Origin of the sequence: Mesorhizobium sp. J18 (assembly GCF_007829525.1) — a bacterium.
In the GTDB taxonomy this organism is placed as follows: Bacteria; Pseudomonadota; Alphaproteobacteria; order Rhizobiales; family Rhizobiaceae; genus VLJP01.
In genome coordinates, this window is record NZ_VLJP01000004.1 from 1 (window position 1) to 51,275 (window position 51,275).

Genomic DNA, 51,275 nt, shown 5'->3' on the forward strand with positions numbered 1-51,275 from the left:
GGCTCATGCCGCCATATTGCTTACGCCACCGGTAGAACGTCAGCTCGGAAACGCCGATCTGGCGAACAGCATCCGCCATCGCCATGCCTTGGCCGCGCAAAACCTCAMCCTGCCGAAGCTTCGTGACGATCTCGTCGGGCTTGTGTCGCTTGTTTGCCATTGTGGTCCTCCTTCATGGTCAAAACCATACTTCAAGGTGGACCCGTTCAATGGGGGTGGATCACCGAGAGCGGCTGTTTCCGAACTTGTTCACCGATGCCGAAGTGACGGTGGCAGAAGCACCAGCGCTGTCATTCAGAGAGGTGTAGGCAGTTGGAAGTCGCACGGGCATAGTTTGAAGGCCGCATGATCTCAGATACGTCCAAGTGTAAGAGAAACTCGGATCTCCTGTCAGGAGATCGGCGATAACGGATCTATCGAGTAGGCATTAAGCAACATAGTTGCACCAAATTCGGGTGACCGATCTCAGCGAACCGAGAGCAGGGGTAAGGCTTGCCGGCGAACGCTGATTGAAGTTGATTTGGGAACCGAACCAATCCACAGAAATATTTTGTTGGTATTTCTTTTGATTCGCAGCCCTCGCCGAACAACATCAACGATTTGAAAAACAAGAGTAATTTTCAAATCTTCGATTCCGCCCCTGGGCACCATCCCCTCTTCTCCCGACATTCCCTTCCACCGAAGCTTCTGTGTTGCAGTTTCGTAAATGACTGAACTTGTTGGTTTTCACCTACCGACATGAAATACTGAACCTTCGTCCACGGGCAAAATCCAAAACTCTCTGATGGTGGTGGTCTTCAGCTCTGGGTTCGTCCAAGACGTCGTGGCTGCGGCACTTCGCCTTTGCCAAGCTATGGCCGCTGCAAGATCAAGTATTGTTCTGAAACTGGCTGCGGCCGCCGGCTAGACCGGTCAGCATGCCCGTTCCGGGCGGCGGACAACCCTCACCTTTCCACTGTTTCCGCCGCCGCAGAGGAATTGGCCATCTCCGTCCGCTTCAAGTCCGGAGACGCCTGTTCCGGTTGGCATATCCAGGCGCTCCCGCACTTCTCCCGTCTCGGGATCGATGCGCCGGACATCGCTTGCCTCGTTCTCCCAGGTGCCGTGCCAAAGTTCGCCGTCCACCCAAGTGACACCGGTCACGAAGCGGTCGGATTCGATTGTACGCAGCACGGCTCCAGCTTCGGGATCGACCTGATGGACCTTCGCCGTCATGGCATGGGTTGCGACCGTCGATACAGCACCGATCTGCTCATCAGGTTCCGGCATGCTCCCGGTGGACGTAATGGCCTGGATGTATCTGCTCATGAGCCTTTTCCATGTGTCGCCATGGCTGAGCCTTGTTTCCCGTCGCGCCGGGATTGTTCAAAGCCTTGAAATTCAATCGAAGGAGACTGACCATAGCGGATGGGCTGGAGGTCCCGTGGGTTTCATCGGATGATCGTGACTTCAACTATGATTTCGGCGTGTCATTTACGCCGGAGGAGCGCGCGGCCGGCCGTGCCCTCTATAATTACGGACTCACGCCAATCCGCAATGCGTCCGACATGTTCGGGCTCAGTGTCTTTGCAAAGGATGAGAAGGCTGACATCTTCCACACCTACTCGACCTACCACCGCGGCACGGAGCTGCTGATGGGGGCATTCAACTGGCTCGATCTTGCCCCCAAGGGCCGCAACGAGAACGGTACAATGAGCTGGGTAAAGCTGCACGACGAGTACTAAAACGGGTACAACCCAAGGGAGAGCGATCCCACGCAGTAGTCATTTCAGCCATGGAGCGGTCGTTCGATACACATCGGGACCGGCCCGAGCAAGGAGGCAATCGAAGCGTGTTCCCTGAAAGACGCAAGCCTTGTCGGGAACAATGTCGGGAACAATTGCCCGATCTGCCGGTTTATACCTCCCAGCGACTGGGTGATCCAATGGTCCGTCCCCCCAACCAGCCATCGCCCGTTGCTTGGGAAGGTAGCAGTAGAAGGCCTCGCTGGCTTAAGCCAGCGAGGCCCTTCATTGCTGGTGCTCCTGCGCAACACATATGAATGTATCAATGCCGATCATCGCCCAAGCGGCTGGCTGGCAAGCGTGACGAGTTCGTCTTCGCCCCGCACACCTGCCAGGAAGTAGCTGATTATACGGGAAGCGCGAGCCTCGCGTTCCACATCGCTTTCGTCCTGCGCAGAGGATCTTTCGAAAGCCCGCCCAAGTAATGCAAGATCATCGGGATGGACAATGCGGGCTTCTGCGGCGTGTTGACGATAAGGCATACCCCCTCCGGTAACCATGTGCAAAGGCAAAGACGGGGAGCCCGCCTGCTGTCGGGAACTGGACTTGGGGTCCGCTCTGCCAATCTTTCAGACAGTTTGCCTTATAGGTGAATGCTGTTGCGGGATTTTGGTTCCGGATGAACCGTTGTTTCCAAGGGAGCGGCCGAGTGTGATGTCCGACAAGGATCATTCCTGAGGAGACGGATGATGCTGCCGGCATCCGGCCAGCGCGTCAGGCACGGGTTAAGGTGGTTTTGCGACAGAATTGGCAATTCACCCATGCCAATTCTGTCATTCAAATCCGCATCCCAATGCCCACATGAGACCGCGGCCGACCTCGCGGGTTCGGCCCGCCCCGTCGGTGGTATCGGTCCACCAAGCATGCCGCCGGCGGGGTTCTTGTGGTTCATGGAACGCCACATATCTCTTGACCGAAATGTCACAGATACACAGATCGCAATCCTCGGCTGGTATGGTCTCCTTCCCATGTCATAATCCTTTTGTCGGAGGATGCGAAATTTAACTCAGCCCGATGGTTGAAAGAGGGTAAGCTTCAATTATCCTTTGCAGAGCTTGGTGAGTGCTACGGGAGGCACGGGTGCACAAGTCGGTCGATAAGGAATTGATCTGGACACCATGGGGATGGCTGCCACCGTCGACCCGCTACCGCTCCTTGCAGGGAACGGTGGAGGTGTCGGAAGCGCCTCGCATGGATAGGCGTTCCTCAAGGAACATCAGGAAATACCTGCCTCGCCACCAAAAGCGCGTTACCAGCTATCCGGATGTGATTGGTGACGACCTGGTCTTTCACAGCCCGCCGCATCCAACTTTTGCTCGTTGGCTCATATCCGCGCTGCCACGTTCTTTGCGCCACGAATGATCCGGCAGACGCCGCCGGTTGCCAGCGGGGACTTTGCAGCAACCGACGGCGTGAGGCACCACCAAGCGAAAAGAGCCTCACAGCCAACCGTAGTATAAATCGCGCAGACGAAAAGATGACGAAAGTCATGCTGCCTTAGTGCTCTCCTTTGCTGAAGGCTCTTCTTTCGCGTTGGAAAACCGAAACACGCAGCGATGCGGTCAGCTTCCGTTCATCATTTCTCTGTATCTTCGGCGCGCGGGGACATATTGGAGACTTCATAATGAACAAATTCACACTGGCAGCTCTCGCAGCCACCGTGCTTTCATTGGCTCTTGCTGGCTGCCAAGGTACAACACCGCAACAACAGCGGGCGGGTACCGGTGCTCTTATCGGCGCAGCGGGCGGCGCCTTGGCTGGCCAAGCGATTGGCCGCGACACCAAGAGCACAGTGATAGGAGCCGCCGGCGGCGCTCTGCTTGGCGCGGTCGTCGGCACTGCCACCACCCCGCAAGGACAGCGTGATGGAGATATGTGCCGCTATCGCGCCCCGGACGGTCAGATCTACGTGGCACAGTGTGACGAGCGCTACTACAGCGGACAATACTGACCCCTCAGCACACATGGTGCGGCGTTCATGATCTAACAACAATAGATCAGGGCGCCGCGTTCAGCGTCTGGCTTAGAAGATTCCCCCCTGCCACGTCAAAAATCCCAGGGGATGCGAGATCGAGACCTGTTGTCTCGGAACCAGCCGGATTGCGAGTCGCCAGGCAGCCACCGCTTACCCGCGCGATCGGCGCAACCATGCCGTTGGGTGCCGACATCGATGTGCTGGCAGTGGTTGCCTGCGCTCGTGAGCACGGATAGGTTGCCGGAATCGTTACGAAACGAGGTTTCAATGCAGGCTGACGGCGGTCTCGAATCTCCCCAATGAGGTCTTCCCGATTTCGATATCGATAGCCCCGTTTTGAGGCCGCCATATCAGTCAGGCCTGGCAGATTGAGTGGGTAAATTTGCGACCAGAGGTCAAGAAACAGATATCTACCGACGCGCTTCGCAGAGCCCGGCCTTATGATCCCGGTATCCGCAAAGCCAATTATCAAGGTTGGTCAAGAGTAATCGAGGCTAGCGCATCGCCCTTGCGGCGCGTAACCTCGTGATGGGATCAGGATCAGATAATGAAAATTCAGATGTCGAAAGATGAGATTGCGCTTTTGAGCAATTTCATGCGCAAGTCCGATCATTATTTCGAATTCGGCATGGGCGGCAGCACCTGTCTCGCGGCCGAACTGGTCGCCAAAAGCGTTTCCGCAATAGATAGCAGCATCGAATGGGTGCAAAAGGTCCGCGAGAAGATAGGCGAGTCCCCCAAGGACATCACCTTGACACATGTTGATATAGGCCCGATAGGAGCTTGGGGGTCGCCAAAGGGGAGTTCGAGCAAGCATCTCTTTCCTGCATATTCAGACACCATCAAGCAGCAGCGTCGCGATATAAACCTCTGCCTTGTCGATGGTCGTTTTCGCGTTGCGTGTTTCCTGAAGGCGCTTGCTTATCTGGACAGTGATGCTGTTTTGGCGATGCATGACTATCGTGTACGCGACTACTACCATGTCGTCGAGGAGTTCGCCCGCCCGATCGCCGCAACAAACACCTTGGTATTCTTTGTCAGACGGAAAGGGGTGATGCCGCCAGAAATCGAAAGAAGCGCTGCCTCTTTCGTTTTCGACAGTCGATGACTACCAGACCTTTCTGCAGGCCATCGAGAAGAATTCCAGGACGAAGCTAACCGAACGGACGATCAAGCGGATACGACAGACAGCCACGGCTGCTGCATGGGCATTTACAATAGGGTTTGAAAATGAACAACGATCTGTCAGCTAAGCCGAGTGTCGTTTACCACCTCCTTCGACAGGCTGTATTCGAACAATCGCTCATCTTCATGCAGGGGGTTCTTGGCAAGAAAGGGACCCTGATAGATTTGGGGGCTGGTCATTGCGCCTTTTCACGCATGGCCCATGCCATGGGATGGAAAGCCACCGCCCTAGATGTCCGGAAGGAACGGGTACCTGACCTGCCGGGTGAGATCGGTTTCATCCACGGCGATATAAATTCCATGGTCTGGAACCCTGCTGACTACGATGTCATCCTTTGCCTTGGCGTATATTATCACCTCGATCAGAATATGCAGCATCGGCTTCTGGAAAGGTGCAAGGGAAAGCCGATCATCATCGATACGCATATTGCCAACCCTCCTGGCATGCCTACACGCTACGGCAGGATGCTTGGTGAGACATACGAAAAAAATGGCGAATGGGGAGCGGACTACAAGGAGGCCCCACATCTTGACGACAAGGCAAGGAAGGAAACAGGGCTGCTTGCTTCCTACGACAATCCAACAAGCTGGTGGCAAACAAAGGATTCGCTTCTTCAGACACTCCATCAATATGGATGGCCCCACGTTTGGACTTTCGACTATGACGGACTCGATTTTGTTCAGCGAACCTTTTTCGTGTGCAACACAGTCGATCAATCCGGCACTGGGTTGAGTGGCATCCGTATCTAGGATCAATGCAGGAATGCTTGAACAGCTCGCAAACGACGGCATCGCCTATTTCAACAACCGACCGCCCAGCGGTGGCAACACCATTATTGCGATGGGGCCGCCGCGGTCGGGCACCAGTATGGTAATCACGACCCTTCAGGCCCTTGGCGTCTTCATCGGAGATGACCCCGTGCGCGGTACACTTGAGGATCGACGCCTGACATTAGCGTTGGAACGGAAAAATGGTAACCCGAAAGAGGTCATCACCGACTACAACCGCCACTCCGTTTGGGCTTATAAGCGGCCTTGGGCCTATGAGTATATCGAAAGAAAGGCGCATCTTTTCAGGCGACCGCGTTATATACTGACGTTTCGCGACCCAATCGCAATCGCCAAGCGAAACGAGTTGTCTATGGGGCTGCAACTCGCTGAGCAGGTGAAGCTGGCCGCTGATAGAACGGCGGCTGTCGCTGATTTCATGCTCAACACCAGTCGACCAACCATGGCGGTCAGCTATGAGAAAGTGCTGAGCGACCCACGCAAATTCACCATGGCACTGGCTGCGTTTTGCGGCATCGAGGCCAACACAGAGGCGATCACTGCGGCCTCGCAGAAGATCGAGAACGGCCCGGACGCCTACCTTATTGCCACTCAGACCCGCTTCCGCAAAAGCAAGGCATCTTGAATGTGCCCTGCCAACCGGAAACCTTCTTCGAAGAAGGCAGCCAGTCGAGAATTATCTACAAGCTTCCTCACAATACCTATCTAATCTTTCGATTTTACGTAAACTGTATCTCTAGACTGCGCTTTGCGCCGAAAAGACTACATTGCAACATCGTCCTGTGCTAAAGTTCCATCTGGGCCAGGCGTCAGATACGGAAATGTGCCGGTATTCTACCGAGATCACATGCGACAACGGTCAGCATGCCACAGTGGTATGGGCATGGTCGGAAACCGAGCAGTGCGCCTATATACTGGAGGCATGGGACACAGAGACGGGATACGAGATTCCGATCATGTCATTCTCGGATCATGATGTCGCGCAATTTGCGGACTTGGTTGCGGCGCTAGATCCTTTTCCACCTTACGACTTCAGCTTTTAAACCAACTACCAACCACGATAGAGCTTTCCATGTCTGTGTCCGAGATCAGCTTCGCCAGAGCCGTTGGCATGGGGCCGAATGCGCGGGCGATCCGAGAGGCACTTTCACAACCTCTCCTGATCGCAAAGCTCGAGCCGAAGCAGGCGCGACAGCTGGCGGATAACGTGGAGGGCATGCTGGAGGAGAGCCGGCAGGAATGGCCGGGAATGGATGATGCCGTACGGCACAGACTGGCGCTGTTCCTCATTGGAGCCTGGCGGCTTTTCGGGCCAGTCATGCGCGAAACACAACCCCTGCCCCGCACGATCATGCACCGCTTCCTGCACGCGGTGGAACTGCACCTGCGCGACCACTGGACGATCGCCCGCTATGCGGAAGAGGTCGGCGTGACGGCAGAGCGGCTCAATGTCACTGTCCGACGCGTTGCCGGACGCTCGCCGCTCGCAATCATCCATGCACGGCTGGTGGAGGAGGCAATCAGCCTGCTGGAAGGGAGCAATCTTCCCGTAGCCGACATTGCCGAGACGCTCGGCTTTCAGGACCCGGCCTATTTCAGCCGTTTTTTCAAGCGCGAGACGGGCCGCTCGCCCAACAAACACCGTCAGGCCTCCGCGCTGCGCGCGCACAACCGCCATTCCTTCGCGGCATGGCCGTAACTGAAGCGACCCCGCTGATATATCCGGGCTGAACAAGACGACGGAGCTGGCTGGTTGGCAGAAAGCAAAGCCGAGAGATCAAGGCAGAAAACAGAAGCATGGACGACGGCTTATCTCTCTGAGGAAACCGTTTCAGGATAGCGGTGAGTGCGATCACGTCGGATGTCTGGCAGGAACCTTGGGACAACCCAGATAGAATGAAGTCGGGTTGATTTCTTGTCAGCGAATGTCCCTCACCGACAAGACGGCGGCGTTTTCAGGTATTCGATCACTTCGGGCTCCTCGCCCGACTGTCGGAGCATGACGAGCACATTGCGGGAAGTCCCGCAGGCAGGATCGTGGTAGATCGTCATCGTCATTCTGCAGGGCTCCTTGCCTGGGACGCGGTCACGGCCGGGGCCCGCTCGTACCAATCACGGCTACGGTTCACGATCCATACCACGGAAAGCATTACGGGAACCTCGACCAGCACCCCGACCACGGTAGCGAGCGCGGCCCCCGAACTGAAGCCGAACAGGCTGATGGCGGCGGCCACCGCGAGCTCGAAGAAGTTCGATGCGCCGATCAATGCCGACGGTCCCGCAATGCCATGCTGCTCGCCCGAAGCGCGGTTGAGCAGATAGGCCAGACCGGAATTGAAATAGACCTGGATCAAGATCGGTACCGCCAGCAGGGCGATAATGAGAGGCTGTGCGATGATCTGCTGGCCCTGAAAGCCGAAGAGAAGAACCAGCGTTCCCAACAGCGCGACAAGGGACAGCGGCTGCGCTTTCCGCAAGAATGCCTGGAGCGCTTTCTCCCCTCCTTTTGCCAAGAGGTTTCGCCGCATGACTTGCGCGATAATGACCGGAATGACGATGTAGAGGACTACCGACAGGGCGAGTGTGCCCCAGGGGACCGTGATGGCCGACAGTCCCAACAGCAGGCCGACGATCGGCGCAAAGGCAACCACCATGATCGCGTCGTTGAGGGCGACCTGGGACAGGGTGAAATGGGGTTCGCCCTTGGTCAGGTTCGACCATACGAATACCATCGCCGTGCAGGGGGCCGCCGCCAGGATGATCAGCCCCGCAATATAGGAATCGATCTGCTCCCCAGGAAGATATGGCCTGAAGAGCCAGCCGACGAAGACCCAGCCGAGCACCGCCATCGAAAAAGGCTTCACGGCCCAGTTGACGAACAGCGTCACCCAGATTCCGCGCCAGTGCCTGCCGACCTCGCCCAACGCCCCAAAATCGATTTTCAGGAGCATCGGGATGACCATCAGCCAGATGAGCATGGCAACCGGGATGTTGACCTTGGCGATCTCGGCACTGCCGATCGCATGGAAAAGTACTGGCATGAGATGACCGAGGGCGATGCCCGCGACTATGCAGAGCACAACCCAGAGGGTCAGGTATTTCTCGAAAGGGCCCATCCTGGCCGGATTTGTCTCGCGGGCCGCGGCTGCGCCTTCAGTCATGGGATTCTCCGGTTGTTCACCCAGCTTGCGGCAGGTCGCGGCCGATCTCGTCCAGACGCTTCTTGAGCGCCAGCCCATCCAGCGTTTTCAGGGGCAGCGCAGTGAAGATCGATATGCGGTTGTTGAGCATTCGGTAGGCTTCGGCAAATGCCAGGTGCTTTTCGGCATCCGTTCCCTCGGCCCTGGCAGGGTCAGGGACACCCCAATGGGCCGAAATCGGCTGTCCGGGCCATACTGGACAGGTTTCGTTGGCGGCATCATCACAGACCGTAAATACGAAATCCGTTTTGGGAGCACCAGGTCGTGCAAACTCATCCCAGCTTTTGGAGCGGGCGAAGGACGTGTCGTAGCCCAGGCTTTGAAGAAGCTGGACAGTATAGGGATGGACCTCTCCTTTCGGATTGGAGCCGGCCGAAAAGGCCCGGAACTTCCCCTGCCCCGCACGGTTCAGGATCGCCTCCGCCAGGATGGACCGCGCGGAATTCCCCGTGCAGAGGAACAGCACATTCAACGCTGGTTCGCTCATGACGAACTCCTCAACGGTTGCAGGTAACGGCTTCGATCACCGGGCGGCACAGTTCCACAGAGCCGTTGCAGCAGTCTTCCATCAGGAAGGCCAAGAGATCCCGGAAGCCTGTCATGTCTGCGACATAGCGGATGACGCGGCCATCGCGTTCGGCCCGCACGAGACCTGCATGCGAGAGCACCTTCAGATGGGCTGATGCAGTGTTCTGAATCACGCCCAGACGGGACGCGATCTCTCCTGCGGGAACGCCAACCGCACCGGCACGTACCAGAAGGCGGAAGATATCAAGGCGAGTCTCCTGCCCGAGCGCAGCTAATGCGGACAAAGCCAATTTTCTATCCATATATCTATAAATCCAGATTTATTTATTTATTGATAGCACTATCCCCTGCCCCTGTCAAAGGAGGCGGCGCAATTGCATCCTGTTCAGAGGTTGCCCATTCAGATGAGCCCGGTGCATCGTCGGGTAACAAATTGCCGTCATGGAAAAAAGAGCCGAGGAAGCCGGCTGCCAGCCAATACCCGTGCAATTCGGCGACGATCTGCCCGCCAGCGATCCTACCGAAGTCGTTTCCCGGTCAATACCGACCAGCCCGACTCTCGCAACACACGCAGGAGACGGGGGGCACACAAGGCTGCAGCAACGACCTGGCCAGCCAGGAAGATTTCGCCGGAAATGGTCAAATTGCCATCGGGCAACAGCCAAGCCGTCAGCCAGAGAGGCAAGGCTGTGGCAATGGAAATGACGACGCCAGCATCCACAAGTCGCATCTGGTTATTATAGCCAATCCAAGTGGACAAACAAAGGCGACATCTCCCTTGCATGCAAGAGGGCAGGCGTCGATCCTCCCCGCGCGGATGACGATCCTCAATCGGGTTACGCCTATCCCAGACGCATCCTCAGCCGAACCCGATCAGAACGCCTCCGATTGCGGCAATAATGACCACGATCCATGGCGGGCTTTTCCATGCTGTGAGAAGTACAAAGCAGGTCAGCGCCAGAGCGAATTCATAGCCACCGGCAATGGCGCTGGTCCAGACCGGCTGATAGAGAGCTGCCCCCAGGATACCGACAACCGCCGCATTGGCGCCGCGCATGAGCGCCTGCGCCATGGGTCGGGTTCGAAACATGTCCCAAAAGGGAATAATCCCGACCAGCAGCAGAAATCCCGGCAGAAAGACGGCGACAAGCGCAATCGCCGCCCCGGCCAATCCGTTCGGCTCTGGACCAAGCACCGTGCCGAGATAGGCGGCGAAGGTGAAGAGCGGACCGGGCACAGCCTGCGCAGCGCCATAGCCGGCCAGGAACTGGTCGGCGTTTACCCAGCCCGAGCGGACGACTTCAGTCTCCAGCAGGGGAAGCACCACATGGCCGCCGCCAAAAACCAGCGAGCCGGCACGATAGAAAGAATCGAAAATTGCCAGACCTTGTGCAGAAACGCCCGCAGTGAGGATTGGCAGGCACAACAGCAGGACAAAGAACAGCAATAGAGCAGCCACACCAGCGGCGCGTGAAACAGGAAAGCTGACGTGGCTCGCGATCGCCTCACCATCGGACCGGCACAACCACAGCCCGGCAAGACCGCCGATGACAATCGCGGCGATCTGTCCGAACGAGCCGCCGACAAGCGTCACGACCAGAACCGCCCCCAGCGCAATGCTGGCGCGCTCCCGATCGGGGCAAAGACTTCTTGCCATGCCCCAGACGGCCTGGGCAACGATAGCCACGGCGACCACTTTCAAGCCATGGACGATGCCTGAGCCGATCGGTCCATCAAATGCTGCCGCCCCGAAGGCAAACAGGACCAGCAGGATCGCCGAGGGAAGCGTGAAGCCTGTCCAGGCGGCTGCCGCCCCCAGCGCGCCGCCACGAAGAAGCCCAAGCGCAAAGCCCACCTGGCTTGAGGTAGGCCCCGGCAGAAACTGGCACAGCGCCACCAGATCCGCATAGCCTTTTTCGTCGATCCAGCCCCGGCGCACAACGAGTTCGTCGCGAAAGTAGCCGAGATGGGCAATCGGCCCGCCGAAGGATGTCACACCCAGCTTCAAAAAGGCTGCAAAGACCTCGCTTGCTCTTCCCTTCGGATTGTTCAGGCGCGGGGTTGCTTCGATCGCAGTATCATTCATCGGTCACGGCCTTGCCCCGAACTTCCACTTGGCTGTCCTGACGGAAGCACAATCCACGCCTCATCGGGATCGGCCAATGCCGCCATCTTGGGCCGGACCCCTTGCGCGTATTTTTGGGCCGGAATGCCGCCCTGCTTGGCGGTGCAGGCATTCGGGAGGAATCCATATTCGCCGCTTCCTGGTCAAATCGGCGCCGCAAAGGGACCCGAGAAACTGCATATGGAACTTCCCTTTAACTTGTGGTTGTATAAGTGAATGAAATACAATTTATCTACGCATGATCATGCGCTGACATTCGCACATTCAGGTCTTTCGGGGCAGGGCTTGCTGGTTCAGATCGACACGGTGACGGAAGTGGAAAATGACCCCTCTTCCGGCGCAATAGAGATTTCAGGAATGACCGGACAGGACCGTTGCAAGGTCCGGATACCGACGAGCGCGCTTGGCGAAATTCTGCAGGCTTCGATCCGGGCCGAAGAATCGGGCTACCTGCTGGAAGACGATTTCCAGGTCGAAATGCCGATGCTCGTCCCGGAGAGCGTCACGATCGAAGCAGCAAAGGACATGGGACTGGTCTTCCGTTTTCATCTGCACGACGGAAGACAAGCCGCGTTCATCATCCCAACAGGCATCCAATTCGAGCAACTCGACAAAGCCGCCCGAACCGTCTCGGAAGGTATCCAGATGGCTGATGACGGCGTGACGGCAGATTGCGGGTCCGAACCGGGTCCAGCTTTGGTCTGATCTGCAAGCGTCTTTTTTCAGATGGTCCAGCCACCGTCGATGGCATAAGCTTGGCCGCTGGTGTAGGTGGCGCCGGCCAGGTAAAGCGCGAGATCGGCGATCTCCTCCGGCGTTCCGAGCCGCCCCATGGGCTGGCGGGCGATGAAGGCCGCGCGGGACCTTTCGTAGTCTCCTTGCGCGCGCATCCGATCCTGGAGTGACGGACTTTCCACCGTGCCCGGGCAGATGGCGTTGCACCGTATCCCCTGTCCGACATAATCGGCAGCGATTGCCTTGGTGAGGCCGATCACGGCAGCCTTGGTGACGCCGTAGGCAAAACGGTTCGGCACGCCTTTGACGCTCGAAGCCACCGAGGACATGTTGATGATGGACCCGCCGCCGCGTTCCAGCATGCCGGGCAGCACGGCGCGGATCGTCCGCACCATCGACTTCACGTTCAGATCGAAGGCGAAATCCAGTTCCTCGTCCTTCATGTCGAGGATGGTGCCGGAATGGACGAAGCCGGCGCAGTTGAAGAGGATATCGACGGATCCGATGTCTTTCACGACCTGCCGGACCGCCGTATCATCAAGCACGTCGAGTTTCCCGATTACAATGCCTGCCTGCGAAGACAGCTCCGCCAACAGCTTTTCATTGATGTCGGTGGCATAGACCCTGGCTCCGGCCCTGGCGAAGGTGATCGCGGTCGCCTTGCCGATGCCCTGTGCGGCGGCCGTGACCAGCGCCGTCTTTCCCTCCAGACTGATGCTCATTTCTTCCTGCCTCTTTATCCGGCTCGTCAGACCTATTTGTTTCCACATCGATAACATAGATGTGATCGACCGCCAGGAGGATCTTGTCCCATTCGATCGACCACCTCGTAGCCCGGCAATCATTCACATGTCGAGAATCCGAGCTTGTCGTCGTATCTGCGGTGGAAATCCATCTGGACCGCAATTCCGGCCCATTTCATGGGAAGGTCACAGAAGCAATCTATGCGATGTTTATCGGACGAGGTCCCATCGCCCAGACAGGCGGCACCTGCGCACATGCGACAAAAATGCTCATCCTCTATGCATTTATGATACTTGCCAAAAGCTTGGGCAGATTCTAGATTTGGATCGTCGGTGATCTACCTCCTCCCAGAAAGCCGACAGACTGATGCGGTGCTCCTCCTCCCGCGCCGCAATTCAGATTGAAGCCCGCCGCTCCTCCTCCCGCGGCGGGCTTTTCTTTTTTGTCGAAAATCAGCCGACAATCCGGGTCGGAACCGGGCCAGGGTCCGGTGCCGGGTCCGGGGGGATCGGGCGCGGAATGGGCGGCTCCGGATCGGGAGTGGGAAAAGGTCTGGGCGGCGTTGCGATCATGTCCGTCCAACGCGCGGGGATCATATTGCGTTCCTCTTTCGGAACGGTGCCAAAAAAGAGCGGGCCCGTAAGGGGTATCGACCGGGCCCGCCCAGCGGGATCATTCGATGCGACTATGGTTGCACCACAGTGACGCAACATGACTGTCACGAGACATCGCATCTATGGCCAAGGGCAGGACATGGGTCCGCAAGAGCGCGTCACCCGAACGGTAACGGCAGGCAGCCGCCCGCGCGATGCAATGGTCACTCCGGCAGCCTGCGGGGCTTCTCCGGCTGCTTTGCCGCTTCCGTCGGCTGCTCGGTGAAGCCCTCGATGTCCGACACCTCGCGAACGTCGCGTTCGATCTCCACAGGACTCATCACATAGGCGGTGACGAGTTCCGCCACCGAGCGCAGCGCATGGACATGAATGCGCTCATAGCCATGCGAGCCATCGACTCCAAAGGCGATCAGCGCCGTGCGCACGTCATGGCCCGCCTCGATCGCCGAAGCCGAATCCGAACGGTAGTAGCGGAAGAGATCCTTCTGGAAACGGATGTCCTCCTCGCGGCAGAGATCCACCAGCTTCTTGGTCAGATGGTAGTCGAACGGTCCGGCCTGATCCGCCATGGCGATCGTGACACCGAATTCCGACGAGTTCTGGCCAGGCGCGGTCGTGCCGTTGTCGATCGTCACCATGGATGCGATCTCCGGCGTAATGATGGAGGCGGCGCCGACGCCCACCTCCTCGGCAATGGTGAACAGCCAGTGCGTGTCGACCGGAGGCGTCATGCCTTCACGCTTCACCGCCTCGAAGGCCGCAAGGGCGATCGCCACACCAGCCTTGTCGTCCAGATGGCGCGAGACGATGAAGCCGTTGTCGAGGAATTCCGGCTGCGGGTCGATGGCGACGAAATCCCCCACGTCGACGCCGAGCGCCAGCACATCCTTGCGACTCCATGCAGCCGCATCGATACGCAACTCGACATAGGGCCAGCCGACCGGCTGCGTATCCACCTCCTCGTTGAAAGTGTGGCCGGAAGCTTTCAGGGGCAGGATGGTGCCGCGATAGCTGCCCCTTTCCGTGTAAAGCGTAACTCTCGCGCCCTCCGCGAAACGGGCAGACCAATGGCCGATCGGCACTAGTTCAAGGCGGCCGTTGTCCTTGACATATTTGACCTGCGCCCCGAGCGTATCGAGATGCGTGATGATGGCCCGGGCAGCGCGGCGCCGCTCGCCCTGCCTGATGGCGCGGATCGCGCCGCGCCGGGTCAGTTCCGGCTCCATGCCGAGGCGCTGCAACTCTTCCGTCACATGGCGAACGATCGTGTCCGTGTAGCCCGTGGGACTGTCGATCGAAAGCAGCGCCTTCAACTGCTCCGTCAGATAGGAAATATCGATCTTGAGCCTCGGCACCAGCTCTCACCTCATGCCCAGCGCTTGGTTTGCCGTCTTTGCCCCGGAACGCGGGAACAAAAGGTCCACGAAGCGTTCGGCCGTCGGCTGCGGCTCATGATTTGCGAGTCCGGGCCGCTCATTGGCTTCAATAAAGACATAGTCCGGCCGGCTCGGTGACTGCACCATGAAGTCCACACCTACGACGGGTATGTCGATGGCACGTGCGGCCGTGCATGCTGCCCTTACCAGCTCCGGGTGCACGATCTCCGTCACGTCATGGATCGAACCGCCGGTATGCAGATTCGCCGTTTTGCGCACGACGATCTCCTCGCCTTCGCTCGGCACGGTGTCGAGCTCATGGCCGGAAGCGGCCAGGCAGCGCCGCGTCTCATCGTCAATCGGAATCCTGCTCTCTCCGCCAGTAGCGGCTGCGCGCCGTCGCGATTGATGCTCGATCAACGCCTCTATGGTGCGCTGTCCATCGCCGACTACGGATGGTGGCCGCCGCACGGCTGCCGCGACAAGGCGGAAATCGATGACGACCAACCGCAAGTCCTGGCCCTCGAAGCAGGCTTCAACCAGAACGCGATCCGAAACCTCCCGGGCTGCCTGGATGGCCCGTTCGGCCTCATCGACCGTCTCCAGGCCGACAGCCACGCCTCGGCCCTGCTCGCCACGGGCCGGCTTGACGACGATGCGGCCATGTTTCTTCAGAAATTTTTCCAGCGCGGCACCATTATCGGTCGCCTCCATCTGCTCGGGCACCTTGAGCCCTGCAGAGGCAACGACCCGGCGGGTTACCGCTTTGTCGTCGCAGATCGACATGGCGACCGCCGAGGTCAGCTCCGACAGACTCTCGCGGCAGTGGATCGAGCGCCCGCCGAAGGAAAGGCGGAAGAACCCGCCTTCGGCATCGGTGATGTCCACGCCAACCCCGCGCCGATGCGCCTCGTCTACAATGATGCGGGCATAGGGGTTCAGCCGGTCGTAATCCTCCAGCGGCTGCGTGAAGAGCTTTTCGTTGATGGGATTCTTGCGCTTCACGGCAAAGGCGGGAATCCGATGGAAGCCGAGTTTCTCGTAGAGGGCGATCGCATGTTCATTGTCATGCATGACCGAAAGGTCCATGAAGCTTGCGCCCCGCGCCTTGAAATGCTCCGCCAGGCGGCGAACCAGCAGTTCGCCCACGCCGGGATGCCGCGTCTGCGGATCGACCGCGAGGCACCAGAGCGAACTGCCGTTCTCCGCATCGTCGAAAACACGCCTGTGGTCGACGCCGGTGACGGTGCCGAGTATGTCGCCAGTCGTCTCGTCCTCCGCGACGAAATAGGTGATTGCCCGGCTGTCGCGGTTGGTCCAGAAGAAGTCGGGGCGAACCGTGACCATCCCGCGCGTCGCATAGATGGCGTTGACCGCCTCCGCGTCGGCCTCCGAGGACAGTCTTCGGATAAAGAAACCGCGCGGCTGCCTCCGGCTCGGCCGATAGGTGGCAAGGTTCAGCCGGTATGTGTGCGACGGGTCGAGGAAGAGTTCGTGCGGCGCCAGCGAGAGCAGCACATGCGGATCGCGTATATAGAAGGCGATGTCCCTACGGGCGGGGCCTTCCTCGCGCAAGGCTTCAGCCAGGTCCGCATTGGTTTCGAAAGTCTGGGCGAAAAGAAGCCTGCCCCAGCCGAGATCCACTGTGACGGAAGTCGGCGATCCCCCGCTTCCGTCGTCGCCGTGGCTGATCGCGGGCTTCATGGATTCATCGCGCAACCGCTTCAGCCGGTAACCAAGCGCCTTGTCGCTGCGGCTGCGCGGTGCTCGTGTCAAAGCCTCGGCCCTCTTGTTCACGACGAAGACTCCCGCATCTGCTGGACACAGTCAAATCTGGAAATTCTGGATGGATATGTCTGGCTGGTCATATTCCGTGCGTCTGCAGCCAAAGTTCCAGGAGGCCTACCTGCCATAGCTCCGAACCCCGCAGCGGCGTGATGTGCTCGGCCGGATCGGCAAAGAGCTTCTCAAGATAATCCTTCCGGAACAGCCCGCGCTCCCGTGCAGCTTGCGCGGTAAGCGCATCGCGAACGAGATCGAGATAAGGACCGGCGACATATTTGAGCTGCGGCACCGGGAAATATCCCTTCTTGCGGTCGATGACCTCGTGAGGGACAACGAGCCGCGCCACATCCTTCAATATGCCCTTGCCGCCATCCTTCAGCTTCTCCTCCGGCGGGATGCGGGCGGCGAGTTCGACAAGTTCATGGTCGAGGAACGGAACGCGCGCCTCCAGTCCCCAGGCCATGGTCATGTTGTCGACCCGTTTCACCGGATCGTCGACCAGCATGACGGTGCTGTCGAGCCTGAGCGCCGCATCTACGGGCGACCCGGCACCTGGACGGTGGAGATGCCCGGCGACAAGCTGGCGGCTGAAGTCGTCTTCGGTGATCCAGTCCTCGCCTAGCTGGCCACGCAAGGTTTCGTGGCTGCGATCGAAGAACACCTTCGCATAGTCGCTGACGACATCAGCGGAGTTCATCAGCGGCGGATACCAGTGATAACCGCCGAAGACTTCGTCGGCGCCCTGCCCCGACTGCACGACCTTGATGTGCTTCGAGACCTCCTTGGACAGGAGATAGAAGCCCACATTGTCATAGGAGACCATCGGCTCCGACATGGCCGCGAAAGTACCGGGCAATGCTTCCATGAGCTGATCCGACGGTACGAATATCTTGTGATGTTCAGTGCCGAAGCGTTCGGCGATCAGGTCGGAATAGACGAATTCGTCGCCCTTCTCGCCGTTCGCCTCCTCGAAGCCGACGGAAAAGCTCATCAGGCCGGTCTGCCCGGCTTCCGCCAAGAGCCCGACGATAAGGCTGGAATCGACGCCGCCCGACAAAAGCACACCAACCGGCACGTCGGCCACCATGCGACGCTTGACCGCCAGCCGCAGCGCCTCGAAAACCCTGTCACGCCATTCTTCCGGGGAAAGGCCGGAATATTGCGGATCTCGGTCGAAGGGTGGATTCCAGAAAATCCGATCCTTCACCGCACCGTCGGGTTCGATCATGCGAATCGTGGCCGGCGGCAGCTTCTTCACTCCGTTAAGGATGGTGCGCGGCGGCGGCACCACGGCATGGAAGGTCATGTAGTTGTGCAGCGCGTGTCGGTCTATCGATGTGTCGACGTCACCGGCCTTCAGGAGCGCGGGAAGCGAGGAGGCAAAGCGGATCGTCTTGCCTTTCTGTGACAGGTAAAGCGGCTTGATGCCGAAACGATCGCGCGCCATCACGATGCGGCCGGTGTCGCGCTCCTGAATGACGAAGGCGAACATGCCGTGGAAGCGCTCGACGCATCTGTCACCCCAGGCATGCCATGCCTTGAGGATCACTTCCGTGTCTCCGGTGGAGAAGAAACGGTAACCTTCGTCCTTCAGTTCGGCGCGCAATTCAGGATAGTTGTAGATGCAGCCGTTGAAGGCGATGGTCAGGCCAAGTTCCGGATCGGCCATCGGTTGCTGGGCCTTCTCCGAAAGATCGATGATCTTGAGCCGGCGATGACCAAAGGCGGCGTTGCCATGCACCACGACACCCGCTCCGTCCGGCCCTCGCGGCGCGAGACAATCCATCATCTTCGCAACGACGACGGGCGATGGCTGTCCGCCGTCGAAACGCAATTCTCCGCATATTCCGCACATGAAGTGTGCCGGTTCCTCTTAGTTCAATTCGTTTGCAGCTTGCCGTAATAATTAGAGTTCATATAATTAGATGTCAAATTAATGAGCATGGCCCATGTCCGAGAATGTTGCGAACGCGGGGCGCAAACGAAGGTTCCGACCGGAAGAATTGCGCACCGTCGAAAAGGCGATCCGCCGCATCGTGCGCGCCAATGACCTTCAATCGAAGGCGCTGGTCAAGGCGGTCGGCCTGACATCGGCCCAGCTGGTCATTCTGAAGGCGATCGCCAATCTCGGCGAGGTGACGACGACGGCACTATCCGCTCATGCCGATCTCAGTGCGGCCACGGTCATCACCATTCTGGACAATCTCGAGGAGCGCGGGCTCATCGAGCGCTACCGCTCCATGAGCGACCGTCGCATCGTGCATACGCGGCTGACAGGCTCCGGCAAGGCCCTCGTCGCCAAGGCACCGGAACCGTTGGGGGCGACATTCGTGGAGCGCTTTGCCGCCCTGCCCGACGAGCGCCGCCGGGAGATCGTGGCGGCCGTCATGGAGCTTGGGGACATGCTGGCAAGAGACGGAGGGACTGGCGCGGAGCCTGCCGATCTGTTGCCTCCCGGCCAAAAGACCGGTGCGTCCCAGGAAAGGCCATGAATGGCGGATGAAATCCGCCCGATCCGTCGTTTTACAGCGGCAGCCGTGGCAATTTGACCGAAGGGCAGCCGTGGACGGAAGGGGAGCCGGACATTATGATCCGGCGTAAATTCAGGAAGGTCAGATGGACTATCAACGGTTTTTCGAGGACGCGATCGACCAGTTGCACGCCGAGCGTCGCTACAGGGTCTTCGCCGACCTGGAGCGCATCGCGGGCGAGTTCCCGCGCGCGATCTGGCGCGCCAATGGCGAGGCGAAAGAGATCACCGTCTGGTGCTCCAACGACTATCTCGGCATGGGCCAGCACCCTAACGTGATCGCCGCCATGCAGAGCGCGGCGGGCAGCATGGGCTCCGGCGCCGGCGGCACGCGCAATATCTCCGGCACCAACCATCCGCTGGTCGAGCTGGAACTGGAACTGGCCGATCTGCACGGGAAGGAGGCCGGGTTGGTGTTCACCTCCGGCTTCGTCTCCAACGAGGCCTCCATCTCGACCATTGCACGGCTCTTGCCGAATTGCCTGATACTTTCGGACGAACTCAACCACGCCTCCATGATCGAGGGCGTGCGCCGCTCCGGCGCGGAGAAGAAGATTTTCCGCCACAATGACGTGGCGCATCTGGAAAGCCTGCTGCAGGCGGCTGGGCGCGAGCGCGCCAAGCTCATTGTATTCGAAAGCGTCTATTCCATGGACGGCGACATCGCGCCCATCGAGGCGATCGCCGACCTTGCCGACAAGTACAATGCCATGACCTATATCGACGAGGTCCATGCCGTTGGCATGTATGGGGCCCGTGGTGGCGGCATTACGGAGCGTGACGGGCTTGCCCACAGGATAGACGTCATCGAAGGTACCCTCGCCAAGGCATATGGCGTAATCGGCGGCTATATCACCGGCTCGGCGGCGCTGATCGATGCGGTGCGCTCCTACGCCCCGGGCTTCATTTTCACCACGGCCTTGCCGCCGGCGATCGCCAGCGCCGCGACTGCCTCGATCCGCCATCTGAAAGCTTCATCCGCGGAACGGACCGAACATCAGCGCCAGGCGCAGCGCACGAAGGACGTGCTTTCGGCTGCGGGCCTGCCGGTCATGCCGTCCGAGACGCATATCGTGCCGGTGCTTGTCGGCGATCCGGAGCTCTGCAAGATGGCCAGCGACCGGCTTCTCGGCAAGCATGGCATCTACATCCAGCCGATCAATTATCCCACCGTACCACGCGGTACGGAGCGGCTGCGCATAACCCCGACCCCGTTCCATTCCGACGCTTTGATCGAGACTCTGAAGGATGCTCTTCTGGAGACCTGGCAGGCGCTGGGTATCCCATTCACCGAAACACAGCAACCGGAAATAGCGAAGTCCGAACGGATCGTCCCGTTGCTGGTCTCGAAATCGGGCGGCTGAACCGTACCGTTCGGTACGGTTCGTCGAATCCGCAAGGGCGAGCGCCGGAAAGCCGGAAGACCGGCCACCAAATCCGTCGGAATAACGATTTGAGCCGTACCGGCGGGTACGCCTTCCTTGTCAATCCTCGAACATATCGGGCCTCGAACATATCGGGAATGGGCCCTGATCGGACCCTTTAACTCTGGCGTGCAGCGATCCAGCCGGCAAGACGGCTGGCGGCTTCCTCAAGCTGATCCAGCCGGCGATTGAAGCAAAGCCGGAAGAAGCCTTCACCGCCCGGACCGAATGCGCTGCCCGGGGCGAGACCCACGCCCGTTTCGTCGACGATCTCTATCGCGGCCTGAGCGGTGTCCTTCACTCCGTCAATCGCGAAGAAGAGGTAGAAGGCGCCGGCCGGTCGGGCAAAACGCACGCGGCCGGTTTGGCTGAGAATGCTACTGACAATGTCCCGCCCCTTCCTGGCGCGCTCCACCTGTCCGGTGACGAAGCCGTCACCGTGATCAAGAGCGGCGACCGCTCCCCGCTGCATGAACTGCGCCACGCCGGAAGTGGAATATTGGATCAGGTTTTCAAAGACTTGCTGCAGTGACGGATCGGTGCGAAGCCAGCCAATGCGCCAGCCCGTCATCGCCCAGTTCTTGGAGAAGCTGTTGACGAAGATAATGCGGTCATCCGCCTCCATCACGTCCATGAAGGAAGGCGCCCGCCCACCAGCATAGTGGAACAGGGCATAGATCTCATCGGCCACAATCCAAAGACCGCGACGCCGGGCAAGGTCCAGAACGGCCTTCAGAGTCTCGCGGTCAGCGGTCCATCCGGTAGGGTTGGAGGGCGAATTGAGGAAAATGGCACGGGTTCTGGGCGTGATCGCTGCTTCCAGACGGCCGGGATCAAGGCTCCATCCGTTCTCCGAGAAATCGAGTTGAACGGGCACCGGCGTGCCGCCTGCAATGCCGAATGCCGCCGGGAAATTCGGCCATGCCGGCGAAAGGTAGATGATCTCGTCCCCGGCCCCTGCGACCGCATCGATCGCAAGCTGGATCGATTGCATGCCGCCACCTGTCACGATGAATTCTTCCGGCGCGAAACCCTGCCCGAAATGCCGCTGGTGGTACCGTGCCAAGGCCGCTCGCAGATCAGGCGTGCCACGCTGCCAAGTATAGAAGGTCTCACCTCCGGCGAGACCGGCTGTCGCCTCTTCATGGATGAAGGCCGGGGTCGGCCGGTCTCCCTCACCGACCCACAGCGGGATGAGGCCCTCGCGGCCGCGCGCATGGTTCACTACCGCGACAATGCCGCTTTCCGGCGCGGAACGCGCTTCGCGCCGAAGAGATTCTGCAAAAGACATCGGTACCGTATGGACTAATTCGGAAAGCGGCGGGGCGCCGCTTCCGAATGTGCTGCATCCAGCCTCTGCTTCAAAAGCCGGAAAAGACAACCCTTAGACTGCCTTGCGACTGGCGAGTAGATCACGGATTTCGGTCAGAAGCTGCACATCAGCGGGCGCCGCCTCGGGCTCCGCTTCCTGTTCCTTTTCGAAGCGCCGGCGGATGTTGTTAACCCCCTTGACCATGAGAAAGATGATCCAGGCGAGAATAAGAAAGTTGATGATGACCGTGATGAAGTTGCCGTAGGCGAGCACTGCTCCCTGCTCGCGTGCAGCTTCAAGAGTGCCGGCGTTCACGCCGGAAGCAAGCGGAAGGAAGTAGTTGGAGAAATCCAAGCCGCCGAATATGGCCCCGACGATCGGCATGATGATGTCGTCGGTGAGGGATGACACTATCAATCCGAATGCACCGCCGATGATGACACCCACGGCAAGGTCCATGACATTACCGCGAGCGATGAATTCCTGAAATTCCCTCAACATCCCGATGGCCTCCTTGAACGAGGTTGCGACAGCTCCGTCAAAAACGAATCCCCCGACGGAGCCTTCCTATGAAAAGCGCAAACTGGGCCGACTCGCAAGCAAGGGTGGAAGCAAAGCATTGGACAGCGGGTTTGAGCTGTGCTTGCCTGAAAGTGCATGAATTGGCTGACATGGGAGGGTTTGGCTGTCGTGCAAGGCTGGGCCATAGGCATTATCGCGATCGCCTATGTCACGCTGCTGTTCGCCATAGCGAGCATCGGCGATCGCCGTGCCGCGGCTAACGGAAACATCCATTCGCGTCCCCTCATCTATTCCCTCAGCCTTGCCATCTATTGCACTTCCTGGACCTTCTTCGGATCGGTCGGACTGGCGACCGAACGCGGACTGGAGTTCCTGACGATCTATATCGGGCCGATCCTGGTTTTCCTCTTCGGCTTTCCACTGCTCAAGCGCATCATCCGGCTCGCCAGGACCGAGAGGATCACCTCGATCGCTGACTTCCTCGCCGCGCGTTACGGGAAAAGCTTCGCCGTCGCTTCCATTGCGACGCTGATCGCGACCTTCGGAACGGTTCCCTATATCGCGCTCCAGCTCAAGGCGATCTCCGATTCTGTGAGCCTGATGGTGAAGCATTATGACGGCGCGCCGCCTTCGATCGACTTCCTCATCGGCGACATCTCGCTCATCGTCGCGATATTGCTGGCGCTTTTCGCGGTGCTCTTCGGCACGCGCCATGCCGACGCAACGGAGCATCAGGACGGGCTGGTGCTGGCGGTGGCGGTGGAATCGATCGTCAAGCTTGCCGCTTTTCTTGCTGCCGGCATGGCGGTGAGCTTCTTCCTGTTTGCCAATCCGGCCGAGTTGATACGGTCCGTCAGCGCCAATCCCGCCGTCGTGGATGCTTTCAATTATCCGACATCGCTTGCCACCTGGATCGTGCTGACCACGCTCAGCGCCTTCGCGATCATCATGCTGCCGCGCCAGTTCTACGTCACCATAGTCGAAAACCGCGATCTAGCCGAACTGAAGAAAGCAAGCTGGATCTTTCCTCTCTACCTCGTTCTCATCAATCTCTTTGTGCTGCCAATCGCTTTTACCGGCATGACGATGATCGGCGACCAGCGTCATGCAGATCTCTACGTGCTGGCTATACCACTCGCCGAGGGGCAAGAACTGCTGGCGCTTCTCGTCTTCATCGGCGGTCTTTCGGCCGCGACTGCGATGGTGGTGGTGGCCAGCGTGGCGCTCTCGATCATGATTTCCAATGATCTCGTCATCCCGCTTTTCGTGCGCCGGCTCCTCCGGCCCGACCGGCGAGAAAAGGAAGACTGGTCGGTGGTAATTCTCAATATCCGCCGCGCCGCAATCTTCCTCATACTGTTTGCAAGCTTTCTCTACTATCGCGAGGCAACCAGCAATACGCGACTGGCTTCCATCGGCCTGATCTCCTTCGCCGCCATCGCACAATTCGCACCGGCTTTCTTTGGCGGCCTGATATGGCGGGGAGCCAACAGCCGTGGCGCCGTCCTGGGGATGTGCACCGGCTTCGGCATGTGGTTCTACACGCTTTTGTTCCCATCCCTGGCACCGCCGGATGCAGATATCCTCCTGCACGGTCTTTTCGGGCTCGAGGCGCTGCGCCCGCAAGCGCTATTCGGCACCGTGGGCGAGCCGCTCAATCACGGCGTGTTCTGGAGCCTTTCGGTCAATACCCTGTTCTTTGTCCTCGGTTCGCTGTCGCGCGAAGCAATGCCTCTCGAAAGAATCCAGGCAGCCATTTTCGTGCCCCGCGACGTAAACCCGATGCCCAGTCTTCGACGGTTCCGCACAGCCGTGACGGTGGATGACCTGAAAGAGACGATCGCACGCTATCTCGGCGTCGAGCGGATGGAACGGTCCTTCCAGACTTTCGAGGCCAACAATGGCATTCGCCTGGACGGACACGCACAGGCAAGCATGCCGCTGATCAGGTTTTCCGAGCAGCTACTGGCAAGCGCGGTGGGCTCGTCCTCGGCCCGACTGATCCTGTCGCTCCTTCTCCAGCGCAACGACCGTTCGCCGCGTGAGGCCAAGCGCCTGCTCGATGACGCTTCCGAGGCGCTGCAGCAGAATCGCGACCTCTTGCAGACAGCACTCGACCAGATGGAGCAGGGTATCACGGTCTTCGATCGTGACTATCGCCTCATCTGCTGGAACCGGCGTTATCGCGCATTGTTCGAACTGCCCGACGAGATGGGCCAGGTCGGGGTCTCGCTCGATCAGATCCTCGACCATCTTGCAAAGCGAGGCGATCTGGAGCTGGGCACCGAGGCTGCAGTGCTCAACCGGTTCACGCCGTCGGACACGCCGTGGCAGATTGAACTCGTCAATAGCGGCCGCATCATAGAATTGCGTTCTAATGCAATGCCCGACGGCGGCATCGTGGCGACCTATACGGATATCACAGCACGCGTCGAGGCGGAGACGGCGCTCAAGCGTCTCAACGAAACCCTGGAGCAGCGGGTGAGCAGCCGCACCGCCGAACTGATGCGCGTCAACGAGGAACTCGCGCTCGCGCAAATGCTCGCCGACGAAGCAAATCTCGGCAAGACGCGCTTCCTGGCGGCGGTCGGCCATGACATCCTGCAGCCGCTGAACGCGGCCCGGCTCTATTGTTCCGCACTCAAGGAAAAGCTACGCGGGGGCGGAGAAAGCAATCTGATCGTAAATATAGAATCTTCGCTCGATTCCGTTGACACCATTCTCAGTGCCGTGCTGGACATTTCGCGGCTCGATACCGGAGCATTCAAACCGAACGAAACCACTTTCAGGCTGGATGCCCTTTTGAGACAGATCGGCACCGATTTCCAGCCTCTCGCAGCGTCGAAGAATCTTGATTTGCGGATCGTGCCTTCCTCCCTCGCCGTCAGAACCGACCGCAATCTCTTTCGCCGGTTGGTACAGAACCTCGTTTCCAACGCCATCAAATACACGCGCAAGGGCCGCGTTTTGATAGGCGTCAGGCGGCGTGGGGACCTCGTCGAACTACAGGTATTCGATACCGGCATCGGCATCGCGGAAAACGAGCTCAACACCGTATTCCGCGAATTCACCAGGCTGGATGACGGCATGAGGGAAGCGGAAGGGCTGGGTCTCGGTCTATCCATCGTCGACCGTATCGCACGGGTCTTGCGGCGCGAAATACAGTTGCAATCGCGCCTGGGGTCCGGAACACGTTTCTCCGTGATCCTGCCGGTTACGGAAGCCATAGAAGCCATGCGGGCAGAAGGCATCCAGCCGCCCGTGCACGGCAACATGATGCTGAAGGGCATGAGCGTATTGTGCATAGACAACGACCCACGCATCCTCGATGGAATGCGGCTGCTTCTGGCCGGCTGGGGCTGCGAGGTCACCACCATTGCCGGTTCGTCAGATGCGGACGCGCTGGCGACCGCGCCGTCGCTCATACTTGCTGACTATCACCTCGACAGGGAAGATGGGCTGGAAGCGATCGCCAGGCTGCGCGCACGCTTCGGGTCGGATATCCCGGCGATCCTGATCACGGCAGACCGTTCGAACGAAGTGCGCAGGGCGGCAGAAAAAATGGGCATTCCCATCCTTAACAAACCCGTGCGGCCGGCGGTTCTCAGAACCATCCTGACGCAACAGCGCAAAATGCCGGCTGCCGCCGAATGACTATCTTGCGACAAGTAGCTTGTCGCCGCTGATACGCGAAAGGCGAATGACGGCCTGTGTGCGGCTATCCACGCCCAGCTTCTGCAGAATCGCGGAGACATGCGCTTTGATGGTCGCCTCCGAAACATTGAGTTCATAGGCGATCTGTTTGTTCAGAAGGCCTTCCGCCAGCATGGCGAGCACGCGCGCTTGTTGCGGCGTGAGCGTCTGGATACGCTGGACCAGGTCGGAAATCTCGTGATCGCTCTCGACGCCGAATTCGATCCCTTCCGGCACATAGATCTCCCCGTCGAGCATAAGCCTGACAGCCTGTCGAATCTCATCCATTCCCGCCGACTTGGGGATGAAACCCGAAGCACCAAGATCGAGTGCCCGGCGTATGGTTTCGCCATCGTCATAAGCTGAGATGACGGCAATCGGTGTGGTCGAATGGATGCCACGCAACGCGATGAAGCCAGAAAGGCCTCGGGTGCCGGGCATGGCCAGATCGAGGAGTACAAGGTCTATCTCCTCATTTTCCGTCATTAGTGCCCTGACGCTGTCGAAATCGCCAGCTTCCAGAATTTCAGAGCCTCCGCCGATCCCGGAGAGCGCCTCCCTGAGCGCGCCGCGAAAGAGGGGATGATCATCGGCGATCACAAATCTGTAGCTTGACGGCAAGCCATCCTCCCTTTGATCCCGCCGCATGTGTTTGTTCTGATCGAGCAACGGGACGAACACGCGGATTATGCGCCGCAGCAGGCGGTTTTCAAGATGAAAGCGACAGGCTTGATCCAGCTATGGATTTCCGGCCGTGGATAATGCAAAGCTTCGCGCCCCTCCTCCAATTTTACAGGACCGTTCGACTTGCAAGATATGCTGGAAACGCACCGATCCTTTGTCAATTCATGGGAATCCGACGAAAATGACCATATGAACGTGCAGTTCTATTTCAGGCGTTTTGACGAGGCAGCACGGATTTTCAGTCTTCTTTCAGCGGAGGGCGCGCAGCAAACGACGCTGCCACGCGACCGGCATGTCAGATATCATGCGGAACTCCACGCGGGCGCGCGGACCCTTGTCCGCTCCGCTGTGATAGCGGGCGGATATTATAACGGCCGCGTCGTTCATTTGCTGGAAAATGCCGAGACCGGCGCGCTTGCCGCCATCGCGCTCGAGGCCACGTCCGGCCTTGCTTACAGGCACCAGATTTCGCCCGAACAGGCCGAAGCCGCGCTGCCGCGCAGCGCCGGCAGTGATCCGTTGCAGCCGATCGCCGCGGATCGGATCCTCGCGGAAGGTGGCCTGCTTGCCAATGCATCCGTGGTGAGTCCCGCCGAGTGCGACGTCGATGGCGAGATGAATGCACAATACTATATCGCTCGCTTTTCCGATGCCGCTCCGCATGTATGGGCTTGCGCCGGTCTCGATACCAGCTGGCTGCGCGAGCGCGGACTGGGGCGCGTCGCGGTTGAAATGAAAATCACCCACCATCTTCCCGCTCGAGCCGGGGAAGCGATCGCGCTTTATTCCGTCCCCAGGATCAATGGCGCAAAGACCTTGCTGCTGCGGCACGAGATTGTGCGGATAGCCGACCGGGAACCGATCGCCAGCGGAGAGGTGGTCGTGCTCATGCTCGACCTGAAAACGCGACGTTCGCAGGCATTGCCCGATGCACTGGTCGAGCGCATGGGCACAAAACCCGCCTCGGACTAAGTGCGATCCTGCGTCGGCGGTGCAGGCTCCTCTTCCTGACGGAACTCCCGCTCCAGATCCCTCGCAATATCCATGAAACGTCGGAAGAAGCGCTCCATCAGCCCCAGCGTCTTCTCGACCTCCTCGTCGGAAGGCAGGTCTTCACTCTTCGCCGCGGCGCCGCCTTCTTCCAGCGCAGCGATCCGATCCTCCAGCGCATCGAGGCGGGACTGGAGGGAGTCGATCTCGTCCTGATAAGCCTGACGTTCTTCCGTCGCCAGCCTGCAAACCAGCTGGCCGTTGCTTTCAGTGCAGGTCGATATCTGGCCCGTTCGCGTATCCATGCGGACATAGCCGTTTTCCGTTCTCTCGATAGTATAGTGTTCGGTTTCCTGCGCCGGAGCGGCAACGGCCGTTCCGACGAGCAAAATGGCCGCAGCCGGAATGATATTTCGCATCTGCATCGCTCCCAGCATGATCACCGATATGTTGCAGCCGATTGCGCCATAATTTCGATTGCGACCGCATCGGCACTTTCGCCGATCCGGCGTTGCGACTATAGCCGGACCATGACGACACTCATCTACAAGATCTGCACGAAGGCCTTGTGGCGGCAGGCCGAAGAGGACGGTATTTTCCGGGGTGCTCCGGTCGATGTCGAGGATGGCTATATCCATTTCTCGACCGCCGCGCAGGTCAGGGAGACGGCGGCCAAGCATTTTGGCGGACAGAGCGGTCTGGTGCTCGTCGCTGTTGACGCGGAAGCCCTCGGCGATGACCTCAGATATGAAGTGTCACGCGGCGGCGCGCTGTTTCCGCATCTTTATGCGCCGCTGCCGCTTAGTGCGGTGCGCTGGGCCGTACCCTTGCCGCTCGACAAGAACGGGCTGCATGTCTTTCCGGATCTCGCCGCATGATGCGCCTTTTCGATGCAGCCGCACGGGGAGTGCTGTTTTCCTTTGATCCGGAGACGGCGCACGGTCTTTCCATCGCTGCGCTGAAAACAGGCTTCCCCGTCTGCCGTCCGCCCAGACCAAGCACCCGACTGGCAACGACCGTGGCCGGCATCGCCTTCCCGAACCCGATCGGCATGGCGGCCGGCTATGACAAGAATGGCGAGGTGCCGGACGCCCTGTTAGCGCTCGGCTTCGGCTTTGCCGAATGCGGGACGGTGACGCCGCTGCCCCAACCGGGCAATCCGCGTCCGCGCATTTTCAGGCTGGAAGCGCATGAAGGTGTCATCAACCGGCTCGGCTTCAACAATGAGGGCAATCAGCCCTGCCTGGAGCGCCTGAAAGCGCGCAATGGCCGTCCGGGCATCGTCGGGGTCAATATCGGCGCCAATAAGGACAGCGCCGACCGGATCGCCGATTACGAGGCCGGCGTGCGGACTTTCGCCGGCATTGCTTCCTATCTGACGGTGAACATCTCCTCGCCCAACACCGCCGGCCTGCGCAATCTGCAGGACCGGGACAATCTTTCCGAACTGCTGAATCGGGTCGTCGCAGCAAGAAGTGAGACTGGGGCGCAGGTTCCGATTTTCCTCAAGATCGCGCCGGATCTCGATGACGAAGCACTCGGCGATATTGCCCGCATCGTGAAGGAATACAGGCTGGACGGGCTCATCGTCTCCAATACCACCCTTTCCAGGCATAATGTCTCCGGTCCATATGCGCAGGAAGCTGGCGGTCTTTCCGGGCGGCCTCTCTTCGAGCAGTCGACGATCATGCTGGCGAGAATGCGCCTGCTGGCCGGGCCCGACCTGCCTCTGATCGGGGTCGGTGGTGTAAATTCCGCCGAAACAGCACTCGAAAAGATCCGTGCCGGAGCCGATCTGGTGCAGCTCTATACCGGTATGATCTATGCCGGCCCGTCCCTTCCCGGCCGGATCCTGCGCGGGATGGAAGCTTTCATGCGCACCGAAAGAATCGAGAATCTGCGGCAGATTCGAGATAGCCGAGCCGGCTTCTGGGCAGAACGCAAGGCGGATTAACTTTCCCGGAAGACCACCTGCCGCCGCGACGGCAGCACAGCAAGCAGGCTCAGACCGCGCACGATCAGGAATATGTGGAGCGCAATCCAGAGTCCCGTATTGCCGAATGCAGCGGCGAGGCCATAAAGGCAGGCGAGATAGACGCCAAGCGACAACAGCATCATGTTGCGCATGTCGCGCGACCATGTGGCGCCGATGAACACGCCGTCCATCTGGAAAGCCAGAACGCCACTGACACCTGTCAGCGCGGCAAAGGGAAGATAGCGGATCGCCATGTCCCTCACCTCCTCGGCATTCGTCATGAAGGAGACAAGCGCTTCACCAAAGAAGAGGCAGATGGCGGCGGCTGCAAAGGCGAGGGCAAAGCCCCAACCGGCCGTCAGCCAAATAGTCTTGTCGAAAGCTGGCCTGTAGTGCGCTCCCACGGAGCGGCCGGCCAGTTGCTCGGCGGCGCTGGCGAAACCATCCAGGAAATAGCTGGACACGAGGAAGAAGTTCAGCAGAACTGCATTGGCGGCGAGCGTCTCTGTACCGAGTTGAGCGCCCTGGCGTGTGAAGAGTGCGAAGGCCGCCAGCAGGGAGAACGAACGGATCACGATGTCCCTGTTCATCGCGAACATGCGCCTGACAGGTTCCAGATCGAAAACGCGCCTAAGCGCCAGCGGCGGAGCGTGGCGGAAACGCGTGAGCACAACTGCCATTCCGAAAATGGCGCCGACCAGTTCGCCTCCGACCGTTCCCCAGGCAACGCCCTCGATCCCCCAGCCGAGAACCAGGCCGAGATAGATCGACAGGACGATATTGGTACCGTTGAGGACCGCCTGCAGCAGCAGGCCGAGAACACCTTCACCCCGCCCCAGCACATAGCCGAGAACGGAATAATTCACGAGCGTCAGAGGCGCGGCCAGCATGCGGATCGCGATATATGTCTGCATCGCTTCTGCCACGCGCGGTTCCGGATCGACGAACAGCTTGCCGCCGCCGGCGATCAACGGTGCGAGCAGGATCAGCAGGATACCGAGCACAACTGCAACGAGAAAGGCACGCCAGAAGACGGCCTGCTCTTCCGCCGTATCGCCGCTGCCGAAGGCCTGGGCGACGAGACCGGTGGTCCCGGAACGCAGAAAATTGAATGTCGTGAAAACAACATCGAAAACGACCGCGCCGGCGGCCAAACCGCCGAGAAGGGCAGCATCGCCGAATTGGCCTACTACGGCCATGTCTGTGACGCCGAGCAGAGGCGTGGTCAGAAAGCCCAGCGTCATGGGCACGGAAATCGCCAGTACGCTGCGATGTGTGACCTCGAAAGGGCGGACGGAAGGGAGTTGCTGGCGTACCTGATCCACGTCTGTATCCTGGGACGAATGGGGCTACCGAAGAGGCCACAGATCCGTATGGAAACGGATCATGTCGCCCGCAACGGCCGCCGGCCGCATCCAATCTGCTATTTGCGGTAGCTCAGGAGCCGCAGGATAAGGAAGGCCGGAATGACGATCACTGCGCCAAGCAGGATATAGCCGAGGAAGCGGTCTATCGCGGCAAAGCCCAGATTCCAGATGCGCAAGAGGCCGTCCCGTATGCCATAGAGGACATCGAAGGGAGACCAGTCGAAAGCCGCCATGATCATGCCGACGATGAAGGACAGGACGAGCAGCTTCAGCGCTATTCGCAGCGGACTGTCGCCGAGGAAGCGGGTTATGGCCGACAACGGGCACACTCCTTTGCCGTTTTCGCACCCCAGATACGCGCTCAACCGTCCCGATTCAACTCTTTCGCGCCGACCGTGCCATGCTTGCCGAATATGCGTCAATGAGATCCTCCACAGCATCATAGTACCAGATGCCACCTGCAGTCAGCAGCAGGCCGCAATCGCAATAAGCGCGGATCTGGCTCATGGAGTGCGAAATCATGACGATGCGGGAGTTCGGCAATTTCTCCTTGAAGACGGCCTGCGACTTCTTCTTGAAGCTCTCGTCGCCCACCGCCGTAATCTCATCGATGAGATAACAATCGAAGTCGATGGCCATGCTCATCCCGAAGGCGAGACGGGCCTTCATGCCGCTGGAATAAGTCCTGATCGGCAGGTTGAGCGACCGGCCGAGTTCGGAGAAATCACGCACATAGTCTATGACCGCTTCGGTATCGGCTCCGTAGATGCGCGCCACGAAGCGAACATTCTCTATGCCGGTCATCGAGCCGTTGAAACCGCCTGAGAAACCCAGCGGCCAGGAGACGCGGACGTGGCGAATGATCCGCCCTTCATCCGGCTGTTCAGAGCCGGATATCAATCGCATCAAAGTCGATTTCCCGGCTCCGTTCGGCCCTATGATGGCGACATTCCGATCGCGAGGGAAAGTGAAGGAAAGGCGATTGAGGACATGCTTCCTGACAGCCTTCACCTTGTAGCTCTTCGAAACGCCGTGCAGCTCGATCATGCGCTGCTTCTCCTGATGCGGGTGAGCCTTTCCCCCGCAAGTCCTAGAAAGGTCAGGAGCAGCGCGACCCATAGGATATAGCTCTTGTCGAGCACGGTGCTGTCGTAATTGACGTAGTAGCCGCTCCGCACCCATTCGACGGCGTGCAGCACGGGGTTCCATTCGAGCCACTCGATCGCACGTCGCGGAAGATAGCTCGGAACATAGAAGACACCCGACACGAAAAACAACGGACGGGTCAAGATTTTCTCTACATGTCGCCAGCTCTCCCAAAGCGAGAGGATGACGGCATTGACGGTCCCGAAGCCGAACCCGAGAAGGGAGGTGGTCGCAAAGGCAGTCATCAGCTCGCCCGGATGGGCAGGCGGACCGGCCAGGCCAAAAAGCATCAGGCCCGAGAAGAAGACGGCCATGATCAGCACATAGGTGACAGCGATCAGGATCGCGCGGGCGAAGAGAACATCCGTCTCCTTGATCGGCGGATAGGTCAGCAGCGCCTTATTGGCGTCGAATACCGTCATCAGGGAGTTGCCGAGTTTGTTGAAGAGCTCCAGCGTCAGGACGCCGGTAGCGAAAAACAGCGCAAGGCTTGCGCCGAAAGGCGGTTGCCGGCCTATGGCGGAAAAGATAGCGACCAGAACCGCCGTGCTGGCCGCAGGCGTGATGATGGCCCAGAGATAGCCAATCTGCGTCGTGCCGAAGGTGGCCCGCGTCTCGCGCAGCACCAGCGCGGCCAGGACACGGAACTGCAGCGCAAGCACCGCCTGCATCAATGCCTCACGAGACATGGTCGCGTACGGCGTAGACGATGAGCGTGCCTATGCCCCAGATCAGCGACAGCCCGGCGAATATCAGGAAGGAATTCAGCACGCGCCTGGGATAGAGGGGATATTGCGGCACTGCAGGTGTCGAATAGACCGCCAGATATCGCTGCTGCCGGTCAGCTTCGACGCGCGCCTTTTCGAGCGAAGACAGGGCAGACGTATATGCCTGTTGAGCGAAATTGCGCTCGACCTCCAATGTCTCGAAAGTCGCAAGCTGTCCCGTCAGAGCCCCGCCTGATGCCTCGTCGGGAGCACTGGTCTCCGACCTTTGCGCAGCGATCTGTGCCTCCAGTGCCTCGGCCTGCCGGATCAGATTGCGCAGCGACGGTGAACTTACATCGACTGTTTCCCTGAGCGCTGCAATACGGGCGCGGTATTCGGCAAGCTGCTTTTCCAGGTTCCCGATCAGTTCGAGTTGGATGCGCGCACTGCTCGCCGGATCAAGCGCCCTTTCGTCCTCGCGGAAACGGCGCACGGAATCGAGCGCCGCCTTGAGGCGCTCCTCCGCCCGCTCCACCTCCATATTGGCATAGGCAACGGCGTCATTGCGCGCCTGGCGCGAGAGTTCGTTCACAAGAGCCTTGCTGTAGTCGAGCACAAGCGCGGCAATGTGCCGGGCATCCTGCGGCGTGAATGCCTCGACCTCGAAGGTGATGATGCCGGAGGTGTTGTCAAAGGCGGTGTGAATGCGGCGCTGCCAGTATTCGACAACCTGCTCGATTTCCAGATCAGGGTCCATGCGGGAGAGGATATCGGCGTCATCCGTTCCATAGCTTTGCCGGAAGGGGAAATCCGCTTCGAGGTTTTCGACAATGTCGCGGCTTTCGAGATATTTGAGCAGGATGTAGGAATCGGATGTCGTCGATCCATTGCTCGCAAGCCCGGTGAAAGAACCAAGAAGATCGACGCCCGAGCCCCCATCCATGCCACGCACGGCAAAGCCCGCGCCAGCCACATAGCGATCGGATGCAACAAAGGCATAGTAGAGCACGCCCAGCAAGGAAGGAAGAAGGACACAGAGCGCGAAGGAGGCCGCCAGGATACGCCGACGCAGATCGCGCGGACGGAGCGCAGAGGTCGAAGCGGGCGCAAGTAATTCGCCCTCCCGACGCTCGGGGAGAGGGACGAGTTTTGGCTTTCTGTCATCGGCCATGATTTGTCTCCATGACTGCAGCCGATGCTGACTTTGTCCAAGGGACTTGTGGAGAAGTCAGCTTCTTCGACAGAGAAAAGAGGGGCCGCAAGGTCCTCCGCCAAAGCGGGAGCCCTCCACCTCCCGCCGCACGCCATGCGATCAGTTCCTCTACTGCCCGTTCCGGCGTCGTGAAGCGGCCGGTGACGCGGCTGACATAGGCCGGATAGAGGATGAGGCTTCCCGCAACGAGTTCGTCGAGGCTAAGCCTGCGACGGCGATGCCCGATGGGATACATATCCCTGGTCAGTCCCCATCCGGCATAGAAGGGCTGGCCGTAACAGACAACATTGCGTCCGCGCATCAGAGCCTCAAAACCCGTCAGCGACGTGAGCGTATGAACCGCATCCACCTGCTCCAGCAGATGCGCCATGGAGGGGCCGACGACGATCTCGTCGCACCAGGAGGCAACCTCCCCTTCGTCGCGTCCTGCCGTGCGCAAACCGGCGGCGACATCCGGATGTGGCTTGTAGACAAGATACGCATCCGGTTCGGCAACTCGTACGGCGCGCACCAGATCGATATTGGTTCTGGGCCCCAATGTGCCAAGGCGTAGGGAGGCGTCATCCTCCACTTGACCGGGGACAAGGATCACCTGCCTGCGCGTATCCGGCCTTTTCCAGGGAACCGTCCCGATATTGTATTTGGTGATCCCCGCTTCCGAAATCCGCAGACGCAACCTGCGCGCCCGGGCGACCAGCCCTGCGTCGAAATCGGTCTCCTGCAAAATGCGATCGAGCCGCGATGGAGACCGGGAATTGTAATATATGCCAAGATCGTCCGAGACCCAGGACAGAGGATGCGTGAGATCGGCGCCCAATCCGACCGAGCGGAGAAATCCGTCCTCGATCCTCAGGACAGTGGAATCCGCCGGCAGCCCTTGCGGCTTGCCAGAGCCCCAGACGGCAACAGTCGCGCTTGCCGGAAGGTTGGAGGGATGCCGTGTGAAACGGATATCGGAGCCGGCCAAAAAGCGCCGCAGGATCGGCCTTTTCCACAGCGAGAAGCCGACCGCATGGACCTTTCTCGCAAAACGCTCCCGCATCTGCCGCTGCAGCGCGAGATGAGCAAGAAACCTCTCGACCTCGCAGCGCCCACCGGTTTCGGGATCGACATAGCGGGGATAGGCCACGAGCGCGGCATGGACGAGTTGTTCGAGGTCAGCCTTCCCTCGACGCGCAGGAGCCGGCAGCTCGTCCCCGGTCAGGCCCCAGCCGGCATAGAATGGCATTCCGAAGCAACGAACCTTCCGGCCCCAGATCAGTGCCTCGAAGCCCATCTGTGAGGTAACGGTGTAGACGGCTTCCGCTCCCTCGATGAGGCCAACCGGATGACAGTCTTCTGCTACAAGGACGATGCGGGGGTTTTTCCCCAGCACGGAATGATCGAAATAGCCGCGCTTCTTCCTCGCAAAGGCGTCCGGATGCGTCTTTATCACGACCGCGCAATCTGGATTTTCGGCAATTGCCGCGTCCAGCATGCGGGTGAAGCTCGACTTGTCAGCCTGACCGTAGCCGATGGAAGCGTCGCCGAAGGTCTGGTCGCATACGAGGACGTATCGGGCCAAACGGTGCAGGAGCCTGTCCTCGCACTCCCGTGCATGGTTGTATTTGGAAACTCGTGCCTTTCGCCAGGATTCGATCAGAGCGCGGGCGCGGATAGCCTGTTCCGCATCGAGCGGGTCGGCAATCAGCTTCTCCAGCCGCGAAGGACGACTGGCATCGTAATAGATTCCGATATCGTCGACGACGAGCGACAAAGGCGGGTCGTTGCGCTTCACCGAGCGCAAAAAGCCGTCTTCCAACAGCAGATAAGGGACACCGGCTTTCGCAGCCATGGTCCGTGCACGATCTCCCGAAGGCTTGGTGCCCCAACCGGCTGCGGCTGTCGCCCCCGCCGCAGCGCGCATGAAGACTGCATCTTCGCCCAGGAAAACGCGAAGATGCGGAATATCTGCAATGCCCCGGGAGGCGAGCGTGATCATCTCGCCCCCTTAATGACGGCTTTCATTGCGACACTCCCGCACGGAGACAGTCATGGACATGGACCAAGCCAAGCAGCTTCCCGCCTTGATCCTCAACCGGCAGGCAGGTGATGCCATTGGCGCTCATGATTTCCAGCGCCTCTGAAGCCAGACAATCCGGCTCGATCGAAAGAGGTTTGCCGAGCGAAACATCCCGCGCGCGGGACTGCCACAAGCGGTCCACATTGCGGCGCATATCGCCGTCGGTGATTATTCCGCAAACAGCTTCGTCTTCGACCACGAGCGCCACTCCGAAGCCCTTGGCGGACATGGTGATGACGACCTCCTGCATCATAAGGTCCGGATCAACGATCGGCAGGCTGTCTCCCATATGCATGATGTCGCAGACACGCAGGAGTTTTGCTCCCAGCTTTCCTCCGGGATGGTAACGTCTGAAATCCTCCGGCGTCGTACCGATCATCCTGACGAGCCCGACGGCCAGCGCATCGCCTATCGCCAAGGCCAGGGTAGTGGAGGTAGTCGGGGCTAGGCCATTCGGACAGGCTTCCTCGATCGTTCCATAGGCAAGTACGACATCAGAATGCTTCCCCAGCGTGCTTTCGGCATTCGATACGATCGCGATCATCGGCACGGCGTTCAGGTTGCAATAACGGATAAGATCCGACAGTTCCGCCGTCTCGCCGGAATTGGAGAGGACGACGACCGCACTCTGCGGACCTACAAGGCCAAGGTCGCCGTGGCTCGCTTCCGCCGCATGGAGAAAAACCGCGCTGCGGCCAATCGAGCGGAAGGTCGAGGCGATCTTGCGTGCGATGTGGCCGGATTTGCCGATACCGGCGACGACTACCGGCTCCCGTGCATCACGAAGGATCTTGAGGGCGGCCAGAAACTCGTTGCCCAAGGTCTCCGAATAGTCAGCGATGGCAGCGGCTTCCAGCCTCAGCGAAGCCTTGCAGAGGGAGAGCAGGGTCCGATCGGAAATGTCGAAACTGTTTTTGGTCGTTACATGAGTGTTCATGGTCAATTTCCGATCGATGAAGCCGACCTCGCCGTCCCCAGGAGCGGCGAGACAATGGTTGCAAGGAACTTGCCGAGTTCGGCGGTCGGATGGTTGGCGACGTAGAGCACATCCTTGTCGCGCATCCGGAAGCCCTGGGCGGTGAAGAAAGCCTGCGGGTTCTTGAAGTCGAGCCGGTAGATCACCGGCGTAACACCTGGCGCATAGCTATCGAGCTTGCCGATGCCCTGGCCGGTTTCGACCAGCCACTGGGCGAGCAGACGGTCCTCCAGGCGCAGCAGGAAGACCCCGCCGGCATCGGCCCGCGTGTCGATCAGCCCGCCGACTTGCGCCAGCGCCTCGGCAAGCGAAACAGACTCGCTCTTGAAGGGAATAAGGCCGCTCGTCTTGACTGCTCCAAAGGCGGAATAGGTGCGGGGCTTGTGCAGGACCAGCACATTGTCGCCCGGGGCCAGCCAGATATTGTTGGATGGATGGCTGACCACCTCGTCGAGCCGCACGGCGCCGGAATGATCGCCGCGGGTGATCGTGGCAACCGTTTCGTAGGTAGCCTCGCGTGTTCCGCCAGCCAGCGCAATCGCCTCCACCAGCCTCAGGCCACGGATGGGAACGGGCAGTTGGCCCGGCCGGGCAACATCCCCCACCACCACAACGGAATTGGCCTGATTGTCCTCGAGAAGCACCTGGACCTGCGGTTCGACGGCCTTGCCCCTCAGCCCCTCCTCTATGGCCGAGCGCAGCTCCTCCACCTTGCGGCCGGCAGCCCGAATCCTCCCAGCATAGGGAATATAAACCTTGCCATCCTCGTCAACGACAGCCCTGAGCGAAGTTTGCTTGTGCTCGGCCGTGGCGAATACACCATCCTGGGAAGGCTCCCAGATATTGATCACAAGCCGGTCGCCGACGCCGATCCTCGGACGCCATTGCCCGCCCAAAGCCCTGAACTCGCGGGGAAACGAAACCGGCTGGAAAAAGTTGATCTTGTCGAGCGCTGCCGTATCGAGCCGCACCATCACATAGGCATTTGGGGCAGCCTTGCCGTCAGCTTGATGCAAAGCGATGTCCATCGCGGTTGGTCCGTTACCCGGCAGGGTCGAGCACGCAGCGATGGCGAGCAGAACCGCGGCCGCCATGGCCAAACGGCAGCAGTCGAAAATCTTACTCAGCATGCTTGTGCCAGGACCTCGTCGAGTATGGCGTCATGCGCCCTCGAGGCAGCCTGACGAAGCCTCTCCACAATGCCGTCACTGGCGAGCGCCATCCCTTCAGCAGAATAGAAGTCGCCGGGAATCAGGGCTTCCCATGCAATCCAGGCTAGATAGCGCCTGCGTGTTTCCACGTCGGCCACAGGCCCGCCAGCCCAGAACGCGTTGAAATCAGGGGCGCCATGCGCGCATGTCGCCAATGCCTCATTAGCGTAAAGCGCATTGCCGATCACCAGCAGCGGCGCGCCGTGGTAGATCGCCGACAGACCCGAAGTGGAATTGATGGTTATCATTCCCGCCGAATGACGCGTCAGGAGGCCGATGGAACCCGTTTCCACGACATCGACCCTGTCCCCGACGCCGAGCGCTTCGGCAATCTCGCGCACCAACTGTCTGGCATTGCTGTGACCACGCTCAAGCGGATGGATTTTGAAGACCAGTCGATGGGTCTTCGGGGCGGAGCGGGCAAAGGATCGAAGCGTTTCGATTATCAGCCGCATGCTGTTCCAGCCATAGGCGGATCGGCTCAACTGGCTGTCGGCGGAAACCTGAAGCGGCACCAGAAAATACCGGCTGTCGTAAATCTCCAGCAGGCGCTCGATCGTGCGGAAATCCCGCGACCGCCCCCGAAAGTGCCGCCAATAGTTGCGAGCCCATAAAAACGGCTCCACGAGCGCCGCGAAGCGTCGGTGGAAGAGCTGCCGCTCCCGCGGGCGGCTGAATAGGGCGCGAATGGCATAATAGGCAGCACCATATCTGCACATGACCTGAAAGGATTGAAAGTCCCTCGGTGCCTGAGGAAGCTGGCGCCTGTCGAAGGAACGGGGAGGCATCCTGCCGGCCAGCGGCGAATAGGCATTGTTGCCACCTGCCTCAGCCGTCACGAAACCGGGACGGATATAACCTTCCTCCAAACACAGGGCGTGAATCCCCGCCTTGGCAGCTACTCTCCGGGCGACCTCGTGCGCCGGCCGCGAGCTACCGAAAAGGATGATGTGATCGACCTCATTGCCTGTGATGAAGGAGTCCAGCCACGTCTGCCATTCCCCGGCGGTTCCGGCAAAACCGATCCATTTTCTACCACGGATGAAAAAACGGTCTCCGGCATTGAAGGAGATCCGCCAGGCATCGAATCCCGCGCTTTCCAGTCTTTCCTGCAACAGGGAGAAAAACGGCCCGACGGGCCCTTGGAGCAAGACCACGCGCGGCTTTGTCTTTGCCGGAAGGCGGGAACGCGGAGAGAAGCCGCTGCGTACAAGACCAAGACGTCCTGGCAACAACCAATCCCGCCTGGGAAAAAGGCGGGACGGGGGCGTGGACAGGGGAACCGCTGGTTCCTTCGAATAGTCTCGGTAATTTTCCTGGAGGTCGGCAGGGGGAATCCAGATGGCTTGAGTACCGTCTGACCAATCATTGGCTGGGCGGGCAGCTCTTATGGATTCCGCCTGCAAATAGATGCCAGTAGACACCTGGCTTCCCCCTATGCCCGTTCCCCAATGCCTTGCCCCTTATATACAACTCCTGATTACGATTAGAGCCCCGTATAGTCAACCTATAAGTGTGTATCTGCCTGTCACTGGATAGTCAGCCGAGAAACAGAGCTGACCTCCTGACAAGGAAAACACAACGAGTTCCGGTGAAATGCTGTGGGTGCCCCGGGTCGGATCGCAAACGCCTTCGCGCAACCATAACGTGCATATAGTTAGCGATCCGGCAGCGCGGCGATAGCCCGGATCTCCACCAGCCCACCTGGCACGATCAATTCTGCGACACCGATTGCAGTCCAGGCTGGCCACGGCTCCGACAGATAATGATCCCGGACCTTAATGAAGGTTGGCATGTGCCGTGCAATATCGACATGATAAGTGGTAATCTCGACCAGATCGGAGAGACTGGCTCCTGCCYCCSCCAGTATGGCTGCGAGTGCCTTGAAGGCTGTTTCGAACTGCGCCTCAGGATCACGGACCGCTTGCAGCTCCGAAAGCTTGGCATTCGACCTCTCGGTGGTTGCGCGGGCACCTTCCAGTGCCGCCTTGCCGGGCGCCTCGCCGTCAATGCTGGTGCCTATGATGCCGGAACAATAGACCATGCCGTTCGAAACTACGGCAGGCGCAAAATGCCAGCGCCGGTAAACGGCCTCGAGGGCATTGGGTACTATGGTCCTGCGTTGGGTCATAATCCCCATCCGATCCATTAGCCGATGTTCGCGGACACACTCAGCCAGCCCAGCCAATTTTTCAGGCTAGATTCTCAGCCCTGTATCGGCATCGAAAAAATGCGTCTTGCCGGTCTCTACGGCCAGCGGCAACCGTTCCCCGGCTGCTATTTTGGCATCGCCGGGAAGGCGCGCAACGAAGTCGCCGGAGCTATCTTCGAACCGGCCATGGGCGAGCGTGTCGGCTCCCAATGTTTCAACCGCCGTCACACCGAGGGCGAATGTCGCCTCATTCGCCGCCGCCAGCTTCAGATGCTCAGGCCGCACGCCTAAAAGAACGCGCCGACCGGTTTCCAGCCTCTCGGCTTCCGGCACGGCCAGGATCCTGCCGCTTTCCAAGGCGATGCCCGATCTATCGACGGTTCCCGGCAACATGTTCATTGCCGGCGATCCGATGAAACCTGCGACAAAGCGCGTGGCCGGCCGTTCGTAAACGGCCATGGGCGTGTCGATCTGTTCTGCCACTCCGCTGTTCATCACGACGAGCCGATCGGCAAGCGTCATCGCCTCCACCTGGTCATGCGTGACATAAAGCGACGTCGTCCCGACAGAACGTTGCATCTGCTTGATTTCCAGGCGCATCTGGACCCGCAGCTTGGCATCCAGGTTGGACAGAGGCTCGTCGAAGAGAAAAGCTGCCGGATCACGCACCAATGCACGCCCCATGGCAACACGCTGACGCTGGCCCCCAGATAATTCACGTGGCTTGCGCTCCAGATAGGGCTCGAGTTGCAGCATCGCTGCCGCCTTGTTGACGCGGTCGCGAATCTCCTGCTTCGTCTTGCCGGCGATCCTCAGCCCGTAGGCCATGTTGTCGAAAACAGTCATATGCGGGTAGAGGGCATAGTTCTGGAAGACCATGGCAATGTCGCGCTCGCGCGGCTCCAGTTCGTTCACCACGCGCCCGCCGATCTCGATGGTTCCGCCGCTTATGCGTTCCAGCCCCGCAACCATGCGCAGAAGCGTCGATTTCCCGCAGCCCGAAGGCCCGACGATGACGATGAACTCGCCGTCGGCGACATCGAGGCTGACCCCGTGGATGACTTCGGTGGTGCCGTAGGATTTACGGACATCTCGAATGGAAATCGTCGCCATACCCGACTGCGGTCCTTCCTATTTTTCCGTCTCGACGAGACCTTTGACGAAGAGGCGCTGCATGAAGATCACGACGGCGACAGGCGGCAATATCGCCAACATCGCTGCCGCCATGGTCACTGGCCAATTGCCGTAGTCATCGGCGGTCGGCATCATTTGCTTCAGCCCCATGACGATGGTGTTCATCTCGGGCTTTGTCGTAATCAGGAGCGGCCAGAGGAACTGGTTCCAGCCATAGATGAATAGAATGACGAAGAGCGCGGCGATGTTGGTCACCGACAGCGGCAGGAGGATGTCCTTGAAAAAGCGTACAGGCCCTGCTCCATCCACCCGCGCCGCTTCGAGGAGTTCATCCGGTACCGTAAGGAAGAACTGGCGGAACAGGAAGGTAGCGGTAGCGGACGCAATCAGCGGCAGGATAAGGCCGGTATAGGAATTGAGGAGATTGAGCGAGGCCGCCACTTCATAGGTCGGCACGATACGCACCTCGACGGGCAGCATCAGCGTCACGAAGATCGCCCAGAAGGCGAGCATGCGGAAGGGAAAGCGGAAATAGACGATCGCATAGGCTGACAGGATGGAAATGACGATCTTGCCGACGGCAATGCCCATAGCCATGACGAAGGAATTGAACAGCATCCGCCCCACCGGTGCGTTCACGCCGGAAGCCAGTGCCTGCGCGTAATTGTCGATGAAATGCGGCCCCGGCAGAAGCGGCATGGGCGGCCTGATGATCTCGAGATGGGTCAGTGTCGAACCGACGAAAGTCATATAGATCGGAAAACAGACGACGGCGATCCCGGCAATCAGCACCAGATGCATCATGATCATGCCTATGCCGCGTTTCTCGACCATGAAGCCCTCAGTAGTGAACGCGCCGCTCGATGTAGCGGAACTGAATGAAGGTCAGCAGGCCGACAACCACCATCAGAATGACGGATTGCGCCGCGGAAGAGCCAAGATCCTGGCCGACGAAGCCGTCGGAAAATACCTTGTAGACGAGGATGTTTGTCGATTGGCCCGGCCCGCCCGACGTCATCGTATGGATGATGCCGAAGGTTTCGAAGAAGGCGTAGACGATGTTGACCACCAGGAGGAAGAAAGTGGTCGGCGAAAGCAGCGGAAAGATGATGGTGCGGAACCGGTGCCACTTGCCGGCGCCGTCGATCGCGGCCGCCTCGATCAGGCTGCGCGGGATGGCCTGCATGCCTGCCAGGAAGAACAGGAAATTGTAGCTGATCTGCTTCCAAGCGGCTGCAGCTATCACCAGTGTCATCGCATGGGTGCTGTTGAGAATCGGATTCCAGTTGAAACCGGCAGCTTTCATGTAGAAGGCCAGAACACCGATCGACGGCTGGAACATGAAAAGCCACATCACGCCCGCCACCGCTGGTGCCACCGCATAAGGCCAGATCAGCAGTGTTTTGTAGGTCCCAGCCCCCTTGATAACCTGATCGGCCATCGCTGCGAGAAGCAATGCGGCCGACATGGAAACCAATGTTACGAAAAAGGTGAACACTGCCGTCGTTACGAAGGATTGCAGGTAATAGCGGTCGCCTGCCAGATACTCGAAATTGGAGAACCAGACGAATTGCGCGCCGAGCCCAAAAGGATCCGGCAGCAACAGCGACTGGTAAAGCGCCTGCCCGGCAGGCCAGAAGAAGAAGACAATGGTCACCAGCAACTGCGGCAGGAGCAGCAGATAAGGCAGGAGCCTGTTGTCGAAGGTGACACGCTTTTCCATGAAAACGACAATGAAACGCGGCCGGCGGATCGCTATGCCGGCCGCATTCCTTTATCCGTCAGCGTGCCGTCTGCTCGAAGCGGCGCAGCAATTCGTTGCCGCGGGCAACCGCCTCGTCCAGCGCCGCCTTGACATCCTTCTCGCCCTGCCAGACAGCTTCCAGTTCCTCGTCTATGACCGTGCGTATCTGGTCGAAATTCCCGAGCCGGATGCCTTTTGAATTGGCTGTGGGTGCCTTGCCGGTCATTTGCAGGATGGCAATGTCGGTGCCGGGATTCTCCTCGTAGAAGCCCTGTTCCTTGGTCAGATCATAAGCCGCGGTGGTGATGGGCAGATAGCCTGTATCCTGATGCCATTGGGCCTGCACTTCCGGGCTGGACATATAGGTGAGGAACTTGGCAACGCCTACATATTCCTCTGCCTCGTGCCCTGCCATCACCCAGAGCGAAGCACCGCCGATGATCGTATTGAACGGTGCGCCTTCGACATCCGGCCAGTAAGGCAGGTTGGTCACTGTAAAGGGGAAAGAAGCCTCTGCCTTCACGCCGGCATAACCTGCCGAGGATTCCGTCATCACGGCGCATTCGCCGGAACGGAAGAGCGCGCCCGGTTCGCTGCGGCCGCCATACTTGAAGAGTCCGTTCTTTACCCACTCGGCCAGCATGGAAATGTGCTTCACGTGCAGATCGTCGTTGAAGACCAGCTCCGTATCGGTGCCTTCAAAGCCATTCGATTTCGTGGCGAAGGGCAGATCGTGATAGGCGCTGAGGTTTTCCAGATGAACCCAGGACTGCCATGTGGTCGTGAAGGGACAGGCCGAGCCGGATTCTTTAAGCTTGACGAGAAGCTCCTCCAATTCCGGCCATGTCTTGGGCCTGGATTCCGGATCGAGCCCGGCTTTCTCCAACGCATCCTTGTTGAGATACATCACTGTCGTGGACGAATTGTAAGGCAGCGAAAGCATCTCGCCGTCAGCCGTGGTGTAGTAGCCGGCAACGGCCGCCAGATAGGCGTTGGGGTCGAATGGCTCCTTCGCCTCGGCCATGACCTCGTAAACAGGCTTGATAGCGCCCTTGGCGGCCATCATCGTGGCCGTGCCGACCTCGAAGACCTGCAGGATGTGAGGCTGTTCGTTGGCGCGGAAAGCTGCAATGCCAGCATTCAGTGCTTCCGTATAATTTCCCTTGTAGGTGCCGACGACCTCATATTCGTCCTGGCTCTCGTTGAAATCAGCGATCTGTTTGTCGATCAGTTCGCCAAGCCGGCCGGAAAAGGCATGCCACACCTGAATCTGGGTTTGCGCCTGCGCGGCGCCAACCATAGCCGGTAGCGCCACCGCCAGGGCAGTCGCCACGGAAAGGACTGAACGAAGCTTTGTCATTGTTTCTCCCGCTCTCTTGTTTTGCCGGATTGAGGACCGGTCTCTATTGGTCGGCTTATGTTACGGTTGGATGACAGCATCTGGAGAATGCGTTGTCCATCATTTTCAGCCCATGGCTGCAATTCCCACAACTCAGGGCGATGCTTTTCGGCCCCAACTGTTTTGCAGCCGGCAAAGTTGAGAGCGACACCTTACCTCAATTAAGCCGCCGCATTGCCGGCGGGAAGGCGATTGCGTTCGCTTGTGCTGGGCTTCAGTTCTGCAAGCGATGGCGGCGATCCACCGTTTTCGGCCGGCCCGGCAGATCGAGCTTCGCCGCACTGCTGGAGCGTTCCGCGACCACTTTCCCCTTTGCGATTACGCAGAGCCTGTTGGCGCGCAACCGGAGCGCCTCGACCGGATTGCCCGCCTCCAGAACGACGAGGCTCGCCGTCTTGCCAACCTCGATGCCGAGATGATCGAGGCCCATGATCGCCGCATTGGTCTCCGTCACCATGCGGAAACACTGCGCCATGTCGGCAGGACTCGTCATCTGCGCCACATGCAATCCCATGAAGGCGACGTCCAGCATGTCGGCCGTGCCGAGCGGATACCAGGGATCGAGCACGCAATCCTGTCCGAAGCCGACCCGGATGCCGGCCTTCAGCATTTCCGGCACGCGGGTCTGGCCGCGCCGCTTCGGATATGTGTCGTGACGACCCTGGATGACGATATTGATAAGCGGATTGGGGATCGCCGAAACTTCAGCTTCCGCAATCAGCGGCAGGAGTTTGGACACATAGTAATTATCCATGGAATGCATCGAAGTGAGATGCGAGCCCGCCACTCGCCCCTGCAGGCCGAGGCGCTGTGTCTCATAGGCCAATTGTTCGATATGCCGCGACTGCGGATCGTCGGTTTCGTCGCAATGCATATCGACCATAAGCCCGCGCTCGGCGGCAATCTCGCAAAGCTCGGTGACGGAGCGGCGGCCGTCTGCCATGGTGCGTTCGAAATGCGGGATGCCGCCAACCACGTCGACGCCCATGTCGAGCGCCCGGATCGTGTTCTCTCGTGCCGTCGGGTCGCGATAGAAGCCGTCCTGCGGAAAGGCGACAAGCTGCAGGTCGATATAGGGCGCGACACTCTTCTTCACGTCAAGCAGCGCCTCGACAGCCAGCAGCCGATCGTCGCATGTATCAACATGAGTGCGGATGGCAAGCAATCCCATCGATACGGCCCAGTCGCAATAGGCCAGAGCCCTCTCCCTCACCGCTTCATGCGTAAGCAGCGGCTTCAACTCGCCCCAAAGCGCGATGCCTTCGAGCAACGTCCCGGATGCGTTGATGCGCGGGATGCCGTAGGACAAAGTAGCATCCATATGGAAATGCGGATCGACAAAGGGCGGGGCTACCAGATTGCCGGTCGCATCCACCACCCTGCCCGCCTCGGACTCGATCTTCGGCTCGATGGCCGTGATCCTGCCGCCCGCTATACCGATATCGGCATTCCTGCCATCGGGCAGCGTTCCACCCTTTACGATCAGATCCAAGCTCATCTCTCGCCTTTCTGGTAAGGCACCATCAGCGCCTTGGGGTAGCTGGCCCGACGCGACATCGCGATCAAGGCCAGGATGGAAAGCGCATAGGGCATCATCAGGAAGATCTGATAGGGCACGACTCCGCCCGTCAATTGCTGCAACCGTACCTGATAGGCATCGAAGGCCGCGAAGAGGATGGCACCGAGCAGCGCCTTGCCGGGTCGCCAAGACCCGAAGACAACGAGCGCGATGCAGATCCAGCCTCGCCCGTTGATCATCTCGAAGAAGAAGGAATTGAAGGCTGACATTGTGAGGAAGGCTCCGCCTATGGCCATCAGGGCGCTGCCGACCATCACCGCGCCCATGCGGATGGATGTGACGCCGATCCCTTGAGCTTCCACGGCCGCGGGATTTTCGCCTGCTGCGCGCACGGCCATGCCGAGGGGCGTTCGGTAGAGAACCCAGGCGACCACCGCCACTGTGACAAAGGCAAGATAGGTCAGCGGCGTCTGATTGAAGAGTGCCGCGCCGACCACCGGGATCTCCGACAGGAGCGGGATTGGCAACGGCTGGAACGGAGCGATCTTAGGCGGCGAAGTAACCTCCGGCAGCGTAATACGGTAAGTGAAATAGGTGAGGCTCGTCGCCAACAGGGTTATACCGATTCCGACCACATGCTGCGACAGGCCAAACGGGACGGTCAACGTGCCGTGCAGCAGTCCGAACATCGCCCCGACAAGTGCCGCGATGATGACGCCGGTCCAGAGATTGCCACCGGCATAGACTGTCACCCAGCCCGCAAAGGCGCCTGCTGCCATGATGCCTTCGATGCCGAGATTGAGCACCCCGGCACGCTCGCAGATCAGTTCGCCCATGGTAGCGAAGATGAGCGGTGAAGCGATGCGGATTGCCGCGACCCAGAACGAGGCCTGGAGGAGTATGTCAAAGGCTTCCATCACCGCCACCTTATTCGGTAACGCGTCAGCATGATCGCCGTGACCATGGTCAGGAGAGCGGTGGCGACCATCACTTCGGCGATATAGCTCGGCACGCCCGCCGATCGGCTCATGGCATCGGCGCCAACGAAGATGCCAGCCACGAAAATCGCGGCAGCCACGACGCCGAGCGGGTTGAGGAGCGCCAGCATGGCCACGACGATGCCCGTATAGCCAAAGCCCGGCGACAGATCGAGTGTCAGATTGCCCTTCAGCCCGGCCACTTCGGAAAAGCCGGCAAGCGCGGCCAGGCCGCCGGAAAGCAGCGCCGTCTTCATCAGAACGCGGTTGACCGGAATGCCCGCGAAACGCGCCGCGTCCGGATTATGCCCGACTGCGCGCATCTCGTATCCCAGTGCCGTCTTCTTCATGATCACCCAGGTCACCACGGCGGCAGCGATTGCAATGACGAAGCCAAAATGGAGGCGCTTTCCAGTAATGAGCCGCGGCAGTTGCGCATCGGCTATCACGCGCTTCGATTGCGGCCAGCCGAGCCCCATCGGATCCTTCAACACACCCTCGAGAAGCATCGAAACGAAAAGCAGCACTATGAAATTCAGGAGCAGCGTAGTAACGACTTCGTCAACCCCGAAGCTGGTCTTCAGGACGGCCGGGCCGAGCAGAAGCAGGGCACCCGCAGCCATGACCGCCAGCATGATGACGGGCAGGAGGATCGGTGCCGGCAGCGGCAGCGCTCCGGTGCCCAGGACTATGGTGACGACGGCACCGATATAGAGTTGCGCCTCGGCACCGATGTTCCACAGTCTGGCCCGGAAGGCGACAGCAACGGCCAGACCGGTGAAAATAAGCGGCGTGGCTCGTGTCAGCGTTTCCAGAAGGGCAAATTGCGACCCGGCCGCCCCCTTGGCGACCAGCGCGAAGACGCTGAACGGCGAAGCGCCGGCCGCAAGCACAAGCAGAGCAGCAACAGCAAAGGTCGCGACGATGGCGCCGAGAGGATAGAACAGCGTTTCCGCCAGTGACGGCTGCGGCTTCGGCTCAAGCCGCATTGCCGGCTCCTGCCAGTTCGAGCGCCGCGTCCTGATGCCCCGCCATCAGTTCTCCGATTTCGCGGACCGAGCGTTCGCCGCGCGCGGAAGGGGCGGAAAGGCGGCCCTTGGAAATGACCACTATGCGATCCGCCAACGCCAGGATTTCATCGAGGTCTTCCGAGATCAGGAGGATGGCGGCTCCCCTCTCCCGCGCCTGGAGAAGCCGCTGATGCACATAGGAGACCGCGCCGACGTCGAGACCGCGCGTCGGCTGATTGGCCAGAATGATCGACGGGTCGGAATCGAGCGCTCGGCCCAGAATGAGTTTCTGCATATTGCCGCCCGACAGGAGGCGGATGCGCGTTTCAGGAGATGGACATTTGACGTCATAGTCGCGGATGATTTCCTCGGCGAAGCTGCGCGCAGCGCTCCAGTCCAGAAAGCCATGGCGGCTGAAACGCGTGCGATACCGCTCCGAGATTGCATTCTCCGTCACGCTCATATCAACAATCGTGCCAATCGCGTGACGATCCTCCGGGATGCGGCCTATACCGGAACTGAGCGCTGCTTGCGGAGACCAGTTCGCCACAGGCTTTCCACCAATCGTGATGGAACCTGACATAGGCCGCTCGATACCAGAAAGCAGGGCGGCGAGCGCCGCCTGCCCGTTACCCGACACTCCTGCAAGGCCGGTGATCTCGCCGGCATTCAGGGAAAAGGAAACCTTGTCCAGCGGCGTGCCGGTTCCCGTGCGGGCAGTCGACACCTCGTTGAAAGTCAGGATGGGGCCGCCCACCGTCGCGGGAGCGACCGAGGGAGGCGGAATTTCGCGCCCGACCATCAATTGCGCCAGCTCGGCGCGGGTCGTCCGGGATGTCACCGACTCTCCCACCAGCCGCCCGCCGCGCAGGACGAGAACCCGGTCGCTGACCGCCATCACCTCGTTGAGCTTGTGCGAGATGAAGATGATCGAAAGTCCTTCGGCAACCAGAATTTTCAGCGTACGGAACAGGGCTTCCGTCTCGTTAGGCGTCAACACGGCGGTCGGTTCATCAAGGATCAGCACGCGCGCATCCCGATAAAGAGCCTTCAGGATTTCCACGCGCTGACGCTCACCAACCGAAAGTGCTGCGACCCGCTTGTCAGGATCTACGGCCAGACCGAAATCATTCGCCAGTTTCCCGATACGCGTGCGCGCCGCACGGTGATCGAAACGGATAAGCCACATGCTCTCCGTGCCGAGCACTATGTTCTCCAGAACGCTCATATTTTCCGCGAGGGTGAAGTGCTGATGCACCATGCCTATGCCGGCATTGAGCGCAGCGCGCGGGTCGCCCGCAGGAAGCTCTTTCCCGAAAGCCTCCACGGTTCCCTCGTCGGCCACATAGTGGCCGAAGAGGATATTCATCAGCGTTGTCTTTCCGGCGCCATTCTCGCCCAATAGCGCAACGATTTCCCCACGCCGGACAGAAAAACTGATCGCGTCATTTGCCGTGAGCGATCCGAACCGCTTGGTCACGCCCGACAGCCGGAGGACCACCGGCGCATTTTCAAAGGATTCTTCGGGCGAGGGCATGTCGCGATTGAAGCCTGACATTAACTCTGGTTCAGGATCGGCCGATCCAAGGCGGGGCGATGGAAGAAGGCGCGAGAGCTATCACGCCTTTCTTCCGGCGGTTCAATATAAAGGCCGCTTTTTCCCCGCGAAAGAACCTTCCGTCAGCTCGACTGGGGCTCGCTATCGTCAATCTCTACCGTAAAGGAACCGTCCTTGATGGCGGCTTCCGCCTCGGCGACCTTCGCCATTGCCTCCTCCGGCACCTTACCCTCGAAAGTGCCGAGCGGCGCCAGCGAGCATCCACCCTCCTTCATGAAGGAATAGACACCGTAGTCATCCGCCTTGAAGGTGCCAGTATTGATCTCTGCCACGGCCTTGTCGAGCGTCGGCTCGAAATGCCAGAGCGCAGAGGCAACGACGGTTTCGGGATAGTCGGCCTGGGTATCGATGACATTGCCGATCGCCAATATGCCGCGCTCCTTCGCGGCGTCCGATACACCGAAACGCTCTGCATAAAGGATATCGGCGCCGGCATCGATCTGGGCGAATGCCGTCTCCTTGGCCTTGGGCGGATCGAACCAAGACCCGATGAAGGCGACCTGAAACTTGATATCCGGCTGCATCTCGCGCGCGCCTGCCATGAAGGCATTCATCAGCCGGTTCACTTCGGGGATCGGATAGCCGCCGACCATACCGATATTCTTCGATTTGGTCATGGCACCGGCAATGATGCCGGTGAGGTAGGAAGCGTCCTGGATATAGTTGTCGAAGACGGCAAAATTCGGCACCGCCTCGTCCGGCTTGAAGCTGGACCCCATGAGGAACGCCGTTTCCGGATAGTCGCGAGCGACCGCCCGGGCGGCCTCTTCAACGCCGAAAACCTCGCCGATGATCAGCTTGTGGCCAGCCTCGCAATATTCGCGCATGACGCGCTCATAGTCATTGTTGGATGTGTTCTCCGAGAACACATATTCTATATCGCCGCGCTCCTTCGCGGTGTTGGCCGCTTTATGAATGCGGCTCACCCATTGCTGCTCGACCGGCACAGTGTAAACTGCTGCCACCTTGACCGGATCGGCAGCCAGAAGCCGGCGCGGAAAACCGCTCACCGCCGTCAGGGCCGTACCGGCGGCGGCGGGAAATTGGAAACATTGCGGAACGTGAAGAAA

The 51,275-nt window shown here is 59.6% G+C and carries 46 protein-coding genes and 2 pseudogenes; 13 read left to right on the top strand and 35 right to left on the bottom strand.

Features of this window, described 5'->3' with window-relative positions; translation table 11 throughout:
* The coding region (locus L598_RS02455) for a transposase (protein WP_144859921.1) at window positions 1-160 on the bottom strand (160 nt) is incomplete at its 3' end.
* A 752-nt stretch (window positions 161-912) separates the two neighbouring features.
* Window positions 913-1,206 (bottom strand): annotated as a pseudogene (locus L598_RS02460) (glutamine cyclotransferase); the annotation flags it as partial.
* A 167-nt stretch (window positions 1,207-1,373) separates the two neighbouring features.
* Between L598_RS02460 and L598_RS02465 the strand changes: the two are divergent.
* Window positions 1,374-1,724, top strand: coding sequence for a DUF899 family protein (locus tag L598_RS02465; protein ID WP_246658597.1), 351 nt, complete (start codon window positions 1,374-1,376; stop codon window positions 1,722-1,724).
* Window positions 1,725-2,056: 332 nt separating this feature from the next.
* On the opposite strand, the gene L598_RS02470 is transcribed toward L598_RS02465, so the two are convergent.
* Entirely contained in the window at window positions 2,057-2,266 is a 210-nt protein-coding gene (locus tag L598_RS02470; RefSeq protein WP_144859927.1) for a hypothetical protein, read from the bottom strand.
* A 1,142-nt stretch (window positions 2,267-3,408) separates the two neighbouring features.
* Between L598_RS02470 and L598_RS02475 the strand changes: the two genes are divergently transcribed.
* The 5 genes from L598_RS02475 (at window position 3,409) to L598_RS02500 (ending at window position 7,432) form a co-directional block, all read left to right on the top strand.
* Window positions 3,409-3,735, top strand: coding sequence for a glycine zipper 2TM domain-containing protein (locus tag L598_RS02475; protein ID WP_144859930.1), 327 nt, complete (start codon window positions 3,409-3,411; stop codon window positions 3,733-3,735).
* Window positions 3,736-4,306: 571 nt separating this feature from the next.
* Window positions 4,307-4,867, top strand: coding sequence for a hypothetical protein (locus L598_RS02485; RefSeq protein ID WP_144859933.1), 561 nt, complete (start codon window positions 4,307-4,309; stop codon window positions 4,865-4,867).
* A gap of 122 nt (window positions 4,868-4,989) precedes the next feature.
* A complete protein-coding gene (locus L598_RS02490) occupies window positions 4,990-5,694 on the top strand; it encodes a class I SAM-dependent methyltransferase (protein ID WP_144859936.1) in 705 nt (234 codons plus the stop codon).
* Window positions 5,695-5,707: 13 nt separating this feature from the next.
* A complete protein-coding gene (locus tag L598_RS02495) occupies window positions 5,708-6,358 on the top strand; it encodes a sulfotransferase (RefSeq protein ID WP_144859938.1) in 651 nt (216 codons plus the stop codon).
* Window positions 6,359-6,805: 447 nt separating this feature from the next.
* Window positions 6,806-7,432: a helix-turn-helix domain-containing protein gene (locus tag L598_RS02500; RefSeq protein WP_144859941.1), complete on the top strand. Its 627-nt coding sequence runs from the start codon at window positions 6,806-6,808 to the stop codon at window positions 7,430-7,432.
* Window positions 7,433-7,674: 242 nt separating this feature from the next.
* Here the strand turns inward: L598_RS02500 and L598_RS02505 are convergent.
* The 5 genes and pseudogenes from L598_RS02505 to chrA form a co-directional block, all read right to left on the bottom strand.
* Window positions 7,675-7,791, bottom strand: a pseudogene (locus L598_RS02505) (arsenate reductase); the annotation flags it as partial.
* Window positions 7,788-8,849, bottom strand: coding sequence for an ACR3 family arsenite efflux transporter (arsB, locus tag L598_RS02510; RefSeq protein ID WP_144860151.1), 1,062 nt, complete (start codon window positions 8,847-8,849; stop codon window positions 7,788-7,790). The pseudogene L598_RS02505 and the gene arsB, both read right to left, overlap by 4 nt.
* 61 nt (window positions 8,850-8,910) lie before the next feature.
* Window positions 8,911-9,420 carry an arsenate reductase ArsC gene (locus L598_RS02515; protein WP_144859944.1) on the bottom strand — a complete coding sequence of 170 codons (510 nt, stop codon included), beginning with the start codon at window positions 9,418-9,420 and terminating at the stop codon, window positions 8,911-8,913.
* A 10-nt stretch (window positions 9,421-9,430) separates the two neighbouring features.
* Window positions 9,431-9,763, bottom strand: coding sequence for a metalloregulator ArsR/SmtB family transcription factor (locus L598_RS02520; protein ID WP_144859947.1), 333 nt, complete (start codon window positions 9,761-9,763; stop codon window positions 9,431-9,433).
* Between the two features lie 557 nt (window positions 9,764-10,320).
* Entirely contained in the window at window positions 10,321-11,547 is a 1,227-nt protein-coding gene (gene chrA / locus L598_RS02525; protein WP_144859950.1) for a chromate efflux transporter, read from the bottom strand.
* Window positions 11,548-11,802: 255 nt separating this feature from the next.
* Between chrA and L598_RS02530 the strand changes: the two genes are divergently transcribed.
* Window positions 11,803-12,291, top strand: coding sequence for a hypothetical protein (locus L598_RS02530; RefSeq protein ID WP_144859953.1), 489 nt, complete (start codon window positions 11,803-11,805; stop codon window positions 12,289-12,291).
* 17 nt (window positions 12,292-12,308) lie between these two features.
* Here L598_RS02530 and L598_RS02535 read toward each other — a convergent pair whose 3' ends face one another.
* The 4 genes from L598_RS02535 to L598_RS02555 all read right to left on the bottom strand — a co-directional run bounded on the left by L598_RS02535 (window position 12,309) and on the right by L598_RS02555 (window position 18,695).
* Window positions 12,309-13,043: an SDR family oxidoreductase gene (locus L598_RS02535; RefSeq protein ID WP_144859956.1), complete on the bottom strand. Its 735-nt coding sequence runs from the start codon at window positions 13,041-13,043 to the stop codon at window positions 12,309-12,311.
* Window positions 13,044-13,882: 839 nt separating this feature from the next.
* Window positions 13,883-15,034 carry an osmoprotectant NAGGN system M42 family peptidase gene (locus L598_RS02545; RefSeq protein ID WP_144859959.1) on the bottom strand — a complete coding sequence of 384 codons (1,152 nt, stop codon included), beginning with the start codon at window positions 15,032-15,034 and terminating at the stop codon, window positions 13,883-13,885.
* Window positions 15,035-15,040: 6 nt separating this feature from the next.
* Entirely contained in the window at window positions 15,041-16,759 is a 1,719-nt protein-coding gene (gene ngg, locus L598_RS02550) for an N-acetylglutaminylglutamine synthetase (RefSeq protein WP_144860154.1), read from the bottom strand.
* Between the two features lie 160 nt (window positions 16,760-16,919).
* Window positions 16,920-18,695 (bottom strand): N-acetylglutaminylglutamine amidotransferase, encoded by a 1,776-nt coding sequence (locus tag L598_RS02555; protein WP_144859962.1) that lies wholly within the window; start codon window positions 18,693-18,695, stop codon window positions 16,920-16,922.
* Window positions 18,696-18,789: 94 nt separating this feature from the next.
* Here L598_RS02555 and L598_RS02560 point away from each other — a divergent pair, with 94 nt between their 5' ends.
* Together L598_RS02560 and hemA are read left to right on the top strand one after the other, a co-directional pair.
* Window positions 18,790-19,332, top strand: coding sequence for a MarR family winged helix-turn-helix transcriptional regulator (locus tag L598_RS02560; protein ID WP_144859965.1), 543 nt, complete (start codon window positions 18,790-18,792; stop codon window positions 19,330-19,332).
* A 124-nt stretch (window positions 19,333-19,456) separates the two neighbouring features.
* On the top strand, window positions 19,457-20,734 hold the full coding sequence (gene hemA, locus L598_RS02565; protein WP_144859968.1) for a 5-aminolevulinate synthase: 1,278 nt from the start codon (window positions 19,457-19,459) through the stop codon (window positions 20,732-20,734).
* Window positions 20,735-20,912: 178 nt separating this feature from the next.
* On the opposite strand, the gene L598_RS02570 is transcribed toward hemA, so the two are convergent.
* Window positions 20,913-22,085, bottom strand: a complete 1,173-nt coding sequence (locus L598_RS02570; protein WP_144859971.1) for a pyridoxal phosphate-dependent aminotransferase — start codon at window positions 22,083-22,085, stop codon at window positions 20,913-20,915.
* Between the two features lie 93 nt (window positions 22,086-22,178).
* A complete protein-coding gene (mscL, locus tag L598_RS02575; protein WP_144859974.1) occupies window positions 22,179-22,607 on the bottom strand; it encodes a large conductance mechanosensitive channel protein MscL in 429 nt (142 codons plus the stop codon).
* Window positions 22,608-22,796: 189 nt separating this feature from the next.
* On the opposite strand from mscL, the gene L598_RS02580 reads away from it, so the two are divergent.
* Window positions 22,797-26,282, top strand: coding sequence for a PAS domain-containing hybrid sensor histidine kinase/response regulator (locus L598_RS02580; protein ID WP_144860157.1), 3,486 nt, complete (start codon window positions 22,797-22,799; stop codon window positions 26,280-26,282).
* Here the strand turns inward: L598_RS02580 and L598_RS02585 are convergent, their stop codons facing one another.
* Window positions 26,283-26,942, bottom strand: coding sequence for a response regulator transcription factor (locus L598_RS02585; protein WP_144859977.1), 660 nt, complete (start codon window positions 26,940-26,942; stop codon window positions 26,283-26,285).
* A 195-nt stretch (window positions 26,943-27,137) separates the two neighbouring features.
* Here L598_RS02585 and L598_RS02590 point away from each other — a divergent pair, with 195 nt between their 5' ends.
* Entirely contained in the window at window positions 27,138-27,977 is an 840-nt protein-coding gene (locus tag L598_RS02590) for a thioesterase family protein (RefSeq protein ID WP_348642729.1), read from the top strand.
* Here L598_RS02590 and L598_RS02595 read toward each other — a convergent pair.
* Window positions 27,974-28,414, bottom strand: coding sequence for a hypothetical protein (locus tag L598_RS02595; protein WP_144859990.1), 441 nt, complete (start codon window positions 28,412-28,414; stop codon window positions 27,974-27,976). The genes L598_RS02590 and L598_RS02595 overlap by 4 nt on opposite strands.
* A gap of 111 nt (window positions 28,415-28,525) precedes the next feature.
* On the opposite strand from L598_RS02595, the gene L598_RS02600 reads away from it, so the two are divergent.
* Together L598_RS02600 and L598_RS02605 are read left to right on the top strand one after the other, a co-directional pair.
* Window positions 28,526-28,873, top strand: coding sequence for a DUF952 domain-containing protein (locus L598_RS02600; RefSeq protein ID WP_144859993.1), 348 nt, complete (start codon window positions 28,526-28,528; stop codon window positions 28,871-28,873).
* Window positions 28,873-29,949, top strand: coding sequence for a quinone-dependent dihydroorotate dehydrogenase (locus tag L598_RS02605; protein ID WP_144860160.1), 1,077 nt, complete (start codon window positions 28,873-28,875; stop codon window positions 29,947-29,949). Before L598_RS02600 ends, L598_RS02605 begins: the two co-directional genes overlap by 1 nt.
* Here L598_RS02605 and L598_RS02610 read toward each other — a convergent pair.
* The 19 genes from L598_RS02610 to L598_RS02700 form a co-directional block, all read right to left on the bottom strand.
* Window positions 29,946-31,214: an MATE family efflux transporter gene (locus L598_RS02610; protein WP_144860163.1), complete on the bottom strand. Its 1,269-nt coding sequence runs from the start codon at window positions 31,212-31,214 to the stop codon at window positions 29,946-29,948. The genes L598_RS02605 and L598_RS02610 overlap by 4 nt on opposite strands.
* Before the next feature lie 179 nt (window positions 31,215-31,393).
* Window positions 31,394-31,657 (bottom strand): DUF6460 domain-containing protein, encoded by a 264-nt coding sequence (locus L598_RS02615; RefSeq protein WP_144859998.1) that lies wholly within the window; start codon window positions 31,655-31,657, stop codon window positions 31,394-31,396.
* A gap of 55 nt (window positions 31,658-31,712) precedes the next feature.
* Window positions 31,713-32,384 carry an ABC transporter ATP-binding protein gene (locus L598_RS02620; RefSeq protein WP_144860001.1) on the bottom strand — a complete coding sequence of 224 codons (672 nt, stop codon included), beginning with the start codon at window positions 32,382-32,384 and terminating at the stop codon, window positions 31,713-31,715.
* Window positions 32,381-33,154, bottom strand: a complete 774-nt coding sequence (locus L598_RS02625) for an ABC transporter permease (RefSeq protein ID WP_144860004.1) — start codon at window positions 33,152-33,154, stop codon at window positions 32,381-32,383. The genes L598_RS02620 and L598_RS02625 overlap by 4 nt, the downstream gene beginning before the upstream one ends.
* Window positions 33,155-33,161: 7 nt before the next feature.
* Complete coding sequence (locus L598_RS02630) at window positions 33,162-34,361, bottom strand: lipopolysaccharide biosynthesis protein (RefSeq protein ID WP_144860009.1); 1,200 nt, start codon at window positions 34,359-34,361, stop codon at window positions 33,162-33,164.
* Entirely contained in the window at window positions 34,351-36,384 is a 2,034-nt protein-coding gene (locus L598_RS02635; RefSeq protein ID WP_144860013.1) for a capsular polysaccharide biosynthesis protein, read from the bottom strand. Before L598_RS02635 ends, L598_RS02630 begins: the two co-directional genes overlap by 11 nt.
* Window positions 36,385-36,406: 22 nt before the next feature.
* Entirely contained in the window at window positions 36,407-37,402 is a 996-nt protein-coding gene (locus L598_RS02640) for a KpsF/GutQ family sugar-phosphate isomerase (protein WP_144860016.1), read from the bottom strand.
* Between the two features lie 2 nt (window positions 37,403-37,404).
* Window positions 37,405-38,571, bottom strand: a complete 1,167-nt coding sequence (locus tag L598_RS02645; RefSeq protein ID WP_144860019.1) for a polysaccharide biosynthesis/export family protein — start codon at window positions 38,569-38,571, stop codon at window positions 37,405-37,407.
* Window positions 38,565-39,884, bottom strand: coding sequence for a capsular biosynthesis protein (locus L598_RS02650; RefSeq protein WP_186444911.1), 1,320 nt, complete (start codon window positions 39,882-39,884; stop codon window positions 38,565-38,567). Before L598_RS02650 ends, L598_RS02645 begins: the two co-directional genes overlap by 7 nt.
* Window positions 39,885-40,309: 425 nt before the next feature.
* The gene (locus L598_RS02655) at window positions 40,310-40,783 is read right to left on the bottom strand and encodes a Rid family hydrolase (RefSeq protein WP_186444912.1); all 474 of its coding nucleotides are present in this window, start codon (window positions 40,781-40,783) and stop codon (window positions 40,310-40,312) included.
* Between the two features lie 66 nt (window positions 40,784-40,849).
* Window positions 40,850-41,917, bottom strand: a complete 1,068-nt coding sequence (locus L598_RS02660; RefSeq protein ID WP_144860028.1) for a sn-glycerol-3-phosphate import ATP-binding protein UgpC — start codon at window positions 41,915-41,917, stop codon at window positions 40,850-40,852.
* Window positions 41,918-41,935: 18 nt separating this feature from the next.
* The gene (gene ugpE / locus L598_RS02665; protein ID WP_144860031.1) at window positions 41,936-42,772 is read right to left on the bottom strand and encodes a sn-glycerol-3-phosphate ABC transporter permease UgpE; all 837 of its coding nucleotides are present in this window, start codon (window positions 42,770-42,772) and stop codon (window positions 41,936-41,938) included.
* 7 nt (window positions 42,773-42,779) lie between these two features.
* Window positions 42,780-43,661 (bottom strand): sn-glycerol-3-phosphate ABC transporter permease UgpA, encoded by an 882-nt coding sequence (ugpA, locus tag L598_RS02670; protein ID WP_144860034.1) that lies wholly within the window; start codon window positions 43,659-43,661, stop codon window positions 42,780-42,782.
* A 58-nt stretch (window positions 43,662-43,719) separates the two neighbouring features.
* Entirely contained in the window at window positions 43,720-45,042 is a 1,323-nt protein-coding gene (gene ugpB / locus L598_RS02675) for a sn-glycerol-3-phosphate ABC transporter substrate-binding protein UgpB (RefSeq protein WP_144860037.1), read from the bottom strand.
* 253 nt (window positions 45,043-45,295) lie between these two features.
* Window positions 45,296-46,579 carry an amidohydrolase family protein gene (locus tag L598_RS02680; RefSeq protein WP_144860040.1) on the bottom strand — a complete coding sequence of 428 codons (1,284 nt, stop codon included), beginning with the start codon at window positions 46,577-46,579 and terminating at the stop codon, window positions 45,296-45,298.
* Window positions 46,576-47,517 (bottom strand): ABC transporter permease, encoded by a 942-nt coding sequence (locus L598_RS02685; protein ID WP_144860043.1) that lies wholly within the window; start codon window positions 47,515-47,517, stop codon window positions 46,576-46,578. The genes L598_RS02680 and L598_RS02685 overlap by 4 nt, the downstream gene beginning before the upstream one ends.
* Entirely contained in the window at window positions 47,517-48,566 is a 1,050-nt protein-coding gene (locus L598_RS02690; RefSeq protein WP_144860046.1) for an ABC transporter permease, read from the bottom strand. Before L598_RS02690 ends, L598_RS02685 begins: the two co-directional genes overlap by 1 nt.
* Window positions 48,556-50,145 carry an ABC transporter ATP-binding protein gene (locus L598_RS02695; protein ID WP_246658598.1) on the bottom strand — a complete coding sequence of 530 codons (1,590 nt, stop codon included), beginning with the start codon at window positions 50,143-50,145 and terminating at the stop codon, window positions 48,556-48,558. Before L598_RS02695 ends, L598_RS02690 begins: the two co-directional genes overlap by 11 nt.
* Window positions 50,146-50,267: 122 nt before the next feature.
* A complete protein-coding gene (locus L598_RS02700) occupies window positions 50,268-51,215 on the bottom strand; it encodes a BMP family protein (protein WP_246658599.1) in 948 nt (315 codons plus the stop codon).
* Between the last annotated feature and the right edge of the window lie 60 nt (window positions 51,216-51,275).

What these genes read in the sequence shown, in the direction of transcription:
- L598_RS02500 (WP_144859941.1), top strand. Translation starts at nt 6,806, where the DNA reads ATGTCTGTGTCCGAGATCAGCTTCGCCAGAGCCGTTGGCATGGGGCCG.
- L598_RS02660 (WP_144860028.1), bottom strand. Translation starts at nt 41,917, where the DNA reads ATGGCGACGATTTCCATTCGAGATGTCCGTAAATCCTACGGCACCACC.
- ugpA (WP_144860034.1), bottom strand. Translation starts at nt 43,661, where the DNA reads ATGGAAAAGCGTGTCACCTTCGACAACAGGCTCCTGCCTTATCTGCTG.
- L598_RS02535 (WP_144859956.1), bottom strand. Translation starts at nt 13,043, where the DNA reads ATGAGCATCAGTCTGGAGGGAAAGACGGCGCTGGTCACGGCCGCCGCA.
- L598_RS02560 (WP_144859965.1), top strand. Translation starts at nt 18,790, where the DNA reads ATGTCCGAGAATGTTGCGAACGCGGGGCGCAAACGAAGGTTCCGACCG.
- mscL (WP_144859974.1), bottom strand. Translation starts at nt 22,607, where the DNA reads ATGTTGAGGGAATTTCAGGAATTCATCGCTCGCGGTAATGTCATGGAC.
- L598_RS02605 (WP_144860160.1), top strand. Translation starts at nt 28,873, where the DNA reads ATGCGCCTTTTCGATGCAGCCGCACGGGGAGTGCTGTTTTCCTTTGAT.
- L598_RS02640 (WP_144860016.1), bottom strand. Translation starts at nt 37,402, where the DNA reads ATGAACACTCATGTAACGACCAAAAACAGTTTCGACATTTCCGATCGG.
- L598_RS02685 (WP_144860043.1), bottom strand. Translation starts at nt 47,517, where the DNA reads ATGGAAGCCTTTGACATACTCCTCCAGGCCTCGTTCTGGGTCGCGGCA.
- L598_RS02695 (WP_246658598.1), bottom strand. Translation starts at nt 50,145, where the DNA reads ATGTCAGGCTTCAATCGCGACATGCCCTCGCCCGAAGAATCCTTTGAA.
- L598_RS02625 (WP_144860004.1), bottom strand. Translation starts at nt 33,154, where the DNA reads ATGCAGGCGGTGCTTGCGCTGCAGTTCCGTGTCCTGGCCGCGCTGGTG.
- L598_RS02590 (WP_348642729.1), top strand. Translation starts at nt 27,138, where the DNA reads ATGCTGGAAACGCACCGATCCTTTGTCAATTCATGGGAATCCGACGAA.
- ngg (WP_144860154.1), bottom strand. Translation starts at nt 16,759, where the DNA reads ATGAAGCCCGCGATCAGCCACGGCGACGACGGAAGCGGGGGATCGCCG.
- L598_RS02635 (WP_144860013.1), bottom strand. Translation starts at nt 36,384, where the DNA reads ATGATCACGCTCGCCTCCCGGGGCATTGCAGATATTCCGCATCTTCGC.
- chrA (WP_144859950.1), bottom strand. Translation starts at nt 11,547, where the DNA reads ATGAATGATACTGCGATCGAAGCAACCCCGCGCCTGAACAATCCGAAG.
- L598_RS02485 (WP_144859933.1), top strand. Translation starts at nt 4,307, where the DNA reads ATGAAAATTCAGATGTCGAAAGATGAGATTGCGCTTTTGAGCAATTTC.
- ugpB (WP_144860037.1), bottom strand. Translation starts at nt 45,042, where the DNA reads ATGACAAAGCTTCGTTCAGTCCTTTCCGTGGCGACTGCCCTGGCGGTG.
- L598_RS02570 (WP_144859971.1), bottom strand. Translation starts at nt 22,085, where the DNA reads ATGTCTTTTGCAGAATCTCTTCGGCGCGAAGCGCGTTCCGCGCCGGAA.
- L598_RS02610 (WP_144860163.1), bottom strand. Translation starts at nt 31,214, where the DNA reads ATGACGCTGGGCTTTCTGACCACGCCTCTGCTCGGCGTCACAGACATG.
- L598_RS02475 (WP_144859930.1), top strand. Translation starts at nt 3,409, where the DNA reads ATGAACAAATTCACACTGGCAGCTCTCGCAGCCACCGTGCTTTCATTG.
- L598_RS02620 (WP_144860001.1), bottom strand. Translation starts at nt 32,384, where the DNA reads ATGATCGAGCTGCACGGCGTTTCGAAGAGCTACAAGGTGAAGGCTGTC.
- L598_RS02520 (WP_144859947.1), bottom strand. Translation starts at nt 9,763, where the DNA reads ATGGATAGAAAATTGGCTTTGTCCGCATTAGCTGCGCTCGGGCAGGAG.
- L598_RS02645 (WP_144860019.1), bottom strand. Translation starts at nt 38,571, where the DNA reads ATGCTGAGTAAGATTTTCGACTGCTGCCGTTTGGCCATGGCGGCCGCG.
- L598_RS02495 (WP_144859938.1), top strand. Translation starts at nt 5,708, where the DNA reads ATGCTTGAACAGCTCGCAAACGACGGCATCGCCTATTTCAACAACCGA.
- arsB (WP_144860151.1), bottom strand. Translation starts at nt 8,849, where the DNA reads ATGGGCCCTTTCGAGAAATACCTGACCCTCTGGGTTGTGCTCTGCATA.
- L598_RS02600 (WP_144859993.1), top strand. Translation starts at nt 28,526, where the DNA reads ATGACGACACTCATCTACAAGATCTGCACGAAGGCCTTGTGGCGGCAG.
- hemA (WP_144859968.1), top strand. Translation starts at nt 19,457, where the DNA reads ATGGACTATCAACGGTTTTTCGAGGACGCGATCGACCAGTTGCACGCC.
- L598_RS02630 (WP_144860009.1), bottom strand. Translation starts at nt 34,361, where the DNA reads ATGGCCGATGACAGAAAGCCAAAACTCGTCCCTCTCCCCGAGCGTCGG.
- L598_RS02530 (WP_144859953.1), top strand. Translation starts at nt 11,803, where the DNA reads ATGAAATACAATTTATCTACGCATGATCATGCGCTGACATTCGCACAT.
- ugpE (WP_144860031.1), bottom strand. Translation starts at nt 42,772, where the DNA reads ATGGTCGAGAAACGCGGCATAGGCATGATCATGATGCATCTGGTGCTG.
- L598_RS02490 (WP_144859936.1), top strand. Translation starts at nt 4,990, where the DNA reads ATGAACAACGATCTGTCAGCTAAGCCGAGTGTCGTTTACCACCTCCTT.
- L598_RS02690 (WP_144860046.1), bottom strand. Translation starts at nt 48,566, where the DNA reads ATGCGGCTTGAGCCGAAGCCGCAGCCGTCACTGGCGGAAACGCTGTTC.
- L598_RS02515 (WP_144859944.1), bottom strand. Translation starts at nt 9,420, where the DNA reads ATGAGCGAACCAGCGTTGAATGTGCTGTTCCTCTGCACGGGGAATTCC.
- L598_RS02555 (WP_144859962.1), bottom strand. Translation starts at nt 18,695, where the DNA reads ATGTGCGGAATATGCGGAGAATTGCGTTTCGACGGCGGACAGCCATCG.
- L598_RS02595 (WP_144859990.1), bottom strand. Translation starts at nt 28,414, where the DNA reads ATGCGAAATATCATTCCGGCTGCGGCCATTTTGCTCGTCGGAACGGCC.
- L598_RS02470 (WP_144859927.1), bottom strand. Translation starts at nt 2,266, where the DNA reads ATGCCTTATCGTCAACACGCCGCAGAAGCCCGCATTGTCCATCCCGAT.
- L598_RS02680 (WP_144860040.1), bottom strand. Translation starts at nt 46,579, where the DNA reads ATGAGCTTGGATCTGATCGTAAAGGGTGGAACGCTGCCCGATGGCAGG.